At 65.5% G+C, this 41156-nt stretch carries 38 protein-coding genes and 1 pseudogene (1 of these 39 only partly in view); 18 read left to right on the plus strand and 21 right to left on the minus strand.

The genetic code is table 11. The features are described from left to right. The 8 genes from minD to QM707_RS01840 form a co-directional block, all read left to right on the plus strand. Nucleotides 1-700: the 3' portion of a septum site-determining protein MinD gene (gene minD, locus QM707_RS01805; protein ID WP_415000160.1), read on the plus strand. 110 nt of this gene lie to the left of the window's left edge; 700 of the gene's 810 nt are visible here — the last part of the coding sequence; the start codon falls outside the window, past its left edge; its stop codon occupies nucleotides 698-700. 3 nt (nucleotides 701-703) lie between these two features. Further along, nucleotides 704-973: a cell division topological specificity factor MinE gene (gene minE / locus QM707_RS01810; protein WP_415000161.1), complete on the plus strand. Its 270-nt coding sequence runs from the start codon at nucleotides 704-706 to the stop codon at nucleotides 971-973. Nucleotides 974-1018: 45 nt separating this feature from the next. Continuing rightward, nucleotides 1019-1492 carry a hypothetical protein gene (locus tag QM707_RS01815; RefSeq protein ID WP_415000162.1) on the plus strand — a complete coding sequence of 158 codons (474 nt, stop codon included), beginning with the start codon at nucleotides 1019-1021 and terminating at the stop codon, nucleotides 1490-1492. 84 nt (nucleotides 1493-1576) lie between these two features. Next, nucleotides 1577-3565: a M2 family metallopeptidase gene (locus QM707_RS01820; RefSeq protein WP_415000163.1), complete on the plus strand. Its 1989-nt coding sequence runs from the start codon at nucleotides 1577-1579 to the stop codon at nucleotides 3563-3565. A gap of 87 nt (nucleotides 3566-3652) precedes the next feature. After that, nucleotides 3653-4183: a hypothetical protein gene (locus tag QM707_RS01825; protein ID WP_415000164.1), complete on the plus strand. Its 531-nt coding sequence runs from the start codon at nucleotides 3653-3655 to the stop codon at nucleotides 4181-4183. Then, a complete protein-coding gene (locus QM707_RS01830) occupies nucleotides 4180-4641 on the plus strand; it encodes a GNAT family N-acetyltransferase (RefSeq protein WP_415000165.1) in 462 nt (153 codons plus the stop codon). The genes QM707_RS01825 and QM707_RS01830 overlap by 4 nt, the downstream gene beginning before the upstream one ends. Nucleotides 4642-4707: 66 nt before the next feature. Then, the gene (locus tag QM707_RS01835; protein WP_415000166.1) at nucleotides 4708-5790 is read left to right on the plus strand and encodes an aromatic ring-hydroxylating oxygenase subunit alpha; all 1083 of its coding nucleotides are present in this window, start codon (nucleotides 4708-4710) and stop codon (nucleotides 5788-5790) included. Beyond that, complete coding sequence (locus QM707_RS01840; RefSeq protein ID WP_415000167.1) at nucleotides 5787-7190, plus strand: amino acid permease; 1404 nt, start codon at nucleotides 5787-5789, stop codon at nucleotides 7188-7190. Before QM707_RS01835 ends, QM707_RS01840 begins: the two co-directional genes overlap by 4 nt. A 13-nt stretch (nucleotides 7191-7203) precedes the next feature. On the opposite strand, the gene QM707_RS01845 is transcribed toward QM707_RS01840, so the two are convergent. After that, nucleotides 7204-8454, minus strand: a complete 1251-nt coding sequence (locus QM707_RS01845) for a multidrug effflux MFS transporter (protein ID WP_415000168.1) — start codon at nucleotides 8452-8454, stop codon at nucleotides 7204-7206. Between the two features lie 67 nt (nucleotides 8455-8521). On the opposite strand from QM707_RS01845, the gene QM707_RS01850 reads away from it, so the two are divergent. Beyond that, complete coding sequence (locus QM707_RS01850; protein ID WP_415000169.1) at nucleotides 8522-10324, plus strand: ABCB family ABC transporter ATP-binding protein/permease; 1803 nt, start codon at nucleotides 8522-8524, stop codon at nucleotides 10322-10324. Nucleotides 10325-10334: 10 nt separating this feature from the next. On the opposite strand, the gene QM707_RS01855 is transcribed toward QM707_RS01850, so the two are convergent. Further along, the gene (locus tag QM707_RS01855; protein WP_415000170.1) at nucleotides 10335-10487 is read right to left on the minus strand and encodes a hypothetical protein; all 153 of its coding nucleotides are present in this window, start codon (nucleotides 10485-10487) and stop codon (nucleotides 10335-10337) included. A 204-nt stretch (nucleotides 10488-10691) separates the two neighbouring features. On the opposite strand from QM707_RS01855, the gene QM707_RS01860 reads away from it, so the two are divergent. The 4 genes from QM707_RS01860 to QM707_RS01875 all read left to right on the plus strand — a co-directional run bounded on the left by QM707_RS01860 (nucleotide 10692) and on the right by QM707_RS01875 (nucleotide 17115). Beyond that, nucleotides 10692-12527: a diguanylate cyclase gene (locus tag QM707_RS01860; protein WP_415000171.1), complete on the plus strand. Its 1836-nt coding sequence runs from the start codon at nucleotides 10692-10694 to the stop codon at nucleotides 12525-12527. Between the two features lie 311 nt (nucleotides 12528-12838). After that, complete coding sequence (locus tag QM707_RS01865; RefSeq protein ID WP_415000172.1) at nucleotides 12839-14002, plus strand: GGDEF domain-containing protein; 1164 nt, start codon at nucleotides 12839-12841, stop codon at nucleotides 14000-14002. A 57-nt stretch (nucleotides 14003-14059) separates the two neighbouring features. Continuing rightward, nucleotides 14060-16309 carry a DNA topoisomerase IV subunit A gene (gene parC / locus QM707_RS01870; protein WP_415000173.1) on the plus strand — a complete coding sequence of 750 codons (2250 nt, stop codon included), beginning with the start codon at nucleotides 14060-14062 and terminating at the stop codon, nucleotides 16307-16309. Nucleotides 16310-16323: 14 nt separating this feature from the next. Then, a complete protein-coding gene (locus QM707_RS01875) occupies nucleotides 16324-17115 on the plus strand; it encodes an enhanced serine sensitivity protein SseB C-terminal domain-containing protein (RefSeq protein ID WP_415000174.1) in 792 nt (263 codons plus the stop codon). 8 nt (nucleotides 17116-17123) lie between these two features. On the opposite strand, the gene mddA is transcribed toward QM707_RS01875, so the two are convergent. The 3 genes from mddA to QM707_RS01890 form a co-directional block, all read right to left on the minus strand. Beyond that, on the minus strand, nucleotides 17124-17936 hold the full coding sequence (gene mddA / locus QM707_RS01880) for a methanethiol S-methyltransferase (protein WP_415000175.1): 813 nt from the start codon (nucleotides 17934-17936) through the stop codon (nucleotides 17124-17126). Between the two features lie 271 nt (nucleotides 17937-18207). Then, on the minus strand, nucleotides 18208-19284 hold the full coding sequence (locus tag QM707_RS01885) for an alpha/beta fold hydrolase (RefSeq protein WP_415000176.1): 1077 nt from the start codon (nucleotides 19282-19284) through the stop codon (nucleotides 18208-18210). Between the two features lie 103 nt (nucleotides 19285-19387). Continuing rightward, a complete protein-coding gene (locus QM707_RS01890; protein ID WP_415000177.1) occupies nucleotides 19388-19831 on the minus strand; it encodes a helix-turn-helix domain-containing protein in 444 nt (147 codons plus the stop codon). Nucleotides 19832-19910: 79 nt separating this feature from the next. Here QM707_RS01890 and QM707_RS01895 point away from each other — a divergent pair, with 79 nt between their 5' ends. After that, complete coding sequence (locus tag QM707_RS01895) at nucleotides 19911-20399, plus strand: DUF2938 domain-containing protein (RefSeq protein ID WP_415000178.1); 489 nt, start codon at nucleotides 19911-19913, stop codon at nucleotides 20397-20399. Between the two features lie 28 nt (nucleotides 20400-20427). Continuing rightward, nucleotides 20428-20652 (plus strand): DUF2798 domain-containing protein, encoded by a 225-nt coding sequence (locus tag QM707_RS01900; protein WP_415000179.1) that lies wholly within the window; start codon nucleotides 20428-20430, stop codon nucleotides 20650-20652. Here the strand turns inward: QM707_RS01900 and QM707_RS01905 are convergent, their stop codons facing one another. From QM707_RS01905 to asnB, 6 genes are all read right to left on the minus strand, one after another. Further along, nucleotides 20653-21444: a transporter gene (locus tag QM707_RS01905; protein WP_415000180.1), complete on the minus strand. Its 792-nt coding sequence runs from the start codon at nucleotides 21442-21444 to the stop codon at nucleotides 20653-20655. It lies immediately after the preceding gene. Nucleotides 21445-21502: 58 nt separating this feature from the next. Then, nucleotides 21503-22480: an amidohydrolase family protein gene (locus tag QM707_RS01910; protein WP_415000181.1), complete on the minus strand. Its 978-nt coding sequence runs from the start codon at nucleotides 22478-22480 to the stop codon at nucleotides 21503-21505. Nucleotides 22481-22521: 41 nt separating this feature from the next. After that, nucleotides 22522-23346 (minus strand): hypothetical protein, encoded by an 825-nt coding sequence (locus QM707_RS01915; protein ID WP_415000182.1) that lies wholly within the window; start codon nucleotides 23344-23346, stop codon nucleotides 22522-22524. Nucleotides 23347-23548: 202 nt separating this feature from the next. Continuing rightward, nucleotides 23549-25114: a sigma-54 interaction domain-containing protein gene (locus QM707_RS01920; RefSeq protein ID WP_415000183.1), complete on the minus strand. Its 1566-nt coding sequence runs from the start codon at nucleotides 25112-25114 to the stop codon at nucleotides 23549-23551. A gap of 53 nt (nucleotides 25115-25167) precedes the next feature. Then, nucleotides 25168-25707 (minus strand): DUF4199 domain-containing protein, encoded by a 540-nt coding sequence (locus QM707_RS01925; protein WP_415000184.1) that lies wholly within the window; start codon nucleotides 25705-25707, stop codon nucleotides 25168-25170. A 136-nt stretch (nucleotides 25708-25843) separates the two neighbouring features. Further along, a complete protein-coding gene (gene asnB, locus QM707_RS01930) occupies nucleotides 25844-27514 on the minus strand; it encodes an asparagine synthase B (RefSeq protein ID WP_415000185.1) in 1671 nt (556 codons plus the stop codon). Between the two features lie 311 nt (nucleotides 27515-27825). Here asnB and QM707_RS01935 point away from each other — a divergent pair, with 311 nt between their 5' ends. Beyond that, on the plus strand, nucleotides 27826-30204 hold the full coding sequence (locus QM707_RS01935) for a penicillin acylase family protein (RefSeq protein WP_415000186.1): 2379 nt from the start codon (nucleotides 27826-27828) through the stop codon (nucleotides 30202-30204). Between the two features lie 128 nt (nucleotides 30205-30332). On the opposite strand, the gene dapE is transcribed toward QM707_RS01935, so the two are convergent. The 6 genes from dapE to map all read right to left on the minus strand — a co-directional run bounded on the left by dapE (nucleotide 30333) and on the right by map (nucleotide 36608). After that, nucleotides 30333-31475 (minus strand): succinyl-diaminopimelate desuccinylase, encoded by a 1143-nt coding sequence (dapE, locus tag QM707_RS01940; RefSeq protein WP_415000187.1) that lies wholly within the window; start codon nucleotides 31473-31475, stop codon nucleotides 30333-30335. Nucleotides 31476-31529: 54 nt separating this feature from the next. After that, nucleotides 31530-31889: a Spx/MgsR family RNA polymerase-binding regulatory protein gene (locus QM707_RS01945; protein ID WP_415000188.1), complete on the minus strand. Its 360-nt coding sequence runs from the start codon at nucleotides 31887-31889 to the stop codon at nucleotides 31530-31532. A gap of 16 nt (nucleotides 31890-31905) precedes the next feature. Next, on the minus strand, nucleotides 31906-32271 hold the full coding sequence (locus tag QM707_RS01950; protein WP_415000189.1) for a hypothetical protein: 366 nt from the start codon (nucleotides 32269-32271) through the stop codon (nucleotides 31906-31908). A 113-nt stretch (nucleotides 32272-32384) separates the two neighbouring features. Beyond that, on the minus strand, nucleotides 32385-33296 hold the full coding sequence (dapD, locus tag QM707_RS01955) for a 2,3,4,5-tetrahydropyridine-2,6-dicarboxylate N-succinyltransferase (protein ID WP_415000190.1): 912 nt from the start codon (nucleotides 33294-33296) through the stop codon (nucleotides 32385-32387). Next, nucleotides 33211-35835: a [protein-PII] uridylyltransferase gene (gene glnD / locus QM707_RS01960; RefSeq protein WP_415000191.1), complete on the minus strand. Its 2625-nt coding sequence runs from the start codon at nucleotides 35833-35835 to the stop codon at nucleotides 33211-33213. Before glnD ends, dapD begins: the two co-directional genes overlap by 86 nt. Then, entirely contained in the window at nucleotides 35832-36608 is a 777-nt protein-coding gene (gene map / locus QM707_RS01965) for a type I methionyl aminopeptidase (protein ID WP_415000192.1), read from the minus strand. The genes glnD and map overlap by 4 nt, the downstream gene beginning before the upstream one ends. Nucleotides 36609-36942: 334 nt before the next feature. Between map and rpsB the strand changes: the two genes are divergently transcribed. Together rpsB and tsf are read left to right on the plus strand one after the other, a co-directional pair. Then, nucleotides 36943-37791 (plus strand): 30S ribosomal protein S2, encoded by an 849-nt coding sequence (gene rpsB / locus QM707_RS01970; protein WP_415000193.1) that lies wholly within the window; start codon nucleotides 36943-36945, stop codon nucleotides 37789-37791. A 197-nt stretch (nucleotides 37792-37988) separates the two neighbouring features. Continuing rightward, nucleotides 37989-38864: a translation elongation factor Ts gene (tsf, locus tag QM707_RS01975; RefSeq protein ID WP_415000194.1), complete on the plus strand. Its 876-nt coding sequence runs from the start codon at nucleotides 37989-37991 to the stop codon at nucleotides 38862-38864. 114 nt (nucleotides 38865-38978) lie between these two features. Here the strand turns inward: tsf and QM707_RS01980 are convergent, their stop codons facing one another. The 4 genes and pseudogenes from QM707_RS01980 to QM707_RS01995 all read right to left on the minus strand — a co-directional run. Next, nucleotides 38979-39326 (minus strand): hypothetical protein, encoded by a 348-nt coding sequence (locus QM707_RS01980; RefSeq protein WP_415000195.1) that lies wholly within the window; start codon nucleotides 39324-39326, stop codon nucleotides 38979-38981. A 159-nt stretch (nucleotides 39327-39485) separates the two neighbouring features. Continuing rightward, nucleotides 39486-40181, minus strand: a complete 696-nt coding sequence (locus tag QM707_RS01985) for an AIM24 family protein (RefSeq protein ID WP_415000196.1) — start codon at nucleotides 40179-40181, stop codon at nucleotides 39486-39488. A gap of 13 nt (nucleotides 40182-40194) precedes the next feature. Beyond that, nucleotides 40195-40611, minus strand: coding sequence for a hypothetical protein (locus QM707_RS01990; protein WP_415000197.1), 417 nt, complete (start codon nucleotides 40609-40611; stop codon nucleotides 40195-40197). A 22-nt stretch (nucleotides 40612-40633) separates the two neighbouring features. Continuing rightward, nucleotides 40634-40999: pseudogene (locus tag QM707_RS01995) on the minus strand (peptidoglycan DD-metalloendopeptidase family protein); the annotation flags it as partial. Nucleotides 41000-41156 lie beyond the last annotated feature (157 nt).

Below are 41156 nucleotides of genomic sequence, written 5' to 3' on the forward strand. Positions count from 1 at the left end.
CGACTTCGACGTCGGCCTGCGCAACCTCGACCTGATCATGGGCTGCGAGCGTCGCGTGGTGTACGACTTCGTCAACGTCGTGCACGGCGAAGCCAACCTGAAGCAGGCCCTGATCAAGGACAAGCGTTTCGAGAACCTGTACGTGCTCGCCGCATCGCAGACGCGCGACAAGGACGCCTTGACCAAGGAAGGCGTCGAGAAGGTGCTCAACGATATCGCCGCCGAAGGTTTCGACTTCATCGTCTGCGACTCGCCGGCCGGCATCGAGAAGGGCGCCTTCCTGGCGATGTACTTCGCCGACCGCGCCGTCGTCGTGGTGAACCCGGAAGTTTCTTCTGTGCGCGACTCCGACCGCATCTTGGGTCTGCTGGCCTCGAAGACGCGCAAGGCCGAGAACGGCGAACGCGTTCAGGAGCACTTGCTGCTGACCCGCTACAGCCCGGCCCGCGTCGAGAAGGGCGACATGCTGTCGATCGCGGACGTCGAGGAAATCCTCGGCCTGAAGGTGATCGGCGTGATTCCGGAGGCGCCGGAAGTGCTGCAGAGCTCGAACTCGGGCGTCCCGGTGATCCTGGACGAAGCCTCGCAGGCCGGCCAGGCCTACGAGGACGCGGTGGCGCGCATTCTCGGCGAGAACCGGCCGCTGCGCTTCACCACCGTCGAGAAGAAGGGTTTCTTCTCGAAGATCTTCGGGAGCTGAGGCATGGGCATCTTCGATTTCCTCGCCGGCCGCAATCGCAACACGGCCAACGAAGCCAAGAATCGCCTGCGCTTCATCGTCGAACAGCAGCGCAGCCTGCGCGGCGCGCCGGACTATCTGCCGCTGTTGCAGCGCGAACTGCTGGAAGTGATCAAGAAGTACATCAACGTCGACATCGACGCGGTGAAGGTGGACCTGCACAAGGATGGCGAACACGAGTTGCTCGATATCTCGGTAACGCTGCCGGAGAAGGGCGCGGCCGCCAGCGGCTGAAATGCCGCAGCACCCGCGGCGGCATTTCCTTCCGGACCGACTGCGATGGCAGAGTCGCCGCTTCCCGTCCTGACGCTCGCCGATATCGGTTTCGAGCCGGCGCGCGCCTTGCTCGAGGCCTTCGGTTTCGAGTTGATCGAAGTCGCCGATGGCGAGGCCATTCCCGGAAGCTACTGGGGCGAAAGCGAGGCAGGGCTGATCGGCACGCGCGTGCATGCGCGCGCCGACACGCCGGTGCATTCCCTGCTGCACGAAACCTGCCACCTGCTGACGATGCCGGCGGAACGCCGGCCGCAGGTGCATACCGACGCCACCGACTCGGTTCCGGAAGAAGACGCCACCTGCTATCTGCAGATCCTGCTCGCGGACCGGCTCGCGGGTGTCGGCCGGGACAGGCTGATGGCCGACATGGATGCCTGGGGCTACAGCTTCCGCCTCGGTTCGACGCGCGCCTGGTTCGAGCAGGACGCCGAGGACGCCCGACGCTTCCTGGCCGAACGCGGCCTGCCCTCCGGATAGTTGCGCGGGCGCGATAGCCACTTGCGCCGCTCTGCGGCGGCGGAATAGCCTTCGGGTTCCATTGCCCGACCCGGACCTTTAGCCGTGAAATTCCAACGCGTCCTCCTGTGCGCCGCCGTCTGCGCCGCCCTCGCCACCCTCGCCGGCTGCAAACCGCAAGGCCCCGCCGGTTCCGCCAGCTCGACCGATAAGGCCGCCGCCGAACGCGCCGCCGCCATCGCCAACGAGAACGCGGACCAGTTCATCGAACGCATCAACAAGGAAATGCACGACGACTACCGCGAGATCACCGCGGCGGCATGGCTCGGCGATACCTACATCAACGAAGATTCGCAATTGGTGTCGTCGAAAGCCAACGAACGCAGCCTCGCCAAGCTCGGCGAGTACGTCGAGCAGTCGCGCCGCTTCGACGGCAAGCCGATGAAACCCGAGACCGCGCGCGCTATCCAGCTGCTGCGCCTCGGCATCACGATGCCGCCGCCAAAGGATCCCAAGCACCTGGCCGAACTCACCTCCATCGGCACCAAGATGAGCGGCGACTACGGCGCCGGCAAGTGGTGCCCGGACAAGGACAACCCGGCGAGCTGCAAGGACATCGGCCAGATCGACGATGTCCTGTCCGACGTGCCCAACCGCAGCTATGACGAGCAGCTGCAGGCCTGGCAGGGCTGGCACACGATCTCGATGCCGATGAAGAAGGACTACGTGCGCTTCGTCGAACTCAGCAACGAGGGCGCGCGCGACCAGGGCTTCGCCGATACGGGTGCGTTGTGGCGCAGCAACTACGACATGAAGCCCGAGGAGTTCCAGGCGGAAACCGATCGCCTCTGGGGCCAGGTCAAGCCGCTTTACGAGCAGCTGCAGTGCTACACCAAGAACAAGCTGGTGGAGAAGTACGGTACGCAGGGCGAAGTGAACGGCATGATCCCGGCTCACCTCACCGGCAACCTGTGGCAACAGGACTGGAGCAATCTGTGGCCGCTGGTCGAGCCCTACGCCGGCGTGCCTGCGCTCGATGTGACGCCGAAACTCAAGCGCCAGCGCGACGACAAGTACAAGCAGGAGCTCGCCGGCTTCGTAAGCAAGAACGGCCGCGTGCCGTCGGCGGCCGAAGAAGTCGAGATCGGCCGTGCGGCCGACCTGGCGCAGGCCAAGGCGATGGTGAGGAGCGCGGAGGATTTCTACGTCAGCCTCGGCATGCCGCGTTTGCCGGAAAGCTTCTGGGACAAGGCGCAGTTCGTCCAGCCGCGCGACCGCGACGTGGTCTGCCACGCCAGCGCCTGGCCGATGACCATGGACGGCGACGACGTGCGCATCAAGATGTGCATCAAGCCCGACCAGGACTCGCTCGAGACCATCTATCACGAGCTCGGCCACATCTATTACTACCTGGCGTACCACAAGGAACCGGCGCTGTTCCAGAACGGCGCCAACGACGGCTTCCATGAAGCGATCGGCGACACGATCGTGCTGTCGATGACGCCGGATTACCTGAACTCGATCGGCCTGGTCGACAAGCCGACCGTGAGCAACGAAGCGGTGATCAACGGCCAGATGCGCCGTGCGCTCTCGGGCGTCGCCTTCCTGCCCTTCGGCCTGATGATCGATCGCTGGCGCTGGGGCGTCTTCGATGGCTCGATCAAGCCGGACGGTTACAACAAGGCGTGGTGGGAGCTGAAGGCGAAGTACCAGGGCGTCGCGCCGGCGACGCCGCGCGGCGAAGAGTTCTTCGATCCGGGTGCGAAGTATCACGTGCCGGGCAACACGCCGTACACGCGCTACTTCCTCGCGCGCGTCCTGCAGTTCCAGTTCCTGAAGTCGCTGTGCGATGCCTCCGGCTACAAGGGCCCGCTGCACCAGTGCAGCTTCGCCAACAGCCCGGAAGCGGGCAAGCGCTACTGGGCGATGCTGTCGAAGGGCGCCAGCCAGCCCTGGCAGGCGACGCTGAAGGAACTCACCGGCAGCGAGCAGCTCGACGGCGGCGCGATCCTCGACTATTTCGCTCCGCTAAACACCTGGCTGACCGAACAGAACAAGGGCAAGCAATGCGGTTGGGATGCCGCGAAGAAGTAAGCCATCCTGATGCAAATGCGTCTGCACGGCCGGGGTTTTCCTCGGCCGTGTCGTTTCCGGCCCCCGTTTCATCCATCGGAGAATTTCATGCGCCATCTCGCCCTAGGATTGATTCTTGCGAGCATCGCCCTGCCGGCATCGAGCGCGGTCAAGTCGAGCGACGCCTCCTCCTTCGTCGTGACACAGTCGTATGAAGTGAAGACCGATGCGACCACTGCCTACGCCGCGTTGATCGAACCAAGGCGCTGGTGGAGTTCACAGCACAGTTGGTCGGGCGATGCGAAAAACCTCAGCCTGGACGCGCGCGCCGGCGGCTGTTGGTGCGAACGATGGAACGGCGGCGAAGCCGAGCACGCCCGCGTGATCTTCGTGGTCAAGGACAAGCAGCTGCGCACCAGTGGCGGTTTCGGTCCGATGCAGGCGATGGCGTTGAACGCGGTGCTGGACGTGGACCTGACAACGACAGCCAACGGTACGCGCATCGATGTCGCCTACACCGTCAACGGTACGCCGGCGTCGAACCTCGACAAGCTCGCGCCGGCAGTGGATGGCGTGCTGGCCGAACAGTTCGGACGGCTGCAATCCCTGCTCGACATGGGGTCGGCGACGAAGCCATGAGCGCGGAAGTCGTCGTCGAACGCATCGACGCCAATGGCGTCGACGATCTGTTGCCCCTGTTCCTCGACTATCTGCGCTTTTACGAGAGAACGATCGATGCGGAGGTGGCACGCGCCTTCCTGCAGGCTCGCCTTCAGCAGCGGCAATCCGTCGTTTTCCTGGCCCGCCTAGGCAGCGGCGCCATCGGATTCGTCCAGCTCTATCCCGCCTTCGCCAGCCTGTCGCTGGCCCCCAGTTGGATACTCAACGATCTCTATGTCGCCGAAAATGCCCGCGGGCGCGGTGCCGCGAGAGCATTGATGGAAGCTGCGCGCGGACTGGCGCTGACCAACGGCGCCGCCGAGATCTTCCTGCAAACCGCGCGCGACAATACGCCCGCCCAGACCCTGTACGAAGGCCTGGGTTACGCTCGCGACGATGCGTTTCTGGTCTATACGCTTTCGCTGCCGCGACCCTGACACCCTTCCCCGCCGCCCATGGGCGCGCAATACTGCGGGCATCGTCGTCCGAAGACAGGCCTTCCGATGAATTCGCTGCTGACGCCAGCCACGCTCGCATCCCAGCCGCTGGACCACGCGCTGGCCCTGCCCGCGCGCTATTACACCGACCCGCGCATGGTCGAACTCGACCGGCACGCCATCTTCGATCGCAGTTGGCAACTGGTCGGCCACGAATCGCAGCTGCCCGACGTAGGCGACCATCTCGTCACCGAGATCGCGGGTCTGCCGATCGTGCTGATACGCGACACGCAACTGCACCTACGCGCCTATCACAACGTCTGCCGCCATCGCGCCGGTCCGCTCGCCCTGTGCGACGGCAAGGGTGCGAAAGCCTTGCGCTGCAAGTATCACGGCTGGACATATACGCTGGACGGCGTGCTGCGCAGCGCGCCGGAAATGGGCCAGACGCCCGATTTCGAACCGGCTTCGATCCGCTTGCCGGAACTGCGCGTAGAACTCTGGCACGGGCTCGTTTTCATCGGGTCCGACCGGGCGCCGGCCTTCGCCGATTTCGTGCGGGGCATGGAAGAACCGCTGCGCTCTCTTTCGCCGCGCGGCTACCGCTTCCATCAGCGCGTCGCCTACGACGTCGCCTGCAACTGGAAGGTGTATTGCGACAATTACCTCGAGGGCTACCACGTCCCGCACATCCATCCGGGATTGAACAAGCTGCTCGACTACCGACAGTACCAGACCGTCGCCGGCGACTGGTTCTCGTACCAGTACAGTCCGCTGGAGAGCGACGATTCCCTCTACGGCAGCGGCGATGCGCTGTACTACTTCATCTACCCGAACACGATGCTGAACCTGCTGCCCGGTCGCCTGCAGGCCAATCGCGTGCTGCCGCTGGGGCAGGATCGCTGCCGCGTCGAATTCGACTACTACTACGCCGACGACGGCAGTCCCGAAGCGCTGGCGAAACGCGATGCCGACCACGTTTTCTCGCACGAAGTGCAGGACGAGGACATCGGCATCTGCGAGCACGTGCAGCGCGGCCTGGCTTCGGGCTCCTACGAAGCGGGCCGATTGAATCCGCTGCGAGAAAACGCGCTGCACCACTTCCATGAACTGCTGCGCCGGGCCTACCGACAGGAACGCGCCGAATGAGCACCGAAGCCGGCGCCACCGCGCGACAACTCGGGTTCTGGATGTGCGTGGCCCTGGTGGTCGGAAACATCATCGGTTCCGGCATCTTCCTGCTGCCCGCCTCGTTGGCTCCTTATGGCTTGAACAGCGTCTGGGCCTGGTTGCTTACCAGCGCGGGCGCCATTGCACTGGCCCTGGTCTTCGGTGGCCTCAGCCGCGCGCTGCCCGGCGCGTGCGGGCCCTACGACTACGCCCGCCAGGCCTTCGGTCCATTGCCTGCCTTCCTCGTGATCTGGGGCTACTGGCTGTCCAATTGCGTCACCGTCGCCGCCATCTCGTCGGCGCTGGTCAGCTACCTGAGCCACCTGCTGCCCTGGATTACGGCAAGCCACGCCAACTCGATCCTGCTGACGCTCGCCTTCGTCTGGCTACTGACCGGCGTCAACATCGTCAACATGCGTTCGGCCGGTCGCATCCAGGTCGTGACCGCCGCATTGAAGGTGATTCCGCTGCTGGCGATCGTCGGCCTCGGGCTGTACTTACTGGTCACCGGCAGTCCCATGCTGGCAACGACGAAGCTGGCCTCGACCTCTTTCGATATCAACGCCGTCACGGCCGCCGCCACCTTGACCCTGTTCGCCCTGTGCGGAATGGAATCGGCCTGCGTCGCTTCCGAAAAAGTGCACGATGCGCAGCGCACGATACTGCGCGCCACCTTGACCGGAACGGTGCTGGCCGCGTTGATCTATGTCATCGCCAGCACGACGGTGATGCTGTTGATTCCCGGCGATCGCCTCGCCCAGTCCAATGCGCCCTTCGCCGATGTCGCGGCGCTGTTCTGGGGGCCCGGCGTCGCGGTCTGGTTTGCCCTCTTCGCTGCGATCAGCTGCTTCGGTGCGCTCAACGGCTGGATCCTGGTCAACGGCCAGCTGGGCTTGCAGCTCGCGCGCAACGGCTTGTTCCCGCAGGCGTTCACGCGCGAAACGGCGGCCGGTACGCCGGTGATCGCGATATGCACCTCGAGCGTCGTGGGTTCCCTGCTCGTGCTGGTCAGTTCCGGCGAATCGATCGTGGCCTTGTTCACGTTCCTGGTCCTGCTTTCGACGACGGCCGTACTGTTCATGTACCTGTTGTGCTCGCTCGCCGTGCTCGTGCTGTTGCGGCGCGGGGCGGTGGCGCGCAGCGGCTTCGCTACGAGCTTGGCGATGGCGGGCGCCATCGGTTCGCTGTTCTCCCTCTGGGCCATCATCGGCGCCGGCATCAGCATCGATCCGAAAGTCTGTGGCGATGGCAGCCTGCTCTGCTGGACGCCCTGGCGATCCAATCCGGTATACCTCGGATTCTTCCTGCTGGCCTTGGGCGTGCCGATCTATTACGCCATGCGCGCGAGACGATCAGCGCCGTTACCCACGCGCCCCTGATCCATCGGGGCGACTACAGCTCGTCGGTCGGCTCGAAACTCGCCGCCTCAGCACTCCCTTGCGGCGGACGTTCGGCATGGGCCAGATACCAGCGCCACATGCCGTAGGCCACGACAGTGAAACAGGTCGCGCCGATGGCCAGGTGCAGGCCGCTGTCGCTGAGCAGGGGCGACAGCACGCCGGCGATGAAAGCGTTCGACATCAGGCCGACGAAAGCCTGCACCGACGACGCACCGCCACGCTGCTGCGGATACATGTCGAGAATGGCGATCGTAAGGATCGGGAACACCAGGGCGATGCCGAACGCGCAGAGCACGGTCGGCACGATCGCCCAGGGCAAGTGCAACTGCGGCGACCACAGGCAATAGGCGATATTGAAGGCGGCGGACAGGCCGCAGGCGAGGAAGCCGACGTTCGCCAGTCGCGTACCGCTGACCTTGCCCGCGGCCTTGCCGCTGACGAAGGCACCGAGCACCATGCCGCCGATGGTCGGCGCGAAGAACCAGCCGAACTGGTCCTCGCGGAGGTGCAACAGGTCCAGCACGAAGGCCGGCGCCGAGGCGATATACAGGAACAACGCGCCGAAATTGGCGGTGCCGGCATAGGCCAGCAGGCGGAACCGCCGATTGCTGACGATGCGACCATAACCCTGCGCCAGCGCGCGCACGTTCAGGGGAAGGCGCTTCTCCGGCGGATGGCTTTCAGGCAACACCGTCGCGCTGAGAACCAGCAACAGGATGGAGAACGCCACCAGGAACCAGAAGATCGCCTGCCAATCGCGCCAGCCCAGGATCCAGCCGCCGACGATCGGCGCCAGGGCGGGCGCGATGCCGAAGATCATCGAGATATGGCTCATCAGGCGCTGGGCATCGTCCCCTTCGAGCGCATCGCGCACGATCGCGCGCCCGACGATGAGCCCGACGCCGGCGGAGAGTCCCTGCACGATGCGGAAGAACAGCATCTGCGACATGCTCATCGACAACGCGCAGCCGACCGAGGCCAGCGCGAAGACCGCAAGGCCGACCAGGATGACCGGCTTGCGCCCCAGGGCATCGGAAAGCGGGCCATGGAACAACGACATCGCGGCGTAGCCCAGCAGATAGAAGCTGATCGTCTGCTGCATCGCCACTTTGTCCACGCCCAGCTCGGCCTGCATCACCGCGAACGCGGGGAAGACGGTGTCGATCGAGAACGGGCCGAGCATGGCCAGCGCGCCGAGAATCAAGGCCAGGCGCGCCTTGGAGATGCCGAGATGGGAAATCATGCGGGTATTCTAGCAATGCGTCGTCATGGGGACTTGAGCGGCGCGTAAACCGCCCCATACTGCAGCGATGAGCGCCCCCGTCCCGGAACTTTCCCTCGATCGCCCTGCCGGCGAACGCCCGACCTCGCAGGTGCTCGCGCGCCTCGTGCCCTTCCTGAAGCCGTATTGGCTGCGCATCGTGCTGGCCATGAGCTGCCTGTTGACGGCGAAGTTGGCCGGGCTGGCGGTCCCGATGCTGCTGAAGAAGCTGATCGACGATCTGGGCATCGATCCGACGCCGGCCCTGATTCCGGTGGCGCTGCTGCTGGCCTATGGCGCCGCACGCCTGTCCGAACGCGTATTCACCGAAATGCGCCAGATCGTCTTCGCACGGGTGATGGCACGCAGTTCGCGCATGGTCATGCTGTCGGTGTTCCGGCACCTGCACGCGTTGTCACTGCGTTTCCACCTGAACCGGCGCACGGGCGGAGTCACGCGCGACGTCGAGCGCGGCGGCAGCGCCATTGCCGACCTGCTCGACTGGACGCTGTACACGATCGTGCCGACCATCATCGAAGTCGTGCTAGTCACCGCCGTGCTCGTGCTGCTCTACGACATCTGGTTCGCGGTGATCACCCTGTTCGTGCTGGTCGCCTACGTTGCCTGGACGGTGGCCGTGACCGAATGGCGCACCAAGTTCTACCGCGCGGCCGTCGAAGCCGATACCAAGGCCAGCGCCAGCGCGGTCGATTCCCTGCTCAACTACGAAACGGTCAAGTACTTCAACAACGAGGCGCACGAAGCCGAGCGCTACGACCAAAGCCTGCGGCGCATGGAAGAAGCCAACATCAAGAGCTACAAGACGTTGGCTGTGCTGAATGTAGGCCAGGCCGCGGTCATCGCCATCGGCGTCACGGCGCTGATGTGGAAGGCCGCGCACGGCGTGGTCACCGGTACGCTCAGCGTCGGCGACCTCGTCCTGGTCAACGCCTACCTGCTGCAGATGGCCATGCCGCTGAACTACCTCGGCATGATGTATCGCGAGGTCAAGCAGGCCTTGACGAACATCGAACGCCTGTGGGGCCTGCTCGAGGAAAAGCAGGAAGTGCGCGACCAGAGCGGTGCGACGATGCTGAAAACCGCGCAGCCGCGACTGGCGTTCGAGAACGTGCGTTTCTCCTACGATGCGCGGCGCGAGATCCTGCACGGCATCGATTTCGACGTGCCGCCGGGCTATACCGTTGCGGTGGTCGGTCATTCCGGCAGCGGCAAGTCCACGCTCGCTCGTCTGCTGTACCGCTTCTACGACGTCGACAGCGGCCATATCCGCATCGACGGCCAGGACCTGCGCGAGCTGACGCAGGATTCCGTGCGCGGCGCCATCGGCATCGTTCCCCAGGATACCGTGCTGTTCAACGACAGCATCCGCTACAACATCCGCTACGGGCGTCCGACCGCATCGGACGCCGAGGTCGAGGAGGCGGCGAAGGCGGCGCACATCCATCGCTTCATCGAATCGCTGCCCGACGGCTACGACAGCGAGGTCGGCGAACGCGGGCTGAAACTGTCCGGCGGCGAGAAACAGCGTGTGGCCATCGCCCGCGCCCTGCTGAAGAACCCGGCCATCCTGATCTTCGACGAAGCGACTTCGGCGCTGGACTCGGCCAGCGAGAAAGCCATCCAGTCGGAGCTCGATCGCATCGCCGTCGGCCGCACGACCTTGGTGATCGCGCACCGGCTCTCCACGGTGATGGACGCCGACCAGATCCTGGTGATGGACGCGGGACGCATCATCGAGCGCGGCACGCATGCCGAACTGGTGGGTCGCGGCGGGCACTACGCGGCGATGTGGCAGCTGCAGCAGCAGGCGGCCGAGACCGCGGAAACCTGAGCCTGCCCGCTCAGAACGGCAGCGTCATGCCCATGGCCGGGGCCACGAGCCAGAACACGATGCCGACGGCGATGATCGCCAGGGTCAGCTTCACGAGGAACTTGGCGATCTTGAACATCAGGTACAGGAGCAGCAGCAACGCCGCTATCGCCAACCACGTCATGTTTCGTTTCACTCGCAGGGTTTCGGTCCGAGTCTAGCGTAACCCGCCGCGGGGCTTGTGGTAAGTTCGGACATCCCGAATCGGTCGAGGGTGGGAATGGCTCTGCAACCGGGCGAAATGCGTGCTTCCGGCCGCCGGCTTTCGTTGTGCGCACCCCTCGCGCTCTGCCTGCTTCTCTCCCATGTTGCCGTCGCCGTGCCGGCCATGCCGAAAACGCAGGCCGAGTACGAGGCCTTCCGCGCGCAACAGAGCGAAGCGAGCAACAAGGCCTACCAGCTCGGCGACTACGACCTGTGCCGCACCATCGAACAGTCCGCCCTGGTCGCTGCGCGCCGTTTCGGCGATCGCAAGGAGGAAGCGATGTCGATCTACGGCATCGCCCTCGTCGATCTCGCGACCGGCAAGCCGCAGGATGCCGAAAGACGATTCCGCGAAAGTATCGTCGTCTGGAAAAGCATCGGAGACCAGAAGGGCCTGGCGCTCTCGCTGCGCGGGCTGGGTCGTGTACTGGAGAACACTGGTCGCTTGCCGGAGGCGGCGGAAGTCCAGGTGACGGCTCTCGAACTGCTGCTCAAGTTCGGCAAACCGATCGACCAGTCTGAGAGCTATTATTCCCTCGCGCGCTTGTTCCTGAACCTCGAGAACTACCCCGCCGCCCTGCATGGCGTCGATCGCGCGATCGCGTTGATGGGCGCCTCGCCCCCGGATTTTCCGCTCGGCCTGAACCTCGGCCTGCGTTCCGCCGTCTTGCGCGAGCTGGGGCGCAAGGAAGAAGCGCTGAAGGATGCGGAAGCGGCGATGGCGGCGTTCGAACGCAACCAGAGCAAGGTCGGCGTCGCCATCGCGCAACTGGCGCTCGGTCATTCGCTCGCACTGAACGGACAGGTCGACCGCGGCCTCGAGACGCTGCGTGCGGGCGAGAGAACCGCGAAGGAGCTGAATGAGGCGATGCTGCGCTGCGACCTGCTGCTGGCCGAAGGGGGCGTGCTGGTACGCGCGAACCGTTACGAAGAGTCACTGGCACCGCTCGACACCGCGCTCGGCATCGCCACCGAACTGTCGCTGGACCAGCAGCTCAGGAACATCCAGCTGGAACGCGAGAAGGCTTTTTCCGGACTGGACCGACCTGCGGACGCCTTGGCCGCCAGCAAGGCGGCGTTCCAGGCGCAGACGCGGCTGGCGCGACTCGACCAGATCGGCCAGCTCGCCGGACGCAGCGCGGAATCGCAACTCACCGCGGTCAACAGCCGCTTCCTGTCGCTGGATCCTGCGACGCGCGCCAGTCAGCCCGTGCTCGCGCCGATCACGGCGAAAACCACGCCCCTCTGGTGGTGGTGGGCCGGTGGCCTGGCCCTGGCCGCGATTCTGGGCTGGGGCGTTCGCCTGATAATGCGCCTGCGCCACAAGAATCGCCGCATGCGCGACGACCAACGCGCGCTGGCCGATGCACACGAGCAGTTGCAGGATCGTTCGGCGCAACTGCAGCGACAGGTCAGCATGGATCCCCTGACCGGCACCTTGTCGCGACGCGCCTTCGCCGAAGAGCTCGCCGCGCTGCTGCAATACTCGCAGTCGATCGGTCGGCCGGTGACGCTGATGGTGTTCGATCTCGATCACTTCAAGCAGATCAACGACCGCCACGGACACCTGACCGGCGATGCGGCCCTCAAACTGCTGGTCGGGCTCGTGCGGGAACAGCTCGACAGCGACGACCTGTTCGGCCGGTTCGGCGGCGACGAGTTCCTGATCGCCAGTCGCGAGCCGGAGGCCGAGGTCGCGGCCATGGCCGAACGCATCCGTTCCGCCGTCGAACAGCGATCCACCGCACCAGATTCGGCGCTGCCGCCACTGAGTGTCAGCATCGGCCTCGCGCACGCCACGCGCGGGACCGGCTACGACGCCGAACAGCTCTTCCTGCGCGCCGATGCCGCGCTGTACGAAGCCAAGGCGGCCGGGCGGAATCGCGTGGCCCTGGGCAGGATCGGACAGGCCGCGCCGGGCGACCCGCGCTCGCTGCTGCTGTCGGCGGGAAAGGATTGACGACGATGAGCGCCCTCCGAACTCGCCGAACCCTGCATGCATGCGCGCAGGCTCCAACATCGATGGCGCATCGCAGCGTCCGACGGGTGATGTGCCTCGCCCTTGTCTTGCTGATGCTTCCGGCCGCCGGCCTCGCGCAGCAGGGTGGACCGGACCGTCCTCCACCTCCACCACCGCCGCCGCACGACGGAAGGCCGCCTCCGCCGCCGCCTCCGCCGCCGAGGATTTCCCTACCCCCGAGGCACGACGAAAGCGCGCCCGTTGGCGAGGTGCCGGCGCCAACGTTGCCGGCGAATGCTCCCGAAGCTGCGGTGCCGTTGCCGCAAGCATCGCCATCGGCATCCGGCGAAACGGCGCGCACCGATTCCGATGAGTTGCTGGCCGCGCGACAGGCGGGCGACAGCGACATGCTCGGCCGCGCCCTGATCCGCGAGGCGCAGGCGCATCTCGATCAATCCGCGCCGCAGTTCGCACTCGGCCCCTTGCAGGAAGCGGTACGGCTCGCGAACGAAACCGGCGACGACCGGCTCGGGCGGGAAGCGGCCATCCTACTCGCGCAGGCGCATGACAGCCTTGGCGACGCCGCCGCAGCGGCAAGCTGGAACGCGCTGGCCGACGGTTATCGCCAGCGCATTTCGCAATCCGCTTCAGACGCCCCGACCACCGAAACCGCAGGCACGCTCGAACCCACGATAGGCGGGGCCTCGCCAGCGGCCCCGGACGATCGCGCGGCGACCGGAACGGCCTCGACTTTCCGTCATGTCGGCCTGTTGTTGGCCGTCTGCGCCCTGTTGTTGCTGGCCTGGTGGCATAGCCGCCGCCGCGCCGCGGCGCTGAGCGACGAAGCCAAGGCGCTTTCGCGCCAGCAACGACAATTGCGCAGCGCCCACAACCAACTCAAGCAACAGAGCGAAACCCTGCGACAGATGGCGGTGCAGGACGCGCTGACCGGCACGATGAATCGCCAGTCTTTCGCCGCGGCCCTGCAGGAGCTGCTGACGCATGCCGAAGCGCAACGCCAGTCCGTGGCGTTGTTCGTGTTCGACCTCGACCATTTCAAGGACATCAACGATCAGTACGGCCACCTCGCGGGCGACGGCGCGCTGAAGACGCTGGTCGGCATCGTGCGCGAGAACCTCGACAGCGCCGACCTGTTCGGTCGCTTCGGCGGCGACGAGTTCCTGATTTCGCACGCGACCCAGGACAGCGCGCACTCGCTGGCGCTGGCCGAACGGATCCGCGCCGCCGTGGTCTCCCGCTCGACCGCGGCCGGCCCGGGCCGCCCCCCGCTGACGGTGAGCATCGGCATCGCCCATGCGACCCCGGCAAGCGGTTACACGCTCGAAGATCTCTTCCATCGCGCCGACACGGCCCTGTACGCCGCCAAGCGCGCCGGCCGCAATCGCGCCGTGCTCGAGGATCTCGCGCATCCGGCGCCGCCGGGGCACCAGCCGGCGCTCCGGAGCCTGACCTAGGCGTTCGTGGCTGGTCCGGCTCGCGTAAAATAGCCGCTTTCCGCCGCAAGACCCGCCATGCCCGACGCTCCCCGCCCCACCTTCCACGGGTTCGAACAGATACCGCTGCGCGAATACGCAGAGCGCGCCTATCTCGACTATTCGATGTACGTGGTGCTCGACCGCGCCCTGCCCTTCATCGGCGATGGACTCAAACCGGTACAGCGCCGCATCGTGTATGCGATGAGCGAACTGGGCCTGAGCGCGGCATCGAAGCCGAAGAAATCGGCGCGCACCGTCGGCGACGTGATCGGCAAATTCCATCCGCACGGCGACAGCGCCTGCTACGAGGCGCTGGTGCTGATGGCGCAGCCGTTCTCGTACCGTTACCCGCTGATCGAGGGCCAGGGCAACTTCGGTTCGCCGGACGATCCGAAATCCTTCGCCGCGATGCGCTATACCGAATCCAAGCTGACGCCGATAGCGGAAGTGCTGCTGGGCGAACTGGGCCAGGGCACGGTGGACTGGGCGCCCAATTTCGACGGCACGCTGGAAGAACCCAGCTGGCTGCCCGCGCGTCTGCCGCACTTGCTGCTCAACGGCACCACCGGCATCGCCGTGGGCATGGCGACGGACGTACCGCCGCACAACCTCAACGAAGTGGTCAGCGCCTGCGTGCGCTTGCTCGACGACCCCGACGCCAGCGTGCGCGACTTGTGCGAACACGTGCGCGGCCCGGACTATCCGACCGCGGCAGAGATCATCACACCGACACGCGATCTGGCCGCGATGTACGAAACCGGCCTCGGCAGCGTGCGCGCCCGCGCCGTGTATTCGCGCGAGCAAGCGAACCTGGTCGTCACCGCCCTGCCCTACCAGGTTTCTCCGTCGAAGATCATGGAGCAGATCGCGCAGCAGATGCGCGCGAAGAAATTGCCGTGGCTGGAAGACCTGCGCGACGAGTCCGACCACGAGAACCCGGTGCGCATCGTGCTGGTACCGCGCTCCAATCGCGTCGACGTCGACGCCTTGATGGGTCATCTGTTCGCGACGACGGACCTGGAAAAGAGTTTCCGCGTCAACTTCAACATCATCGGCCTCGACGGCCGCCCGCAGGTCAAGGACCTGAAGTCCCTGCTCAGCGAATGGCTGCTGTTCCGCACCGACACGCTGGTCCGCCGACTCCGCCATCGCCTCGACAAGGTCGAGCGCCGCCTGCACTTGCTCGACGGCCTGCTGATCGCCTTCCTGAACCTGGACGAGGTCATCCGCATCATCCGCACCGAGGACGAACCCCGCGCCGCCCTGATCGCGCGATTCGGACTGAGCGAGGAACAGGCCGACTACATCCTCGACACCAAGCTCAAGCAGTTGGCGCGGCTCGAGGAGATGAGGATCCGTGGCGAACAGGCCGAACTGGCCAAGGAGCGCGAGCAACTCATCGCCACGCTCGGTTCCAAGAGCAAACTCAAGAAGCTGCTGAAGGACGAGTTGCTGGCGGACGCGAAGAAATTCGGCGACGCGCGTCGTTCGCCCCTGGTGCAACGCGATGCCGCCCAGGCCATCAGCGAAACCGAGCTCGTGGCCAGCGAACCGGTCACCGTCGTGCTTTCCACGAAGGGTTGGGTACGCTCGGCCAAAGGCCACGACATCGATGCGGCGACGCTCAGTTACCGCGAAGGCGACAAGCTGCTGCAGGCCGTACGCGGCCGCAGCACGCAACAGGCCGCCTTCCTCGACTCCACTGGCCGCAGCTATTCCGCGCTGGCCCATACGCTACCCTCGGCGCGCGGCAACGGCGAACCGCTGACCGGCCGCTTTTCGCCCGCCGCGGGCGCCAGTTTCGTCGGCGCCGCGATCGCCGACGACGATGCGCGCTTCCTCGTGGCGTCGAGTTTCGGATACGGCTTCGTCACCCGCTTCGAGAACTTCACCGGGCGCAACAAGGCCGGCAAACAGTTGATCAACGCCGACGACGCGGCCGACATCCTGCCGCCCGCGCCGGTCAACGATGCGGCCAGCGACTGGATCGTTTCGGTGACGTCGAGCGGCCACCTGCTCGCCTTCCCGATCAGCGAACTGCCCGAACTCGACAAGGGCAAGGGCAACAAGCTGATCCAGATTCCGCCAGCGAAACTGAAGTCCGGCGAAGAGAAGGTCCTCGCCGTCGCCAGCGTGCGCCAGGGCGGCGAAGTGACCTTGCACTGCGGCCAGCGCAAGCTGGTGCTTTCCTGGCGCGACCTGCAGGCCTATGAAGGCAGCCGCGCCGCGCGAGGGAATCTGCTGCCGCGCGGCTTCCAGCGCGTGGACCGCATCGAAGTGGCTTGAACGGAAACCGATCGATGGCACAGGAATCCCTGACAGAACTCCTGCGTCGCGCCGCGACCGAGCCGGCGGCGCGTCCGGCCTTCTACGACGCGCTGCTCGCCTCGACCGTGTATGTCATCGGGCGCGTCGGCGACGACGCATCCGCGACTCAGGGCGAAGCCACGCTCGCCGCGGGCGACCAGGTGCAATTGCAGAACTGGAATCGCCCCGATGGTTCGCCGGTGATCCCCTTCTTCAGTTCGCTCGACACGCTGAGGCAAGGCATCGCCGAAGAATGCCCTTATCTCGCCCTGCCGGCGCGCAGCCTGTTTGAGATGACGCAGGGCGCCGAGCTTGTGCTCGACCCCGGCTCCGACTACGGCAAGGAGTTCACGCCGGACGAGATCGGCAACCTGCTGGCGTCGGGCCTGAGCCGCAGCGCCAAGACGCGCACCGTCGAAAAGTCCACGCAAGTCCTGCTCGGGCAACCGGCGCAGCCGCCCGAGGCGATGATGGCCTCGCTGCGTGCGCTGTTCTCGCAGCGCCCGCAGGTGTCGCGTGCCTTCCTCGCGCTCATGCACGACGGCAGCGCCGCCGAGCCGCCGCATCTGGTCATCGGCATCGAGACCGACGACGAGGACGAACGCGTATTCCAGGAAGCCGGCAACGTGGCGGCGGACCAGGCCCGAGGCGAACCCGTGGACCTGGTCCGCGTCAGCGGGCACGACGAGGGCATCGCCTCCTATTTCCTGCGCGACTGCCCGCCTTTCTATCGACGCGAAACGAAGAAGCGCGGCTTCTTCGCTTCGTTGTTCGGCCGGAGCTGAGGCTCGCGTCAGCCCGTCCTGGCCTGCGAGGCCGTCGCGCTTTCGGTTGCGCGCGGCAGGCCCGGTACCAGCATCGGCACGCGACGGCGGTAAGCGTCGTAGCTGTCGCCGAGCTGGTGCACCAGGTCCCGTTCCTCGAACTGGATCGCGACAAGGATATAGAGCGTCATCGCGGTCGCGAACAGCAGATGACCGGCGCTCATGGCGGGACCGCCCCAGAACGCGAGGATGAACCCGAGATAGAGCGGGTGGCGCATGAGGCGATAGAGCCATGGCGTGACGAAGCGCGCCGGGGCGGCGTCACGACCGATGAACTGGCGCCAGACCTGTTTCAAACCGAACAGGTCGAAATGGTCGATCAGGAAGGTCGACAGCAGCACCAGGCCGAAACCTGCGGCGAACACGAACCAACCGATGGCGATGCCCGGCGTACTACTGGCGCTCCAGATCGGCATGGGAATCGGGCGCCACTGCCAGAACATGAACATCAACACGAAGCTGGCCAACAGCACGTAGACGCTGCGCTCGGCCGACTCCGGCAGGTGGCGCTTGAGCCAGGCCTTGAAGCCCATGCGCGCCATCACGCTGTGCTGCAGACCGAATGCGAGGATCAGCAGCAGGTCGATGGCGATCGCCACGCCCATTGGCGATGAGACGCCGCCATGGTCGATCGAATGCGGGACCCATTGAGGCAGCATCGGCAGCATGCCCGCCAGCGGCGTCGCCTGCAGATTGCCGACGAAGGCGATCAGGTAGAGGAAGGTGGCGAAGAAGACGGCGTAAGTCGCCACGCCGAACAGAAGTATCGCAAAGCGTTTCATCATGGATTTCCCGTATGGTCGAAAGCGATCGCCGCCGCCCGCAAGGACAGCGCCGACAGCAGGGCCATCCTCGGCTTTGCGCTCCCGATCGACTTCGGCAAGCCTGCCCAGATTGAGCCGGTGCCTTGCCTATTTCCTCGTGGAACGCGCGGGGAGATGCCGGCGATCGTCGCTGCCAGACTAGGCGCCGACCCGGCCTCGGCCCATGGGCCGCTTGCCTCATTTCGCGCCGACCAGCCCTCGTCACCCGGGACGGATGTCCCGGTTTGGTTCAGCCTGTCCCGGTTTCGGCGTCGGCCGCGTTGATCGCGCCGGTCTTCACGATCGCCTGGGCCCGGCTCGACACGCCGAGTTTGCGATAGACGCTGGAAAGATGGTTCCGCACGGTCTTTTCGCTGATGAAAATAGCGGTTCCGATCTCGGCATTGGTCTTGCCGGCGCGCAGCAGGTCGAGGATGCGGCGTTCGCGCTTGGTCAACGCGGCCGCGTCGGCCGGACGGGAGTCGGCGCGCGCGACCCCGGTGAACTCGCGTACCGCGCGCTGGAATTCCTGCCAGGCCGGTTCGTGCTCGAGCAACACGTGATTGCGCGAATCGAGTTCGACGAACTGCGCGCCAGGGATGCCGGCGGCCAACAGCTTGCCCTCGGAGAAACCCACGACCTCGTCGTGACGCGCATGAAGCACCAGGGTCGGCACCTTGACCCGCGGCAACAGCTCGACGATGTCGATGCTTCCCCGCTCGTGCAACAGGCGCAGAGCCATCTCGGGCGAAACCGTGGTGCGCGCCAGCTCGTTGAACCAATCCAGTTGCTCGTGGCTGCCGCCAGGTACGAAACGCGCGGTGAATACCTGTCGGAACATCGGGTTGCGGCTACCCCAGCCGAGCCTGACCATTTCGACCAGGGCACGAAAGTGCTCGGCCGAACTGCCGCCGCGCACGAGGCCGCCGCGCGCGTAGCCGCCGTAGAGGATCAGGTGCGAAACGCGCTCGGGATACTTGATCGAATAGCGAATCGCCGCGGCCGCACCCTGCGATATGCCGAGCAGCACATGAGGGCCGGCGATGCCCGCGGCATCGACCACCGTCTCCAGATCCCCCAGCCAGTGCCGCTCGGACACGTCCTCGACCTGCCAATCCGACAGACCGCAACCGCGTTCGTCGAACCGTATGAAATCGAAATGCCGCGTCAGGAAAGCGACCCAATGCCGCCAGACGGGATTTTCGAGATCGTGCCGCAGATGGCTCAGCCAATTCGACGCCTTGACCAGCACCGGGCCGCTGCCGCTGCGCGCCCAGGCGAGCTGCACGTGGTCGGAGGTTCGGGCGATGTGAATACGCTGCTGCATCGGGCGGGTCGTGGAGGGCGGCGAGGCCATGTTAGCGCTCGCCCCGATAGCACGCGAAAACGCGCGGTTTCAGGCCTCGCACCGAGCCCTGCAGCCATGTGTTTCAACGATTCCGCGCGGATCGCGCCGTTTTTCCGGTACTGCGACGCCGCTTTTCCCCACTGGCGCGGGACGCCGCGATGCCGAGCAGACGCCGGAACGTCGGACACTCCAGGTGGCTGGCGGCCGGGCAGACCGCGGCATGGCGCAGACCGTCGCGCATCGCGCTCATTCTGCGGATGGTCGCGTCCAGCGCGTCGGCCTTGGAGACAAGCAGTTTGCGATCTATTTTCGGGCGCCCGCCGGTCGCGAACATGCGCGCGATCTCGTCGAGCGAAAAACCGGCGGAGCGCCCCAACGCGATCAAGGCCAGGCGATCGAGCACGTTCGCGCCGAAAACGCGCCGCAGGCCATGGCGGCCGACCGAGACGATCAGGCGCTTTTCCTCGTAGAAACGCAGCGTCGAGGCCGGAATGCCGGATCGCTTGGCGACTTCGGCGATGTCCATCCGGACCCCTTGACTTCAAGTTGACTTGAAGTGGCACTCTGCTCCGCGTGAGGCCGAAAGGCAAGCGAAGGAGATTCGCGTGGATTCCATCCCATGCATCGCATTGGGCATCCTGGCGACGGCGCTGCTCGATGCGTGGACCTTGATGCGTCGGCGGCTGCTCGGTACGCCGCTGCCGAACTACCGTCTGGTCGGACGGTGGCTGGCGCACATGCAGCGAGGCCGATTCCGGCACGATGCCATCGCGAGCGCCACGCCGAAGCGCGGCGAGCAGGCGATCGGCTGGATCGCCCACTACCTGACCGGCATCGCCTTCGCCACGCTGCTGCTGGCCCTCGCGGGAATGGATTGGCTCCGCCACCCCACGCTCGCCGGGGCAATGGGCATCGGCTTCGTAAGCGTGCTGGCGCCTTTCCTGCTGATGCAGCCGGGCATGGGAATGGGCATCGCCGCTGCGCGCACGCCGCATCCGAATCGCGCGCGCCTGCAAAGCCTGTCCATGCATGCGGCCTTCGGATTCTGCCTCTATTTCGCCGGCCGGATTCTCGGCCTACCGTCGCTCCTCTGACCCTTCATTTCATCGCAAGGAAACAACCATGCGCATCCCCGCCCGCTACTCGCCGATCCTATTCGGCGCCCTGCTCTCGGCCATCATGGTCGCGATCGTGTCGGCCTTCGTGCTGGCGATCAACCACGGCATCCACGCCGGCTTCGCCGCGCAATGGGCCAGGAGCTGCCTGACGACCTGGCCCGTCGCCTTCCTGTCGGTCACGCTGATCGCGCCCTGGGTTCGACGCGTCGTAGCGCGCATGACCGTTTGATCACCGCTTCGGATACAGCAAGGTCAACGTAAAACGCAGGCCCCAATCGGCGGCCCCGGGCGTCGATTCCAGATAGCGGAAAACACCGCCCTGGATACTGAACATCTGGCGCCGCGCCGGAATCACCTGGCTGATGCCAAGATGCAACGGTGCGGTCCAGTCCTGCGATTCCCAATCGTAGGACGCCTCCAGGCTCATCGACACGGTTCGGCCCGGGCTGATGCGCTTGGCGACGAATGGCTGCAGATAGGTCGCGTTGATGTCGCGATCGTCGCCACCGCCGACCGATACCAGGTGGTTGGCAAGGCCGCCATACGTCCACCCGTCGCGTGTCTGCCGCAACGCGACGACGGTCGGGCCGATCGCCCAGCGATCGCTTCCCAGCCGTTCGTCGCTGGCCGTGGGCAACAGGAACGCCGGGCCGATACCCCAGGTCCATCCGGAGGGCGTCAGTTCTTTCGGAGAAAAGAACAGGCTCTGCAGCGTATTGCCGACACCGGCCTGGCGGCTGCCGTCCGGAAAGACGTCCTGCTGGTCGATGATCGGAACGATGGTGCGCGAGATCAGGTTCCAGTCCTCGCCGATCGACATCGGGATCACGGGCTGCACGTTCAGCCGCAGGCGCTCGCCTTCGCCATCCAATCCCGCGCCGCGCTCGAAGTTGAACTGCATCGGCACGCTGATCAGGCTGGAGATCGGGTTGGATAGTTGCTTGGCGACGTCGTCGACATCCTGCGCCAGGCAGGACGTGCCGGCCGACAGCAGCATCAGCGTCATCAGTAGACGTTTCATGTTTTTTCCACGAGTAGGTCGGCGCCGTCGGCAAGCGACGGCGCCGTGGTCGAAAGAATCAAGCCGCGGAGAGCTTCGCAGCGCTCGCAAAACGCGGGAACAGGGCCAGCGCGTTGTCGTGGTCGATGGCCTGGCGCGTGGCGTCGTCGAGCACGCGGCTCGCTTCCAGCATCCGGGTTTCCATGCCCACCACCTTCTCCGGCACCATCGGATAGTCGCTGCCGAACAGGATATGGCTGGTCGGCACGAACTGGCGCAGGGCGGCCAGCGTCGTTTCGGACGTCGACAACGTGGTGTCGTAGTAGAGCTTCTGCAGGTAGTGCATCGTGCCGAGCGGGATGTTGTCGGCGACGCCCGGAATCTCCTCGCCGAACTTCAGGCGCAGAGAGATGTAGGGAATCGTTCCGCCCGCGTGCGAAATGATGTAGCGGATGTTCGGGTACCGATGCAGGGTTCCGCTGAGCAGGAGGTTGGCGACCGCGCGGCTGGTGTCGGCGACGAACTCCACCAAACCCCAAGGAACGGTCAGTTTCGGCACGGTCGCGCCCGGCGGCGCCGTGCAGGGATGGATCAGCACCACGGCCTTTCGACGATCCAGTTCCTGGAAGACTTCCTCGAAAGCCGGATCGCCCGGATACTGATCGCCGAAACTCGAGTACATGATGACGCCGTCGAGCTTGAGCGTGTCGAAGGCGTATTCGATCTCGCGCAGCGTCGCTTTGACGTCGGGCATGGGCAGCGTGGCGAAGGCGCCGAAGCGCGCGGGATCGTCCCGCACGATGCCGGCGGCGAACTCGTTGCCATGGCGGGCCCAGCGCGCGGCTTCGGCGCGATCGCCCCAGAACACCTGCGGCACGACCGAACCGACGACGCGCGCGATGCCGTTGCGCTCCATCACCTCGCGGGCGATGTCGATGTTCCATTCGTGCAGTACGGGACCGCCGGTCCAGTTGATGCCCTGGCGCTTGAGTTCGGCCAGGTAGTCGGGCGGAAGGAAATGGTGATGCACGTCGATGCGTTGCGGACGGTAAGTCATGGGATGTCTCCGATTGAGTTGGGGGATGAGCGCGGACGCGCTTACCAGTGGAAGGCGACGCCGATGGCCGGGCCGCTGAAGCTGATGTTTTCGATGGCGCGGTCTTCGCCGAACTCGTAAGCGAGATGGCGCCAGACCAGGAAGGTTTCGCCCCAGCGCGCCGAGTAGCCGATGCCGGCGGCGGCCTGCCAGGTGAAGTCCGAAGCGCCAGCACCGGCATCGATGTAGTACGGAACGAACCATTGCTGGCGTTCGCCGAAGGAATGGCGGCCCTTGACGCCGACGATGCCGTCCCAGCCCTGCTTGCCGGCACTACCGCTCCCCTGCCCCATCGGAGGCGGCAACGGGCCCATCGGCGTTTCGAAACGCCATTCGAGTTCGCCCTCGGCATCGAGCAGGCGCGCGCCACCGAACACATCGAACTGGCTCGACTTCGTGGAGATCGCGCGGTAGTTGGCGGCGACGGTGAAGGCGGTGGCGTTCACGTCGAGCGAGGCGTCGGCGGTCACGCCGGGCGGCAGCGGTAGCGTGCCGTGAGCCAGCGCCGTCGAATCGGCGATCGAGTCGCCGATGTTCATGTGCACTACGTCGACGAAGAAGCCCCAACGTCCCTTCTGCGCTTCGAAGCTGCCCATCGCGGCGAACTTCAGGTTCTTCATCAGTTCGTCGGCGTCAACGTCGATCCGGCCGCCAGCCGGAACGTCGACACGCAGTTCGCCGGTGATTTCCGGCAGAAAGGCATAGACCGACGCGCGGTATTGCCAGTCGGTTTCCGCAGCGGCGGCATGAGCGGACGGGGCGAGGCCGAAGGCGGCGAAGAGCGCCAGCGGCAGGCCTGGGGATGGCAGGGTGCTATTGCGTTTCATGGTGTCGCTCCTTGGAAGGTGGTCCCTCCAGAGCAACGCCCATGCCAGTCATCGCCTGTCGATGCCGATCAGGCGCAAGTCATTGCAGGGAAAAGAGTATTTCGGTTTTCACCGCTGCGTACACGCAGCTTCCTAGCGAGGACGCTGGTCGATTTCGACCAACATTGGTGGCTCGCAACCAACGCCGGATCGCCGGCACTCCTCAGGCTTCGTCGGCGCGCGCCAGCCCGTACTTGTCCAGGCGTGAGCGCAGTTGCGCGCGCGTCAATCCGAGCAGACGCGCGGCCTTGGACTTGTTGTCGCCGCTGCGCGCCAAGGCCTGCACGATCATCTCGCGTTCGGTCGAGGGAAGATCGCGAGTGGCTGACTGCTCCGCGGCGTCGAGCCGCCCGGGTTCCGACGACATCGTCAGCGGCAGGTGCTCGATCGTGATCGGTCCGCCCTGGCTCAGGATCACCGCACGCTCGATCACGTTGCGCAGTTCGCGCACGTTGCCCGGCCAGCGATAGGCGGCGAGGCGCTGACGCGCCTCCCTGGAAATGCCGGAGGCGGGGCGACCGATGTTGCGGCCGATTTCCTCCAGGAATGCATCGACCATGACGGGAATGTCGTCGGCGCGCTCGCGCAGGGGCGGCAACTCGATATCGAACACGGCAAGGCGGTAATAGAGATCTTCGCGGAACAGGCCGCGCGATATCGCCAGCTTCAGGTCGCGATTGGTCGCCGCCAGGACGCGGATGTCGGCCCTCAAGGTACGGCTGCCGCCAAGACGCTGGAACTCGCGCTCCTGCAGCACACGCAGGAGCTTGGCCTGCACCACCGCGCTCATCTCGCCGACTTCGTCGAGGAACAGCACGCCGCCGGTGGCCTGTTCTATGCGTCCGGCGCGCGTGGCCTGCGCCCCGGTGAACGCACCCCGTTCGTGCCCGAACAATTCGGATTCCAGCAGCTGCTCAGGCAAGGCCGCGCAGTTGATCGCGATGAAAGGCCCCTCCTTGCGCGTGGAGCCGCGGTGGATGAAGCGCGCCACCACTTCCTTGCCCGTACCCGACTCGCCGGTGAGCAAAACCGTGGTATCCGTGGGCGATACCTTGGCCGCCTGCGCCAGAACGTCGCGCCAGGACCGGGAGATACCCAGTACCGGGTGCGAACTCAGGCTTCGCACCTCGTCCGACAGCACTTGCACGCGCTGCTCGAGCGCGTTCGCCCGCTCCTGCGCCGCGGCGCTGCGCATCGTTTCCTCGGCCAGGTCGGTCGCCAGTTGTTCGTGCGCAAGCGCGATGGCCGCCAGTTCCGCGATCGCGTGCAACGCATGACCGTGCTCGACCGTGAACGCGGCGCGCCGACGCGAAACCAGCAGCACCGAACCCAGGCGCACGCCATCGTGCCCCACCGGCACGCGCAGGGCCGAACGATAGCCGCGTTCCAGCGTCATGCGATCGAGCGGGTAAGCCAGGTCGAGGCCGGTTTCGACGTCGTCCACGAGAACCATGAAGCGATCCGCGTCCGGCCAGAAAATCGGGGAAAAGCCGCTACGCGGAAAGATCCTCCCCACCAGTTCCTTCGGCTCGCCTTCGCCGGCGGCCGCGACCGCGCGCGCCGTACCGTCGCCCTGCAACCGGATGATGCCCATCGCGTCGAACGGCGCGACGGCGCGGCAGGCATCGGCGACGCGATCCCAGACCTCGCGCACCTCCAGCGACCCGGCGATCGCACGGGCCACTGCGGCAAGCGCCGCCTGTTGATCGCCATGTCCCCTGCCCGTCATGCCGCGATCATAGCGCCGCGCGACGGGCGGGCGGAAAGCCCCCTTCGCTGCCCTCAGGCCGAGCGACGAGCCGGCATGAAGCCGGGGCGGCGCAACAACAGGGCCGACACCAGCGAGACCAGGACGCCCACCGGGAAAATCTCGGTGAAGATCATCAGCAGGCGCCAGAGCGGCTTGGCATACAGCACTTTGAACTCGGCCAGTTCGGCCGCCATTTTCGCGATGGCTTCGGCGCTCTGGCCCTCGGCCCTGGCCTGTTCGAGCACGTAGTTCGAGTAGGCGGTGACGAAGTCGGCGCCCGTGATCGCCTGCGACGCTTCCCAGGCCGCCACGTAGAACAGGCCGGCGATGAAGCTGATCGCCACGCCCATGCCGAACGCCGGCCAGAAGCGGATGACCCCGCCCAGATCGCGGTCCCGATATTGCTTGATGCCGACGAAGACCGTGCTGAGGGCGATCAGCATGATCGTGTAACCGATCAGCATGCCGTATTCGAAATGCGGCTCGTCGCCTGCCGAGACGAACAGGGTGAAATCGATGATGCCGACGATCAGGCCCGCAATCAGGCCGTACTTCAGGATGCTCCGGAACATGAGTGTCGCTCTCCGCCATGGGTGAAGGCTGCCATTGACGCCGACGTCGACGCCGTCGGCAATCACCCGAACGGGTGATTCTGGTCGAATCACCCGCTTTCCACGCCCTGCCCGGCCCGACCGCCGGCCTGAACCATCATACGGCGGCGAGATGCACGTCCTTCACCGCGCGGCCGGAGGGGTCGGCCATCTTCGCGAAAGCGGCATCCCATTCCAGCGCCACCGGCGACGAGCAGGCGATGGACTTGCCGCCCGGCACGGTACGCGCGCAGGCCTCGCCCGGGAACTCGCGCTCGAACAGCTCGCGATACCAGTAGGCCTCCTTCGTCAGCGGTGTGTTGATCGGGAAGCGCAGGGGTGCCTGGGCCATCATCGCGTCGCTGACGTAAGCCTCGGCTTTCGCTTTCAGGCCGTCGATCCAGCCATAGCCGACGCCATCGCTGAACTGCTCCTTCTGCCGCCACAGGATTTCCTTCGGCAAGGCGCCTTCGAAGGCTTCGCGCAGCACGGCTTTTTCGATCCTGCCCTTGCCCGCCATCTTGGCCGTCGCGTCCATGCTCATGGCGAGGTCGAGGAACTCGAGGTCCAGGAAAGGCACGCGCGCCTCCACGCCCCAGGCCATCATCGCCTTGTTCGCGCGCAGGCAATCGTACTGGTGCAAGGCACCGATCTTGCGCACGCATTCTTCGTGGAACGCGCGGGCATCGGGCGCCTTGTGGAAATAAAGATAGCCGCCGAAGATCTCGTCGCTGCCCTCGCCCGACAGCACCATCTTCACGCCCATGGCCTTGATGCGGCGCGCGAGCAGATACATCGGCGTCGACGCGCGGATCGTGGTGACATCGTAACTCTCGATGTGGCGGATCACGTCCGGCAAGGCATCCAAGCCCTCCTCGAAGCGATAGGTGAAGCCGTGGTGCACGGTGCCCAGGGCTTTCGCCGCGACCTCGGCTGCCGCGAGATCGGGCGAGCCTTCCAGGCCGATCGCGAACGAATGCAGGCGCGGCCACCAGGCCTCGGCGCGATCGTCTTCCTCGACGCGCTGGCGGGCGAATCGCGCGGCGCAGGCCGCGACCAGCGAAGAATCCAGACCACCCGACAGCAGCACGCCATAGGGCACGTCGGTCATCAACTGGCGATGCACGGCCTGCTCGAAGCCTTCCCGCAATTGCTGCGGCGAGACCGACTTGCCGACGACCGCGTCGTACTCGCGCCAGTCGCGTGCATGGAAATACTCCAGCTCGCCGGTGGCGCTGTCGTAGACATGGCCGGGCGGGAACGGCGTGACGTCGGCGCAATGACGGGCCAATGCCTTCATTTCCGAGGCGACCCAGAGCCTGCCGTCGCCGTCGTGGCCCCAATAGAGCGGACAGACGCCGAGCGGGTCGCGCGCGATCAGGTAGCGTCCCTGCTGCGAATCCCACAAGGCAAAGGCATAGATGCCGTTCAATCGCGCGACGCCCGCGGCGCCCGCTTCGAGGTAAAGCGCATTGATGACCTCGCAGTCGGAACCGGTCTGGAAATCGTAGGGCTGGGCGAGCGAGCGCTCGAGTTCGCGGTGGTTGTAGATCTCGCCGTTGACGGCCAGGGCGAGGCGACCGTCACCGGACAGCAGGGGCTGCGCACCGCCGGCGGGGTCGACGATCGCCAGGCGCTCGTGCACGAGCAGGCAGCGCGGCTCGCTGTAGACGCCCGACCAGTCGGGGCCGCGATGGCGTTGCCGGGACGAAAGCGACAGGGCCAGCGGACGCAATGGCGTGACGTCGGCGCCGGGGCTGGTATCGAACAAACCGAGGATGGAGCACATGGGCAAGACTCTTATTGGGTAGTGGCAGTGGCTGGAGTTTTCTTTTGAAAGTCCGGCCAGGGATGGCCGGGCTGTTGCGAAGGGAGGCGCATGACCAGAAACAAAAAGGCCCGCACTTCGCAGTGCGGGCCTCGGGATTCGGGGTGGAATGATTCGTCCGCGCCTAATCGCCGTCCCGCCAGAGGGCGTTCCGGTTATTCGAGTTGCGATTATTGGCGACGAAGCTCATGGCCCGACTATGCGGGGTCGGGCCGGCTGGCGCAAGCCCCCCGGCGATGCGAGCATTCGCCATCCCCACCGGAACCCCGTCCATGGCCCGACCCTTGCGCTGGATCGCCCGAGGCTTCCTGCTGCTGTTGATCGCCTTGCTGCTCGCCTTCCTCGCCGCCTGGTGGATGATGCGCGGCAGCCTGGCGCAGCTCGATGGCGAACTTTCGCTGCCCGGACTCAGTGCGCCGGTGAAAGTGGAACGCGATGCGCTCGGTGTGGTCACCGTGCACGCGGCCAACGAGGTCGACGCGGCTCGCGCCCTGGGCTTCGTGCACGGGCAGGAACGCTTCTTCGAGATGGACTTGCTGCGACGGGCCGCGGCCGGCGAACTGTCCGAGCTGTTCGGCCCGATCGCGATCGAACGCGACAAGTCGGTGCGCGTGCATCGCCTGCGCGAGCGCACGCGCGAGAACATCTCCGCCGTCGCCGGCCAACGCATGCCGGTACTCTCCGCCTATACCGAGGGCGTCAATGCCGGCCTGCACGCGCTGCGCAGCCGCCCCTGGGCCTACCTGCTCCTGCGCAGCGAACCGGTGGACTGGCGCCCGGAAGATACGGCGCTCGCCGGCTTCGCGATGTTCTTCGACTTGCAAGACGAATCGAACTCGCGCGAACTGGCGTTGTGGAAGGTCCGCGAAAACCTGCCCGCCGCCTTGTACGCACTGATCGCCGCCGATGGCACCGAATGGGATGCGCCGATGCTCGGCGAAGCGCGCGGCAATGTCGCGTTGCCCGCTGCGGATCTCGTCGATCTGCGCAAGTTGCCGATGCCCAGCGTCGAGGCCGAGCATGAAATGTCGGAACCGGCCGCGCCTGGCAGCAACAATTTCGCCGTGGACGGCTCGCTCACCGCCGACGGCCGGGCCATCGTCGCCGACGACATGCACCTGGGCCTGCGTGCGCCGAACATCTGGTTCCGTGCGCGCCTGCTCTATTCCGATCCGAAAGCGCCCGGTGGTCGCGTCGACGTTTCCGGCTTCACCCTGCCCGGCATTCCGGCCGTGGTGGTCGGCAGCAATCGCCACGTCGCCTGGGGCTTCACCAACAGCTACGGCGATTGGCTGGATTTCTACGAAGTGCAGTGGACCGACGCGGAGCACACGCGCTATCGCACGCCGGAAGGCGAAGCCGCGATCGAAACGAAGATCGAGCGCATCCGCGTCAAGGGCCAGGCCGCGATCGAATTCCCGGTGCGGGAAACCCGCTGGGGCCCGGTCACGCAGGAACTCGACTCGCGACGCAGTCTCGCGCTGAGCTGGGCCGCGCATCGCCCGGGCGCGTTGAATCTGGATCTGGCGGGACTGGCGGTCGCCGCCGACATCGATGAGCTTCTTTCGCAGGCCGGCCGCGTCGGCATCCCGGCGCAGAATCTCGTCGCCGGCGACAGTACCGGGCGCATCGCCTGGCGCCTGACCGCGCAGATGCCGCGGCGCGCGAGCGAATGCGACATGCGTTCGCCGGTCGAACCGGAAGACCGCTGCGATTGGCAGGGCTGGCGCGCGGCCGAGGAAAATCCGCGCATCGTCGACCCGGCCAACCACCGGCTCTGGACCGCGAACGCGCGCGTCGTCGATGGCGAGGCGCTTGCCATCGTTGGCGATGCCGGCTATGCCAATGGCGCGCGCGCCCGGCAGATCCGCGACGGTCTCTTCGCCAAGCAACGTTTCGACGAACGTGGGCTGATGGCCATCCAGCTCGACGACCGCGCCGTGTTCATGCAGCGATGGTGGAAACTGCTGCGAGAACAGTCGCAAGCGGGCAAGGATGCCAGCTGGCGTCAGATCGAAGCGGCCACACGCGAATGGCAAGGTCGGGCGTCGCTGGATTCGGCGAGCTATCGCATCGCGCGCGCCTGGCGGCTGGCCGTGGTCGACCGCATCCGCAAAGGCCTGATGGCGCCAGCGATGGTGAGCCTGGGCAAGGAATTCGTCATGCCGGACCTCCCGCAGATAGAGGGGACCACCTGGCAACTCGTCACGCAGCGGCCGCCGCATCTGTTGCCGCGCCGCTACGAGAGCTGGGACGCGCTATTCCTGGATGCGGCACGCGACGTGGTCGCCGATCTCGGCGCCAAAGGCGATCTCGCGCATCGGAGCTGGGGCGAACGCAATACCGCGCATATCTGCCATCCGGTGTCGCGCGCCCTGCCCAAACTCGCCGAACGCTGGTTGTGCATGCCGCCCGATCCGCTATCCGGCGACGGCAACATGCCGCGCGTGCAAGGCCCTTCGTTCGGCGCGTCCGAGCGCATGGTCGTCGCGCCAGGCCACGAAGAAGACGGCATCATCCACATGCCAGGCGGTCAAAGCGGTCACTTGCTGTCGCCCTTCTGGGGTGCGGGCCACGCGGCCTGGGTTCGTGGCGAACCGACGCCCTTCTTGCCGGGCAAGACGCAACACGCACTGGCGATGAAACCCTGATCCATACCCCGCAGGAACGACGCAAGTCGCGACTGGTTCCGAAAAGGGCCACGGAGCTCGCCCAAACCCACACCCACCGCGCGCGGCGCCCAAGGCTTTGCAAAGACAGGTCGCGACTTGCGTCGCTTCTACGTCAGCAGCTTCTCGACGATCTCCCGATAGATGGCCGGCAAACGCTGCAGCTCGTCCAGCGCGACGTGCTCGTCGACCTTGTGGATGCTGGCGTTGATCGGACCCATCTCGACGACCTCGGCGCCCATCGGCGCGATGAAGCGCGCATCCGACGTACCGCCGCCGGTGTTTTCGTCCGGCACGACGCCGCAGCGGGCGATCATCACCTCGCGCGCGGCGCGGCGCAGCGCGCCTTCGCCAGTCAGGAAAGGCTCGCCACCACGATGCCAGGCGATCGAGTACTCCAGGCCGTGGCGATCGAGCGCGGCGTGCACTTCGCGTTCGAGTTCCGCCGCTCGCCATCCGGGGTTGTAGCGGAAATTGAACACGACTTCGCAGGCGCCGGGGATCACGTTGTTGGCGCCGGTTCCGGCATGGATATTGGAGATCTGGAAACTGGTCGGCGGGAACAGAGCCTCGCCTTCGCGCGGGAAGCCTTCGTCCCAACGCCGGCCGCAGAGTTCGGCCAGCGCCGGCATGGCCTGATGGATCGGATTGCGCGCCTTTTCCGGATAGGCGACATGGCCCTGGATGCCGCGCACGGTCAGTGTTCCGGAAAGCGTGCCGCGCCGCCCGACGCGCAACAGGTCGCCCAGTTTTTCTTTCGAGGAGGGTTCGCCTGTCAGGCAATAGTCGATGTGTTGCCCGGACGCGCGGAAATGTTCGACGACGCGGCGCACGCCATCGATCGCGTCGCCTTCCTCGTCGGACGTCAGCAGCACCGCGACCGTACCGCGGTGTTGCGGATGCGCGGCGACGAATTCTTCCAGCGCCAGTACGAAGGCGGCGACGCTGCCTTTCATGTCGGCCGCGCCGCGACCGTAGAGCTTGCCGTCGCGAATGCTGGGCACGAAAGGATCGCTGGCCCAGGCTTCGACCGGTCCGGTCGGAACGACATCGGTATGGCCGAGGAAAACGAACACCGGCGAACCGCTGCCATGCGCGGCCCAGAGATTCTTCACCGGGCCGAAAGGCAGGTGCTCGATGCGAAAACCGGCGTTGCCCAGGCGCTCCGCGATCAAGGCCTGGCAACCGGCATCGTCCGGCGTCACCGAAGGACGCGCGATCAACTCCCGGGTCAACTCAATTACGTCCTGCATGTCGGCTCCGTGTTGACTCTCTGCATCCCTCTCCCCGCTGGCGGTGAGAGGGGGCTATTTCGCAACCCCGAACCGCAGTTTGTAGGCATTGTCGGTGAAGCCGACGCTGACGGTGCCATCGTCGGTCACCAGCACCGGGCGTTTGACCAGGGCAGGATGCTCCTTCAGCAGCAGCTTCCATTCCGGATCGCTGCCCGGCGACTTGCGCGAATCGGGCAGCTGACGCCACGTGGTACTGGCCTTGTTGATGAGATTCTCCCAACCGCCAAGCTGGCCGGCCCAGGCCTTGAGCGTTTCCGGCGGCACCCGGTTGGCGCGGTAATCGATGAATTCATGCGCGACATCGAAACGCGCGAGCCAGTTGCGCGCCTTCTTCGTCGTGTCGCAACTGTCGAGGCCATAGAGTGCCGTCATTTCTCGTCGCTCCGGGTCAGGTGGCGGCTCGCCGGGCGCCATCGCAGCGGCGTATGAGATCTTCCGCAATCTGGTTCCGAACGAACAAATCGAACGTGAACCATTTCCTCTGCGGCACGAACACCAGTTCATCGCCGAACTTCCAGGGCTTGCGCAAACGCAGGATCAGCCTTGGCGGGTAAAAATGGGCTGCCAGGCTGACATTCATCACATCGGACAAGAGAATCCTCTGCTCGATGCCGGATCTCCGGACGCACAGGAAATCGCCGCCATCGAGCACTTCATCCGCCAGGACCCATAACACCTTCCAAAACATCGCCACGAAGACGACGACCATGATCAAAGGCATGGCGAGGAATTCAAGCAGCTTTTCCAGCGGCATCTGACCCCGTTGGAACAGCACTACGCACCATACGATGTGCAACAGAAGAACCCCCAACCAAAACGCAGGGAAGACGCGCTTTATCCAGAATGTATTCTTCGACGAGAGAGACTTCACTCCGCCGCACCCCGCAGCAACTCGTTCACCGAGGTCTTGCTGCGCGTCTTCTCGTCCACCTGCTTGACGATGACGGCGCAGTACAGCGAGTACTTGCCGTCGCTCGATGGCAGCGAACCGGAAACGACGACACTGCCGGCCGGCACGCGTCCGTAGCTGATCTCGCCGGTAGCCCGGTTGTAGATGCGCGTACTCTGACCGATGAAGACGCCCATGCCGATCACGCTGCCGCGCTCGACCACGACGCCTTCGACGACTTCCGAGCGCGCGCCGATGAAGCAATCGTCCTCGATGATGGTCGGGCCAGCCTGCAGCGGTTCGAGCACGCCGCCGATTCCGGCGCCGCCGGAAAGATGGCAACGCGCGCCGACCTGCGCGCAGGAACCGACCGTGGCCCAGGTATCGACCATCGTGCCGGCGCCGACATGCGCGCCTATATTGACGAAACTCGGCATTAGCACGACATCCTTGCCGATATGCGCACCACGACGAACCACAGCGCCCGGCACGACGCGGACGCCGAGACCGCGGAAGGCCGATTCGTCGAACCCTTCGAAGCGCAGCGGCACCTTGTCCCAGTACGGACCCGGCGCGCCTTGCATCAGGCTCATGTCGTTGCAACGGAAGTACAGCAGTACCGCCTTCTTCAGCCACTGGTTGACCTGCCAGCCATCCGCGCCTGGTTCGGCCACCCGCGCTTCGCCAGATTCAAGCAAGGCGATCGCGCGCTCGACGGCGGGCCGCGTGGAGCGATCGATCTCCTCCGCGGTCAGCGTGGCGCGTCGATCGAACGCATCCTCGATCGCGGCGCGCAGGCCGGCCTCAGCGGGGTTTGCTCTTTCCATGCTCGTGATCTCCTTCGGCGCAGGCCGCCAGGGCCTCGCGCAATGCCTGTAATGATGCCGCATCCTGCGGCGCGCGGTCGTCCCGGTCGCTCAGGAGAAAGAAATCCTCGACCCGTTCGCCGAAGGTGGCGATGCGCGCATCGTGCACGCGTAGGCCATGCAGGCGCAGCGTGTAGGCGATATCCGCCAGCAGGCCCGGGCGGTCGGTGCAGACCAGGCTCAGGCGCATGCGCCTGCCCTCTTCCACCGTGTCGAACTCGACGCGCACCGGCACGCGAAAATGGCGCAGCTGCCGGGGCAGCGCGCGCTTGGCCGGCTTGACGATGGCCGGATCGCGCAAGGCGCCCAACAGGGTCTGGGCGATGCGCACCGGCTCTACCGCATGGTTGCCGGCCTGCACCTGGAAATTGTCCAGCGCATGGCCGTCGCTCGCGGTCAGGATGCGCGCGTCGAGCACGCTCAATCCGAGCCGGTCGAGCGTAGCGACCAGGGCTGCGAACAGGCCGTTGCGATCCGGCGTGCGTACGAAGACCTCGTAGCTCCCGACGGTTTCATGGCTGCGCACGAGCACCTGCGAGGCATGCGAGGGGTGCGCGAGGATGCCCTGCGTCTGCCAGACGAGTTGCTCGGGCCGATAGCGCAGGAAAGCTTCGTCGGGGAAGGTTTCCCACAACGCGACTATCGCCGCTTCGTCGAAGCCCTCGTCCAGCAGGCTGGCTAGAGCCATGTTGCGCGTGTCGGCGACGATGTCGTCGGCATTGAGCGGGTGCTCCAGGCCGCGCCGCAGGGCGTAGCGCGTGGCGGTGTACAGATCGGCCAGCAGGCGATCCTTCCACGCATTCCAGAGCTTCGGGCTGGTGCCGGCGATGTCGGCGCAGGTCAGCAGGTACAGGTAGTCCAGGTGTTCGCGGTCGGCCATGCGCGTGGCGAAACGCGTGACGACCTCGGGATCGGAAATGTCCTGGCGCTGCGCCGTCACCGACATCAGCAGATGCTCGCGCACGAGCCAGACCAGCAACTCGGTATCGGCGCTGGGCAAGCCGTGCGCCTCGGAGAACACGCGCACGTCTTCGGCGCCGAGCTGCGAGTGATCGCCGCCGCGCCCCTTGGCGATGTCGTGGAACAGGCCGGCGATCAACAGCAGGAACGGCTTGCGCAGGCGGGCGACGGCCTCCTGCGTCAAGGCGAAGCCGGACACCGGGCCTTTCAGGAATCCTTCCATGATGCGCAGCACGGTCAGCGTGTGCTGGTCGACCGTGTAGACATGAAACAGGTCGTATTGCATGCGGCCCGAGACCTTGCCGAACTCGGGCAGGTAACGCGCCAGCACGCCCAATCTGGCCATGCGCGTGAGCATCGTCACCGCCTGCGGCTCGGCCAGCGCCGCGAGGAATTGCGCCCGCACTTCCGGCGGCTGTTCCGGATAGGGTTTGATCGACGGCAGCGCCTCGGCCAATGCTCGCGCCGTTTCCGAATGCAGGCCACGCACGTTTTCGGTGCGTGCCCACAGGCCGAACAGCCACAGCATCTCGCCCATGCCGCCGGCCAGCCGATCGGGCTCGGTCATCGCCAGATAGCCATGGCGCAATTCGAACCCGACCTCGACGGCCTCCGGCGTGGATTCGCCCGACAGTTGCTCCTCGAAACGCTGCAGCAACCGGTCGTTGATGCGCCAGATCGTCGCGGCTGCGCGGAAGAAACCTTGCATCATCTGTTCGACGGCGAGATTGTCCTCTTCGTCGCGCAAGCCCATCAGCGCAGCGAGATTCTTCTGGTGGTCGAACAGCAATCGCTCTTCGCGCCTCGGCGCCACCAGATGCAGGCCGAAGCGAAGGCGCGCCAGGATCTTCCACTCGCGCTCGAGCGTCGCGCACTCGTCTTCGCCGAGCAGGCCCAACGGCACCAAGGCGCGCAGGCCGGGCACGCCATACAGGCGCATACCCATCCAGGTCACGGTATGCAGGTCGCGCAACCCGCCCGGCCCTTCCTTCAGGTTCGGCTCGAGATTGTCGGCGGTGTCGTTGTGTCGTGCGTGGCGGCTGCGCTGCTCGTCGCGCTTGGCTTCGAAATACTGCGCCGGCGTCCATAACCCTTCCGCGGCCAGCGCCTGCTGCAAGGCGCCGCGCGATGCATCGGCGCCGGCCAGTACTCGCAGTTCCATCATCGCCGTCAGCGTGGCGATGTCCTCGCGGGCCGCGACGATGCACTGCGCGATCGAACGCACGGCATGGCTGGTCGCCAGGCCGGCATCCCACAGCAGGGCGAAGAAGTCGGCCAGCGCGGCTTCGTGTTGCTTCTGCGCAGCGGGTTCCGCCAACACGAGCAGGTCGATGTCGGACTGCGGATACAACTCGCCGCGGCCGTAGCCGCCGGTGGCGAGCAGATCCAATCCTTCGGCGGCGCTCACGCAGCGCGTCCAGGCCGAGACCACGATCGCGTCGATCTGCGTGCGATGCGCCGCGATCAGCCGTTCGACGTCGCCGTTGGCGGCGAAGGCGTCACGTTGCGATTGCCGATGGGCCGCCAGGGCCGCTTTCGCCGCATCGCGCCAGGCCGCGTCCGTGTCGGCGTCGGACAAGGCGACCGGCGCGGCGACGCTCACAGCTCGTTATCGTCGCCTGGCAGGCGCGTCAGGATTTCCACGCCGTCGTCGGTGACCAGCACCGTGTGTTCCCATTGCGCGGACAGGGAACGGTCCTTCGTCACGACCGTCCAGCCGTCGGGCATCAAACGCGTGTGACGGGCGCCTTCGTTGATCATCGGTTCGATGGTGAAGGTCATGCCCTTCTCGAGCCGCAAGCCGGCGCCCGGTTGCCCGTAATGCAGCACCTGCGGATCTTCGTGATAGATCCGGCCGATGCCGTGGCCGCAGTATTCGCGCACGACCGAGAAGCGTTCGCCCTCGGCGTACTTCTGGATCGCATGACCGACATCGCCCAGGGTCGCACCCGGCTTCACGGCACGGATGCCGCGGAACATCGCCTCGCGGGTCGCATCGACCAAGCGACGCGCCATCACCGAGGCATTGCCCACCACGTACATGCGGCTGGTGTCGCCGTGGAAGCCGTCCTTGATGACGGTCACGTCGATATTGATGATGTCCCCGTCCTTCAACACCTTGGCCTCGCTCGGGATGCCGTGGCAGATGACGTTGTTGACCGAGGTACAGACGGTCGCCGGGAAGCCCTTGTAGCCCACGTTGGCCGGGATGGCATGCTGCACGTTCACAATATGATCGTGGCAGATACGGTCGAGTTCGGCGGTAGATACCCCCGCTTTGACGTGGGGCGCCACGACCTGCAGCACTTCGGCCGCCAGCCGGCCGGCCACGCGCATCTTCTCGATGTCTTCGGGGGTCTTGATGCTTACCTTCATGGGCGAATTATCCCGTATTTGCTGGCCCCGGCCCACCCCCGCCCCTGAACGGACCGTTCCGCCCCCAACCCGGCCCCAGCCCCGGAGTTGCGCCGCCGGGCCGCCGCCCGGTAAAATCCGCGCGCTTCAAAACGCCCACGCCGAGCGCCATCGGCGAATACACACACACGGATGACTCCCGCCACGGGGTGCCCTTTCGAGGGTTCGAGGCGAGGCCCGTGTGGAGGCCCAACCCCGGAACGTTTGCGAGTCCCTTCGCAAGAGCCTGCACGAGCCCGTGCGGACTCCTGCATCGAATCGGCCCGACCAGCGTTCCGTCACCGGAGTTATTGCAATGCCCCAAGTCACCATGCGTCAGATGCTGGAAGCCGGCGTCCATTTCGGCCACCAGACCCGTTACTGGAATCCCAAGATGGGCCCGTACATTTTCGGCGCCCGCGGCAAGATCCACATCATCAACCTCGAGAAGACCCTGCCGCTGTTCACCGACGCGATGAACTTCGTCTCGGCCCTCGCGCAGAAGCGCGGCAGCATCCTCTTCGTCGGCACCAAGCGTTCCGCCCGCGAAGTGGTGAAGGAAGAAGCCGAGCGTTGCGGCATGCCGTACATGAGCCAGCGCTGGCTCGGCGGCACGCTGACCAACTTCCGCACCGTCAAGCAGTCGGTCGCCCGCCTGAAGGAACTGGAGTCGGCCGAAACCGACGGCACGTTCCAGAAGATGGTCAAGCACGAAGTGCTGGGCTTGCGCCGTGAGCGCGACAAGCTCGACGCGTCGCTCGGCGGCATCAAGGACATGAACCGCCTGCCCGACGCGCTGTTCGTGATCGACATCGGCCACGAGAACATCGCCGTTCAGGAAGCCAAGAAGCTCGGCATTCCGGTCATCGCCGTCGTCGACACCAACTACGACCCGAGCCTGGTCGACTACCCGATCCCGGGCAACGACGACGCCATCCGCGCCGTGCAGCTGTACGTCCGCGCCGCCGCCGACGCCGTGCTCGAAGGCAAGGCGGCTGCGCCGATCATGGCCAACCGCGACGACGATTTCGTCGAACTCGACGCCGAAGGCAACCCGGTCGGCAAGAAGGACGACGACCGCAAGGGCGCCCCGCGCCGCGCTCCCGCCAAGAAGGGCGCCCCGCGCCGTGACGGCGGCCGCCCGGCCCGCGGCGACGCGCAGTAAGTAGCCACGACGGGCTTTCGCCTCTCGCGAAAGTTCCATCGAAGCGAAACAGAGCCCCCTTAAGTTAAGGGGGCGGCCTATGCCGACGATGTCGGCATAGGCGGGGTTATGGAAGCCGAACGATTCTCCATCGTGCGCAACCCGCGACGGACTCGCGCCTTTCGCCCCGCTCAATCAAGCAATCAGAGGATCACACGATGGAAATCACCGCAGGTTTGGTCAAGGAACTGCGCGAGCGCACCGGCGCCGGCATGATGGAGTGCAAGAAGGCGCTCACCGAGAACAACGGCGACATCGACGTCGCCGCCGAGTGGCTGCGCAAGCAGGGCCTGGCCAAGGCCGACAAGAAGGCGAGCCGCGTGGCCGCCGAAGGCCGCGTGGTCGCGGCCCAGGACGGCGGCAAGGCCGTGCTGGTCGAGATCAATTCCGAAACCGATTTCGTCGCCAAGGACGAAAACTTCCTGAAGTTCGCCGATGAAGTCGCCAAGACCGCCCTCAACAGCGGCGCCAACGACATCGAAACGCTGAAGTCCGCCAAGACCAGCTACGGCCCGACGGTGGAAGAAGCCCGCGCCTGGCTGGTGTCGAAGGTCGGCGAGAACGTGCAGGTCCGTCGCGTCGTTCGCATCGACAGCGCCAACAACGTCGCCGCCTACGTGCACGGCGGCCGTATCGGCGTGCTGGTCGAGCTCAAGGGCGGCGACGCCGACCTGGCCCGCGGCATCGCGATGCATGTCGCCGCGATGAACCCGCCGCACAACAAGGCGTCGGACGTCCCGGCCGACTTCATCGCCAAGGAAAAGGAAATCGAGCTGGCGAAGATGTCGGAGAAGGACAAGGCCAAGCCGGCCGAGATCCTCGAGAAGATCATCGGCGGCAAGATCGCCAAGATCGTCAACGAGAACACCCTGTACGGCCAGCCCTATGTGCTGAACACCGACCAGACGGTCGAAGCCGCGGTGAAGGCCGCCGGCGGCGACGTCATCGGCTTCCAGCGCCTGGTGGTCGGCGAAGGCATCGAGAAGGTGGTGGAAGACTACGCCGCCGAAGTCGCGAAGGCGATGCAGGTCTAACGACAGGCAGGAGCCTGAGTGTCGCGAAGGCCATAGATGGCCGAGTGCGACGCCACCGCATCAACTCGAGATGCAAAGAAAAACCCGCGAGAAATCGCGGGTTTTTTGTTGACCCTAGTCGCTGATGCAAGGCAAGAAGCTGTTCGTCAGATACTTGCGGCCCTCGACATCCTGAACCTGGATGCGGAGCGGCGTCCTGTGGTCCTTCGGCACAATGCTATACAGCACGCCGACCATTTGCGTCGAGTCACCCGGCCCAACATGGAGATAAAAGCCCGTAGGCATTTCGTGCCCAGACCCTGCATGCGACCAGTCGACTTTGTCGCCAGCGAGATCGTCGTTGATTACGTCATACGCGATCGAAGTCAGCTTGTATGGCGGCTTCTTCTGTCCGTCATGGGAGTTTATCTCCAAGTAGCCTTTGCCGTCGTTCCGGATATCGACGATCACTGGAATGGTCATTGAGGCCGCCTCGCATCGGACGGCCGGGGGTCGGGCCACAATTGAAACAGCAGCATGCTCGGTCGGGAAAGAGCGCAGCCACCCGCAGGGATGACCGCCAGCAGGAGCAACGAAGACTTCATTCGCGACATCGATGCTCCCGGCTCCAGTCGATACGAATCACCCCTGCTTCTGGAAATACACTTCCTCGTAAGGCTGCACGACCACCCAGCCTTCGCCCTGGAACTTGAGCTGGATGCTTTCGCCGGAACCGCGGCCGAGCAGCGTGCTGAAGCTGATGTCGGCGACGACTTCCGGCGACAGCGAACCTGACCAGGCGACGGTCGCGTTCGGGTCGGTGAAGACCGGCCCGGTCTTGGCCGACACCGGCAATGTCAGCGGTTCGTAGTGCGAGGTGATCGCGACGATGCCGCTGCCACTCAGTTTCATGTTGAACAGGCCGCCGGACATCATGCCGGCCATGCGCTTCATCATCGTGATGTCGGACTGGATGCCGTCCTCGTAGGCCAGCACGTCGTTGCCATTGACGAAGATGGTGTCGCCGGCCAGGCGCAACAGCGTGATCTTCTTTCCGGCATCGGCGACGTAGACGCGCCCCTGTCCTTCCATCTTCATCAGCTGCATGCCTTCGCCGCTGATGGCCTTCTTCAGCAGATTGCCCAGGCCCTGCTCCATCATGCCCTGGCGCACGAACTTGACGCCGCCCTGGTAGGCGACCATCGAACCGGCCTTGGCCCAGACGCGGCCATTGAGCTTGACCTCGAGCAGGTGCGAGCTTTCGAGTTCGAAGACGTCGCCGCTCATGTCCTTCTGGACGGAGGCGGCGAGGAATTCCTGTACCGATTTGATGGCCATGGCTAGTCCCGGGTTATCGCGCGGCCGGCGCGGCCGCGTCCTTGATCAAACGATGCAGCGCATCGACGTTGTTCCGCATGCGCTCGTTCTCCTGCGCGTTCAGATAGGGCTGATCGAGCAACTGCGAATAGATCTCCAGGCTTTCCTGGTTGGCGTACCCAGTTGATGCAGGAATCCCGCCTTCGATTCGGCGACGAAAACGCAGGTACAGGGCTTCGTAACCGATGCCGCGGTCGTACCACTGCAGGGCTTCCTCGTTTCGCTGCGTCTTTTGCAACACGACCGCCATGTTCACGCACATCACCGACTTGTCGAGATCGGCCAGGTCGCTGTCGATCAGGCCGAACAGGCGGATCGCTTCTTCGAAGGCGTTGCCGTCGACGAGCGCGGAGACCTTCTGCGCGGTGTCGTAATAGTCCTCGTAGCGCATCCGTCCTCCGGAACGACGCGGCTCAGCGCGCCGGCAGGTATTGCAGCGGATCGACCGGCTTGCCGTTGCGGCGGATCTCGAAATGCAGCATGTCGCGGATCGCGCCGGTGCGGCCCATTTCGGCGATGGTTTCGCCGGCCTTCACCTTCGTACCCTCGGCGACGAGACGGCGACGGTTGTGCGCATAGGCCGACAACCATTCGTTCGAGTGCTTGATGATGATCAACTCGCCGTAGCCGACCAGACCGGCGCCGGAATACACGACGACGCCGTCGCCGGCGGCGGCCACGGGTTGCCCCGCCTTGCCGCCGATATTGATGCCCTGCTGCGTCGGATCGCCGTTGACGTAGCGGCCGATGATCTGGCCCTGCGTCGGCCAGCGCCATTCCGGATCGTAGCGCTTGCAACCGGCGGCGTGGGCGTCGCGATCGGCACCGCCGGGTTGATGGCGGGCGGCTGGGCAGTGAGTGGCTTGGACAGCGAAGGTGCTGTTCGGATTCTATCGTGTTTCCCGATGAACCTTAGCAATACGTAACTGAACGAGT

Source organism: Arenimonas sp., assembly GCF_047602345.1.
Classification (GTDB): Bacteria; Pseudomonadota; Gammaproteobacteria; order Xanthomonadales; family Xanthomonadaceae; genus Arenimonas.

Bases quoted from the DNA above. Each gene is read 5' to 3' on its own strand.
- minE (WP_415000161.1), top strand. From the start codon at position 704: ATGGGCATCTTCGATTTCCTCGCCGGCCGCAATCGCAACACGGCCAAC.
- QM707_RS01815 (WP_415000162.1), top strand. From the start codon at position 1,019: ATGGCAGAGTCGCCGCTTCCCGTCCTGACGCTCGCCGATATCGGTTTC.
- QM707_RS01825 (WP_415000164.1), top strand. From the start codon at position 3,653: ATGCGCCATCTCGCCCTAGGATTGATTCTTGCGAGCATCGCCCTGCCG.
- QM707_RS01830 (WP_415000165.1), top strand. From the start codon at position 4,180: ATGAGCGCGGAAGTCGTCGTCGAACGCATCGACGCCAATGGCGTCGAC.
- QM707_RS01835 (WP_415000166.1), top strand. From the start codon at position 4,708: ATGAATTCGCTGCTGACGCCAGCCACGCTCGCATCCCAGCCGCTGGAC.
- QM707_RS01840 (WP_415000167.1), top strand. From the start codon at position 5,787: ATGAGCACCGAAGCCGGCGCCACCGCGCGACAACTCGGGTTCTGGATG.
- QM707_RS01845 (WP_415000168.1), bottom strand. From the start codon at position 8,454: ATGATTTCCCATCTCGGCATCTCCAAGGCGCGCCTGGCCTTGATTCTC.
- QM707_RS01850 (WP_415000169.1), top strand. From the start codon at position 8,522: ATGAGCGCCCCCGTCCCGGAACTTTCCCTCGATCGCCCTGCCGGCGAA.
- QM707_RS01855 (WP_415000170.1), bottom strand. From the start codon at position 10,487: ATGACGTGGTTGGCGATAGCGGCGTTGCTGCTGCTCCTGTACCTGATG.
- QM707_RS01860 (WP_415000171.1), top strand. From the start codon at position 10,692: ATGCCGAAAACGCAGGCCGAGTACGAGGCCTTCCGCGCGCAACAGAGC.
- parC (WP_415000173.1), top strand. From the start codon at position 14,060: ATGCCCGACGCTCCCCGCCCCACCTTCCACGGGTTCGAACAGATACCG.
- QM707_RS01875 (WP_415000174.1), top strand. From the start codon at position 16,324: ATGGCACAGGAATCCCTGACAGAACTCCTGCGTCGCGCCGCGACCGAG.
- mddA (WP_415000175.1), bottom strand. From the start codon at position 17,936: ATGAAACGCTTTGCGATACTTCTGTTCGGCGTGGCGACTTACGCCGTC.
- QM707_RS01885 (WP_415000176.1), bottom strand. From the start codon at position 19,284: ATGCAGCAGCGTATTCACATCGCCCGAACCTCCGACCACGTGCAGCTC.
- QM707_RS01890 (WP_415000177.1), bottom strand. From the start codon at position 19,831: ATGGACATCGCCGAAGTCGCCAAGCGATCCGGCATTCCGGCCTCGACG.
- QM707_RS01900 (WP_415000179.1), top strand. From the start codon at position 20,428: ATGCGCATCCCCGCCCGCTACTCGCCGATCCTATTCGGCGCCCTGCTC.
- QM707_RS01905 (WP_415000180.1), bottom strand. From the start codon at position 21,444: ATGAAACGTCTACTGATGACGCTGATGCTGCTGTCGGCCGGCACGTCC.
- QM707_RS01910 (WP_415000181.1), bottom strand. From the start codon at position 22,480: ATGACTTACCGTCCGCAACGCATCGACGTGCATCACCATTTCCTTCCG.
- QM707_RS01915 (WP_415000182.1), bottom strand. From the start codon at position 23,346: ATGAAACGCAATAGCACCCTGCCATCCCCAGGCCTGCCGCTGGCGCTC.
- QM707_RS01920 (WP_415000183.1), bottom strand. From the start codon at position 25,114: ATGACGGGCAGGGGACATGGCGATCAACAGGCGGCGCTTGCCGCAGTG.
- QM707_RS01925 (WP_415000184.1), bottom strand. From the start codon at position 25,707: ATGTTCCGGAGCATCCTGAAGTACGGCCTGATTGCGGGCCTGATCGTC.
- asnB (WP_415000185.1), bottom strand. From the start codon at position 27,514: ATGTGCTCCATCCTCGGTTTGTTCGATACCAGCCCCGGCGCCGACGTC.
- QM707_RS01935 (WP_415000186.1), top strand. From the start codon at position 27,826: ATGGCCCGACCCTTGCGCTGGATCGCCCGAGGCTTCCTGCTGCTGTTG.
- dapE (WP_415000187.1), bottom strand. From the start codon at position 31,475: ATGCAGGACGTAATTGAGTTGACCCGGGAGTTGATCGCGCGTCCTTCG.
- QM707_RS01945 (WP_415000188.1), bottom strand. From the start codon at position 31,889: ATGACGGCACTCTATGGCCTCGACAGTTGCGACACGACGAAGAAGGCG.
- QM707_RS01950 (WP_415000189.1), bottom strand. From the start codon at position 32,271: ATGCCGCTGGAAAAGCTGCTTGAATTCCTCGCCATGCCTTTGATCATG.
- dapD (WP_415000190.1), bottom strand. From the start codon at position 33,296: ATGCGGCATCATTACAGGCATTGCGCGAGGCCCTGGCGGCCTGCGCCG.
- map (WP_415000192.1), bottom strand. From the start codon at position 36,608: ATGAAGGTAAGCATCAAGACCCCCGAAGACATCGAGAAGATGCGCGTG.
- rpsB (WP_415000193.1), top strand. From the start codon at position 36,943: ATGCCCCAAGTCACCATGCGTCAGATGCTGGAAGCCGGCGTCCATTTC.
- tsf (WP_415000194.1), top strand. From the start codon at position 37,989: ATGGAAATCACCGCAGGTTTGGTCAAGGAACTGCGCGAGCGCACCGGC.
- QM707_RS01980 (WP_415000195.1), bottom strand. From the start codon at position 39,326: ATGACCATTCCAGTGATCGTCGATATCCGGAACGACGGCAAAGGCTAC.
- QM707_RS01985 (WP_415000196.1), bottom strand. From the start codon at position 40,181: ATGGCCATCAAATCGGTACAGGAATTCCTCGCCGCCTCCGTCCAGAAG.
- QM707_RS01990 (WP_415000197.1), bottom strand. From the start codon at position 40,611: ATGCGCTACGAGGACTATTACGACACCGCGCAGAAGGTCTCCGCGCTC.